Raw genomic sequence first — 57291 nt, 5'->3', positions numbered from 1 at the left:
AGACCGAGGACCAGGTCGCGGGCGTTGCCGTAGGCGAGGACCGCGATGCCGCCGGCATTGGTGCTGACGCCGCCGCCGATCCGGGCGGAGCCGCGCGACGCGTAGGAGAGCGGGAACAGCATGCCGGCGGCCTCGGCCGCCTCCTGCACGTCCTGCAGGATCATCCCGGCCTCCACCGTGATGGTGGCGTCCACCGGATCGACCGCGCGCAGGCGGTTCATGCGCTCCAGGGACAGGACGACGCCGCCTTGCGGCACGCCGGCGCCGGTGAGTCCGGTATTGCCGCCGAGCGGCACGACGGCGATCCCGGCCTGCGTGCAGGCGCGGACCGCGAAGGCGACCTCGTCGGTGCTGGCGGGCCGGAGCACGGCCAGGGCCGACCCGGTGAACAGGCGTCGGCTCTCCGTCAGGTAGGGCGCCAGGGCGTCCGGGTCCGTCAGCACGTGCCGCGCGCCGAGCCCGTCCCGAAGGGCGGTCAGCAGGGTGTCGAGGGCGGCTGTCGGCGTCATCGCGCGGATTCTGTAGGCCAGAGGAGGCCGGACGCAAGCGCCGGTATGGCGCGCGCCGATGCGGACCTTACAACGATGATGTAGGGCCCGGGCGTCGTCGCGCCGGGCCACCCGGACGATCCACCGCAGAGGCAGAGATGCTCTCCGTCATCCAGAACCCGCCCCGCATCGCGCTCCCCATCGTCGGCAGCAGCGACTTCTATCCCGTCCGCCGCGTCTACTGCGTCGGCCGCAACTACGCCGCCCACGCCCGCGAGATGGGTGCGGACCCGGACCGCGAGCCGCCGTTCTTCTTCATGAAACCGGCCGACGCCCTGCAGATCGTCGGCCAGGAACCCACGGCCCACGCCTACCCGCCGAAGACCGCCAACTACCATTTCGAGGTGGAGATGGTGGCGGCCCTCGCCAGCGGCGGCAGCGACATCCCGGCCAATAGCGCCCTGGAGCACGTCTACGGCTACGCCATCGGCCTCGACATGACCCGGCGCGACGTCCAGGACGAGGCCAAGAAGATGTCACGGCCCTGGGACACCGCCAAGGCTGCCGACGGTTCGGGGCCGATCGGCGCGCTCCATCCGGCCTCCGTGATCGGCCACCCGGCGAAGGGCGCGATCACCCTTTCGGTCGACGGCGAGACCCGCCAGAAGGGCGACCTCGCCGACATGATCTGGTCCGTCGCCGAGCAGATCGCCTACCTGTCGGGCTACTTCGCCCTCCAGCCGGGCGACCTGATCTTCACCGGCACGCCCTCCGGCGTCGGTCCGGTCCAGCGCGGCCAGCGCATGGTCGCGGCGATCGACGGCCTCGGCGCCATCACCCTCGACGTCGTCTGAGCCGCGCAGCCGCATGCTCCTCGATCGGCCGCTCCTGCGGCGCCTGTTCCACCTCGGGGCGCTCGCGTCCCGGGGCATGACCCTCGGCGTGCGCGGCGTCGCCCTCGACGGGTCCGGGCACGTCGCCCTGGTGCGCCACACCTACGTGAGTGGCTGGCACCTCCCCGGCGGCGGCGTCGAGCGCGGCGAGACCGCGCGCGACGCCATCGTGCGGGAGTTTCGCGAGGAGGCGGAGATCGTCGTCGAGGGAGAGCCACGCCTGCACGGCCTCTATCGGAACGTGGTCGCCGCGCCCCGCGACCACGTCGCCCTGTTCGTCCTGCCGGCCTTCACGGTCCTGCGCCCCAAGGCGCCGGATCGGGAGGTCGCCGAGTGCGCCTTCTTCCCGTTGGACGCGCTCCCCGAGGGGACCACACGGGGGACCCGCGCCCGGCTCCGGGAGATCCGCGAGGGCCTGCCGCCGGAGCCGCATTGGTAAATCGTCACGGTTCGCGAAAAGGGCGCTTGCGTCGCCCGGCGGAATGGTGTTTAGAGAGCCGCGCCGGGGGCCGCCGGCACGGAAGTCCAGGCGGCGCGGCACAGTGAGCGGGTGTAGCTCAGGGGTAGAGCACAACCTTGCCAAGGTTGGGGTCGAGGGTTCGAATCCCTTCGCCCGCTCCAGTTTTCCCAACCATACGATCGACTTACAAGGCCGCAGCTCTGCGGCCTTTGTCGTTTCTGGTGGATCGCGGAACCACTGCGGAACCAAATGGCCGACTTGGCCGCATCTCTGATGCGTGGCTGTCTGCCGCATGTCTTTCTCGCCCCACGGCCTGCGCCCGCGCTGTTCGCTCGGGCGCACCAGCCCCTTGTCGATCTAGGTTTTCCACCAATGGCACCGCCGCTAGTGGCGCGAACCTGGACCGCTCAGTGAACCCGGCCTTGCAATCGTTCTCCGGCGTCACTACAAATGAACCGATAGGTTCACGAGGGAGGCGTCAGGGAGACCTGAACGGAGCATCGAGATGATCACGCCACTGGGTAAAGCGCTGCGGGTCCTGCGCATGGACCGTGGCTGGCTGCTGAAGGATATGGCCGACGGGCTCAACCTGTCGTCGTCTTTCCTCAGCGCTGTCGAGACCGGCCGCAAGCCGGTGCCGGATGACATTGTCGATCGTGTGAGCGCTTGGGCCGATCTGAACGAAGAGGAAGAGGGGGCCCTGCTGAAGGCCTTTGCGCAGACGGTCCGCGAATTCCGGATCCGAATGCCTAACGAGATGAGCAGCACGGATCGGGAGGCAGCGGCTCTGCTGGCGCGAAGCTTTGGCTCTCTTCCCAGCGAAGATATCGCAAAAATCCGAGACCTCATTCAGAGGAGGAAGGGGTGACTGACAGCTTCTACCGTGCGGCGCCCATGAGCCGAGCTCAAATCGAGAAAGGCACGTGGGCGATCCGGTCGCTGCTGGGAATGGTCGATCCCTTCCTGCCGGTGTCGGATCTGATCGAGTACAACTCGGGCAAATCGCGCCCGGCTACGACTACGACGTCCTCGACGAGGACGAGATGGGTGACCGTCACGGGCAGGTCGAGCCTCATCGGCGCATGTTGACGCTGCGTACCGACGTCTACGAGCGCATCCTCGACCACAAGGGTCGCGACCGCTTCACCGGCTGCCACGAGGTAGGACACGCGGTCCTGCACGGCAGAACCCTGAATCGGCTCGCGCCGGGCATCAGGCCGGCCAGGTATTGCGACCCAGAATGGCAGGCGAACACGTTCGCCGGAGCGATCCTGATGCCAGAGCACATGGTTCGTGCCATGCGATCGGTGGGAGAAATTGCCGATGAGTTTGGAGTGACACGTGATGCCGCAGAGGTCCGGTGTCGGATCCTCGGCGTCACCGTTCACCCCTAAACAGAAACAGCGAAGTCGTTGGCCCGACCTCGCTGTCTGTCCTGAACGGCTCGCAGCGCAGCCCGAAAGGACGCCTTGAACCGGAGGTGTCTGTGCTCTCGCAGGCAACAGATAGCGCTTCCGATTCATCGGGGCAAGAAGTCCGCGCTGAGAGATGGAGGTGCTTGTGTTTGACTCTTGCTAAGTCGGCCCCCTCTGGGTTCCGCTGGGTCTGCGTGCGTTACCGGAAGGTGCGCAACTCGGACAAGGTGCTGGACGCCCACGACTACGGATACGAAGCCTGGTGCTTCTTGGTTCCGACCTCGAAGAAGTGATGCCTGACTAAGGCAAGCTTCGGTACGCCGCGGAAATGCCTGCGCCGCGGCGGCCACCCTTATGCTTGTGCGAGCTGCAGGGATGTTCCTGAGGCCTTGGCTCGAGCTATCCTCCCTACATGCGCACAACGCTCGCCGCCCTCCTGCTGCTCACCGGCCCTGTCCTGGCCGCCGAGCCGATCGTAGGCCGAGCCTCCGTCACCGACGGCGACACGGTGGTGATCCGCGGGACCCGCATCCGTCTGCACGGCATCGACGCGCCCGAGAGCGGGCAGCTCTGCAACGACGCTGCCGGCAAGTCCTACCGCTGCGGGCAGGTGGCGGCGCTCGCCCTGGCATAATGTCCAGGTATTCAGTTAGGAGGGTGCCTTAAATGCAACTCCGAAGACGCCAGCGGCTAGTATCTTCTTGGACCACCCTCGCATCCACCATCTCAGCGAGCTCAATTTCGTGGTAATAGCATTGTAACGAAGCAAATCTAACACTCCGATGGTCCAGGAATCTATCTTTGTGCGCTCTTTTCGTTTATAGACATACATCGGACCAATGCGAGATAAGCGTTCGAATCCTTTAGAGCGGATTTGTTGTATCACCTGATAATGATACTGATACAAAAACCATTCATCGCCAGGGGCCGGTCTACGAGCATCGATGTCAAATATCAGCAAGCCGTCTGGCTTCAATGCTTTACGCAGCTGCGAAATTGATGAGACCGCATTTGGGACATGGGCCATTGTATTGAAGGCAGTAATTAGATCAAAATGATTCGCAGGTAGATCTTCAGTATTGAGGTCGACGAATTCGGCGCGCGCTTTTGCTTGCTGTGTTCGCCATTTTGCGAAGTCTAGAAGTGGGGTAGATACATCAGCAAGGGTTAGTAACCAGCCATATCGGCCAAACAATAGGCTTGCCGTCCCGACGCCGCAGCCGAAGTCAAGGTGTCGTCCTGGTGGCAGATCTTTCAAAGCCTCAGCCACTTGGACCGGCAGGGGCGGGGTGGGCCCAATGAGGCCTTCTGCCTGTCTGGCGTGGTATGACAGCGTCCCGAAAACCCAATTGTGGTTTCTAAGATAAAAAGATCGAAGCCCTTCTGGTGTTGAACGATCCGCCTCATCCCATTTCTGCTTTGAGATACTATTAGAATTCGTAGCGATCTCCTTGACCTCCCCAACAGGTTTGCCGGAGTACTCGGAAAGCTGTAGGAGGACTGCTTGCGTTGGCGGCAGGTCACTACCGTTAACAAGTATGTCTTTCCACGTCGCTTCAGCCGATGAAGGTTTCATGATAGGAAATCCATCATATCCTGATCCAATACAGACAAATTATCTTTTGTAACTGAGATATGTAGTAATAGTATCATTAGTATTATATCATAGAAACATATTTGGTAATTGACTAATGGATATAAATACAATATTTGACATATTATAAGGGGAAAAGTTGTTTCCTAAGTATCTTACAGAGTAATTCTCTGAGAATTGCTAGAAAACATCGCAATTGCCCGCCTTTAATATAGATTATCCGTAGTTAGGACGGCGGACCGGAAAGCGGAAAGGCACGAAAAAACCGCCGCGGCCGGGGCCGGGCGGTTCAGGGTGATTGCTCAGGGATGCTGGGTAGACCCGCGGACGGTGCGAGGGTCCCGCACTTCTCCCGCGCGGGCCAACTCACTCTGCTGCGACAGCAGCCTTCTTCGGCTTGCGAGCGCGGACAGGCTTCTCGGCCGGCGCGGCCGCAGGCTGGGCCACTTTCTTCCGACCGCGGGCCTTGGGCGCCTCCGCAACCTTCTCGTCAGCGACGGCAGCCTTTGCGGCCGCGTTCCGGCGCAGGTTGCCGAGACCGAGGCTCTTTGCGAGCGCGGAGCGCTGGGCCGAGTAGTTGGCCGCCGTGGTCGGATAATCCCGCGGCAAGCCGAAACGCTCGCGGTACTCCTCAATTGTCATCCCGTTGCCGGTGAGGTGCCGCTTGAGCGTCTTGTATGGCTTGCCGTCGATGAAGCTGATCAGCGCGTCTGGCGTGATCGACTTCCGGACCTGAGCGGGCGACAGCTTCTCCGCCTTCGGCCCAGTGGAAGCAGAGGTGCCATTAAGCCCGGATAGTGACGCATGAATTTCGGCCAGAAGAACGGGAAGGTCGGCCGGCCGAACCGAGTTCTTCGACACGTAAGCCGCCACGATGTCGGCGGTGAGCTCGATGAAGTTGGTCTGTTCCACCGCGGGAATTGTTGTGCTCTCGTCCATCTGCATCTCCTCGATCTGCTGTCGGCACGAACGAGGACAAAACGCGCGTTAGTCAAGTGATGTTTGATATATTTCGGCAAAATTTGCCAGGTATCTACGCATTTCGCGGTAGATTGCTGATTTGTATCGCCAGCCGCGCTTGCTCAGCTCCAGTCGCTCATGTCTTCCTTGGCGCCCGGCTCCGAGATGTCGGGGTCCGCCGTCATGCCGCCGCGGCCGCGCACCTTGAGTGCGGTGCTCGCACTTGCTGGCGGCCGCTGCCGGCCACCGCGAGGCTGATCTGACCGTCGAAGCTGGCGGTTTCGAACCGCTCTGCCGCCGCGTGCCGTCGAATGCGCTCACAGCTGTCCGATGATGCGGTCCCACCGATCACGATGCGGCGCCATCCGCTCCAGCACCGCAGCGCCCGGACTCGTGACCGCATAGACTCTGTTCTCGGCCCAGGACATGGACGCGCTGAATGTGGCACCGAGCGCCTCCTCAATCCGCGCCAGCGAGTCGAAGATGTAGAACTCGGGCGTGGTCTCCAGCCGCCACACCAGCACGAGGGTGGTCGACTTCCTGAGCCAGTTCTTGTGGAAGTTGGAGGCGACGTTTGAGGCGAATTTGACCTGCACCGGCACGATGCGGCTCGGCACGGTCGAGCCCGGCTCGAGTCGGTATGCCAGCAGGTCGACGCCAACGTCGGAATGAGGCTGCGCGACCTCGACGCCGCGGCGCATCAGCTCAGCCGCGACCATCATCTCGCCGGCCTTGCCGATCAGCGCCGAGTGGACTGCCATCGCCGATCGCCCCATTGACGCCCCGAACACGCGGGACAGGGCTGGCGGACGCTACGTCGGGTCCGAAAGGACGTTAAGGCGTCTGGGGCGGGCGGACGTGGTCGCGCTCTTCCCGCCCTCGATCAAGCGCAACCCCGGCTGCGGCGGTCCGAACGGTGCCTGCCCTTCGCCCTGGCCGAATAGGTCCCGGACTGCCTGCTCGGTCTCGGGATCCTCCGGGAGCGCCAAGCGCAACCCTGCGAGCGTCCGCTTGGCCAGCGCTGCACGGTCGAGCCCACCACGCTCCTCCAACTCGCCCATCAGGAACACGAGGCCGAACGTCAGGGCGGTCATGTGGCGGGTGATATGCTGGAGCGCGTCGCTGGTGGCGTCCACGCCGCGCGCCAGGGTTCGAGCCAGCTGCTCCACCTCTGCGGCGTGTTCCGGGCTGCCGGGCAGCATCAACCCATCCCCTGATCGCTGAAGGCCCCCGACATCGCCGACTTCACGGCGCCGGTCCGGGCACCGCCGCCGACGTTGGCCGACCCGACGCTCGCAACTGCCGCGCGGGCCCGGCCGGCGTTGCCCTCCACCTTTACGAGCTCAGCGTTAAGCGAACGAGCCGCGTCCAGAGCGCTCAGGATGCTACCGGCCGGCACGTTCGGGGTGAAGGTCCCGTTCAGCTCGCCCAGCGCCGACTTTGCCTCCTCGGCCTTCGGCTTCACCGCTTCGACCTGAGACGCGTCGACCTTCGGCGCGACGGGCGTCGCATTGATCTTCTCGACCGCGCAGGATCTCTTTCAGGTCATCACCGCCGCTCTGGCTGACCATGCCGGCCGGGCGTTGCGGCGGCAGCGGGGTTCGCGTCGGCAGAGGCTTCCGACCGGAGATGTCGACCGGGTACATGTCTTGGAAAGCCTTGCCCTGGCCGCCGGAACCGACGCCGCCAGCCTCGCCCTGGATCGGCGCGGTGGGATCGGCCAGCATGCTCGGCGGGGTCGAGCGGAACCCGGCCTCTTCCATCCTCAGATCGCCCCGCGCCCGCTTCGCCGCCGCGAGCGCGGCCCGCTTGCTACGGAGCACGCCTTCGATCTGCGCTTGCGACCGGCCCGACCTCCCCATGGTGATCTCGGTTGCCGCGAGATCCTCCTCCATGGCGTTGATCTGGGCGTCCTGCGCCTTCTTCCGGTCGGGCAGAGAAGCCGCCAGCTGCTCGCGCAAAGCCTCGCCCGGCGTGTCCTTCAGGAACTTGCCCAGCCCTGCCAGACCGCCCTTGCTGTAGGCCTCGTTCAGTCGCTCGATCGCCTGGGCCGTCGTCTCCAGCCCCCTCGCGACGGACTGGATCCGGTCACTGGTGCCGAACGCGGAATCCATGAACCGAGCGACCGCCGAGCCCCCGCGCTGCGCCGAGTTGGACAGACGATCGATCGCGGACTGGGCATCCTGCGTCGGACGGACGATGTCCCGGGCGACCGAGCCGCCGGAGGTAGTCCGCAGGGTCTGCGACAGCTTCTGCCACTCGCCACGGTAGCTCATCAGTGCCTGGACACCGCGCTTGAACTCCATGTCGTCGATGATCTAGTTTAGGTACCGCTTCTCAGCGTTGATCCCGGCTTTCAAGAACAAAATTCCGCCAAGATCATGATCTGATTATTCTACTCTATCAAAATGGCTCGGCGTAACAGAGCATGACGACGAGATGGCAGTCCTTGCCAAATTCGGGCAGCTGCAAAGCAATGAACCAATTATCTTGTATCCTGAGCCTGTGACGGAAAATGGGCTCTACGAATTTGAATACTTTGTGCACTCGCTTCGCTACATGCATCCCGACGCACTTGATTGGTGCCGTGCTGCAAAGGCGGGCACCAAGTTAAACCCAATGCTAGACGTCAAGAATGAGGTTGATCCGTTCGCGGTAGCCGTTCGAAGTAGCCCCGGCTGCATTCTTCTGGGGTATGTTCCTACATTTTTTGCACGCGATGCCAGTCTTCTGCTGCGTCGACCAGAAGTGGCCGATAAGGCGGAGATCCACGTGCTAGAAGCAAATCCAGAGGTGCCCGCGCAGATGATGCTTCGCTGCAAATTTTCTTCAATCTGCCCCAATGACTTCGTGCCCATGGACTCAGAAAATTTTCAGCTCATGCGGGCCTAGATGATTTCTGCGTCCTGAAGAGCTGTCATCGGCCGGGGCGTATTAAACGCTCTGCGATCTTCGCGGACACCTTCTCGGCCGCGGCCACAAGCGCCGGGTCTGGCATGTGGGCGTACCGCGCCGTGACGCCCGAAATTCGATGCCCGAGAAGCCCGGCGATCACCAGCTCCGAGTAGCCCATCTCGGCGGCCGTGGCGGCGAAGGTGTGCCGCAGGACGTGCACTGTGACGCCATGGAGGCCAGCGCGGTCGCAGAGCCTGCCCAGGACCTTCGCAAGCCCCACGAAGTGTCCTGGGCCTCGGTCGGCAGGAAATGCCCACGGCGAGCCGTTCTGAACCGGTAGGGCCGCGAAGGCGATGGCTCCGATCGGACGGAGCTGAGCACCGCCCTTTGTGTCGCCGAACCGGATGCAGCTGCACCGCTCGTCGACCCATTGCCAGGGGAGGGCGGCTGCCTCGACCCGCCGCAGGCCGGTGAGCAACAGAAAGCGCAGAGTGGCGATGCCTGTTCGGGTCTCGCCATCGTCCAAGGCATCACGTATCGCGCGGCCGAGCCGACCGATCTCTACCGGCGACAGGAAGCGATCCTGCTTGCCGTCCGGCTGTCGCCACACGCCACGCGCGGGGTTCGTCGCGATCAGCTTCTTCCGGATCGCGAACTCCATGATGGTGCCGATCATGCCGACCGTGCGCGCCGCGACGCCAGCGCCACCAGTCGTGACACCGCCGTTGCCCTGCCGCGGCCTGGCGGTCCGGCCGGCCTCGATGTCCCTACGCAACTTCTCGACGTCGTCCGAGGTGATGGCCGGAACCCGCCGCGAGCCTATGAGCGGCTTCACGTGTCGCTCGATCCGGCTTCGGTCCATGGCGAGCATCGAGGGCTTCACCCGCCCGGCCGCGTCCTCAAGATAGAGGTCGCAAACCTCCGCCACCGTCGGCGCCTGCCGGATGCGATTGCGGTCTGCCGATGGATCCTCCCCTCGGGCAGTCGCCGCCAGCTTCTCTTTGGCCATTCCCCGGGCTTCGTCCGGGGTGACGGTCCCGACCCGAGCGAATGCGAGCTTGCGCTGGCGCCCCTCGATCGTACGGTACTTCACGAGATAGCTGGCCACGCCCGAGCGCATGACGCGGACCCCGAAGCCCTTCAGCTCGCTATCCCAGGCAAACACCTCGCTAGTTGGATCAGGCTTCAGAGCATCGACGACGCGCTTGGTGATCTTCGCACAGGCTGCCTCCAGTGAGCGCCGGAACCACCGCGGAACCAATTGATTGAAAACCGCGGTAAACCTGCGCCAATCTGGAAAAGCTCAGCGCTGGCTAATCCGCAAGCCCGATCAGGATCTTAGTAAGAACGGGAAGGCCCCGGAAAGAACGGGAAAAGGTACAACTTCAATCTTGCCAAGGTTGGGGTCGAGGGTTCGAATCCCTTCGCCCGCTCCACTTTCTCCAACCATACGATCGACTTACAAGGCCGCAGCTCTGCGGCCTTTGTCGTTTCTGGCCTCCTTCGGAACACGGACCGGCCTGCGAACGCTGGCGGGCGGCTGCGACGCCGTCCTGATCGGGCTCGGGATGCAAAGCGAGGCGCCGAGCACGGCCCTCGCGGTCGCGCTGCTCGGCGCGCGCGGCCGCGGAGCTTCTGGGAAGCGTGGCGGTGATGAAGGGAGCGGCCACGTGGATCGTGGAGCCGCAGGGCGGGCGCTTGCTCTACGCCGGCGGCGGTATCGGCCTCGCGACATCGGGGTCGGGCGACGTTGTGGCCAACCTCATCGTCGGGCTCCTCTCCCGCGGCCTGCCGCCGACGTCCGCCGCGCTTCGGGGCGTGTTCCTGCACGGCGAAGCGGGCCGGCGCCTCCCCGGCTCGGTCGGCCAGGTCGGCTTTCTGGCCCGCAATTGCCGGGCGTCGCGCCAAGCCTGATGCGGGAGACAATGGGCCAGGGCGCCGGCGACGGAGGGATGATCCGGACGCGGCGCGCAGGCTCAGAAGCGGTCCGGACCGCCACACCCTCGGAACGGCGGGTCCCGCCGCCGTCTTGCCCTTGAAGGTTGGACGCGCGGACGGGCGACATGCAGGGCTATGCGACCTCTTTCGGCATCGGGTTCGTCGCGGGAATGCGGAGCCTGTCGGCCTGCGCCGCCCTGACCTGGGCCGCGTCACGGGGGCGGACGCGCCGCGCGCCCATCCCGGCAGGCGTCGTCGCGCGCGGGGCGACGACGGCGGCCGCCCTGGCGGAGATGGCCGGCGACAAGATGCCGTTCGCGCCCGACCGACGCATCCCGCCCTCCTTCGCGTTCCGACTGGTCATCGGTGCGGTCGGCGGATGGGCCCTCGCCGGGCGGCGCGCCGCACCGGAATATGGGGCTCTGGCCGGGGCCGCCGGCGCGCTCGCGGGCACGCTGATCGGCCGGTCGGCACGGGGTGGCGATTCCCGTACCGCCTCCGGCCGGAGCCGGGGCTTGGCCGAGGACGCGGCCGCCGTCGCGCTCGCCGCGCTGGTGATCGCGTCGGCGGAGCGCCCACCGCACGCGCCGCCGGAGGCGCGGGCCCGCGGCGCCCGGACCTGACCCGCCCGGACGAGGGCCCCGAGCGCGCGTCAGGCCGCGGCGCTCGGCGCTTCCTGCATCGCGGCGAGGGGGGCTTCGAGCCGGCAGATCAGGCCGGTCGGCGCGAACGTGAGCCTGACCTCGCCGCCGACCTCGGCGGAGAAGCTGCGCTCGATCAGCCGCGAGCCGAAGCCCCGCCGCGCGGGGGGCGCGAGGATCGGCGGCCCGCCCATCTCCGACCATGTCAGGCAGAAGCGCGGCTCGGCGGCCTCGTGCACCACGTGCCAGCGCAGGTCGACGCCGCCCTCCGCGGTCGAGAGCGCCCCGTACTTGGCGGCGTTGGTGGCGAGTTCGTGCAGCGCCAGCGCGAGAGCGAGCGCCGGCTTGGCGGCGAGGAGCACGCCGGGCCCGCTCACGCGGATGCGCGTCCCGGCGCCGCCCTGATGCACGGCGAGGGCGCCGTCCACCACGTCGGCAATGGGTGCCTCCGTCCAGCTCGCCCGGGTCAGGATGTCGTGCGCCCGGCCCAGCAGGATCAGGCGCGCCGAGAACGCGTCCCGGGCCGCGTCCAGGTCGGCGGCGTTGCGGAACGTCTGGTTGGCGACGGCCTGGACCATCGCCAGCGTGTTCTTGACCCGGTGCTGCAACTCACCGGTGAGCAAGCGCTGGTGCTCCTCGGCGCGCTTGCGCTCGGTGATGTCGAGCATGGCGCCGATCATCCGCACGGCCTGCCCGGCCGCGTCGCGGAGCACGTAGCCGCGGTCGAGGACGTAGGCGTAGCCGCCATCCGCTTTCCGGAAGCGGTACTCCTCGGTCCAGTGCTCGATGCTGTCGTCGATCACGGCGTAGATGCCGGCGGTCACACGCGCCCGGTCCTCGGGATGGATCTGCGCCTTCCACCACGCTCCGCTCGCGCCGACCCCGTCGGCCGTGTAGCCGAACAGGGTCTGCACGGCCTCGTTCCAGAGGATGTGGTCGCTCGCCAGATCCCAATCCCAGATCGCGTCGTTGGTCGCCCGGGCCGCCAGACGATAGCGCTCCTCCGCCTCGCGCAGGGCGTTCTCGGCGCGCCGGCTCTCGGTGACGTCGCGCGTGGTGCCGATGAAGCGCACCGTCCGGCCCTCCGCCACGAAGGCCTGCCCCTTCGCGGCGACCCAGCGCTCGACCCCGTCCAGCAATCCGACGACGCGGAAGGCGATGTCGTAGGTGCCGGGACCGGCCGGGTCGATCGCGCGCCGGACCGCCGCGTCGACCCAGGCCCGGTCATCCGGGTGGAGCCCGGCCAGGAAGACGTCGTAGCTCACGGGCGCGTCGGGCGGCAGGCCGAACAGGGCGCGGGTGCGCGCGTCCCAGGTCAGGACGTCGGCGACGAGATCGTAGTCGAAGATCCCGGTTCCGGTCGCCTCGACGGCCAAGGCGAGCTGCTCCCTGGCCTCGCGCAGCTCCAGTTCGGCGCGGCGCCGGTCATGGATATCGCTGTTGCTGCCGAGCCAACCCACGACCGCGCCGCTCGCGTCCTTCAGGGGCTCGGCCCGGATGAGGAACCAGCGGTAGACGCCGTCGTGGCGGCGCAGCCGGGCCTCGGTGTCGTACACCACCTCCCGGCTCCGCGCCGTCTCCCAGGCCTGGAGCAGGCTCGGGAGGTCGTCCGGATGGACCGGCCGGTCCCAGCCCATCGGCAGTGCCTGCTCTGGGGTCTGCCCAGTGTAGGCGTACCACCGGTCGTTGAAGTAGCTGAGGCTGCCGTCCGGGTTGCCGAACCAGATCATCGCCGGGGCCAGCTCGGTCAGGACCTGGAAGCGCTCCTCCGCCAGCTTGCGCTCGTGGATATCGATGGTCGTGCCGATCCAGCTCCGGCGCTCGCCGTCTCCGTCGCGGACGGGGTGCGCGCGGGACAGGAACCAGCGGTACTGCCCGTCCGCGCCCCGCAGGGGAAACTCAACCTCGTAGAGGCGCCCCGCGCCGGCCGCAGCGAGCCACGCCGCCCGCGTCTCTTCCCGGTAATCGGGATGGATGACGCTCATCCAGCTCCGCTCGCCGGTCTCGCCGGCGGGTAGGCCGGTGTAATCGTACCAGTAGGCGTTGCAGTAGGTGACGCTGCCCTCCGCGTCGGCGAACCAGACGATCTGCGGGCTGACCTCGACGAGGGAGCGGTAGCGCAGCTCACTGGCTTCCAGGGCGGCGTCGGCCGCGCGCTGCTCGGTGCGGTCGCGCAGGATCTTGACGAATCCCACGAGGGCGCCGTCCTCGGACTTCAGCGGCATCATCTCGCCGCTGGCCCAGAAGCGGCTGCCGTCCTTGCGCAGCTGCCAGCGCTCGTCCGGCGCGCTGCCCGACTCGAGCGACCGCTCCATCTCGAGCGTCGGACGATCGGCCGCGCGATCCTCGGGCGTGAAGATCACCCCGATCGTGCCACCCAGCATCTCGGCTTCCGACCAGCCCAGGATGCGCTCGGCACCCGCGTTCCAGCGGGTGACGCGGCCTCCGGGGTCCATCGCCACGATGGCGTAGTCCGTGGCGCTGTCGAGGATGCGCGCGTGCAGCAGGCGCTGCTCGGCCTGCTCGCGCAGGGAGCGGCGCAGCTCCATCTGCGCCATCGTCTGGCGGGCGAGGCGGAGCAGGCCCGCGCGCTGCCGGTCGGTGAGCTGATGCGGCTTGGTGTCGAGGACGCAGACGGTGCCGATCGGATGACCCTCGGCGGTCTTCAGCAGGGCTCCGGCGTAGAAGCGCAGCCCCGGCTCCCCCGTGACGAGCGGGTTGCCCTGGAAGCGCGGGTCCCGCGCCGCGTCGGGCACGTAGAGGAAATCCTCCTGCAGGATAGCCTGCCGACAGAACGACGTGTCGAGGGGCGTCTCCCGGACACCCAGGCCGACCTCGGCCTTGAAGAACTGCCGCCCGTCCCCGACCAGGTTGACCACCGCGATGGGGGTCTCGCACAGCTCGGCGGCCGCCTCGGCAATCTCGTCGAAATCCTGCTCACGCGGCGTGTCGAGCAGGCGGTAATTGTCGAGGGCGCGCAGGCGTGCCGCTTCGTCCTCGCGTGTGCGGGAGAGGTCCATCGGGATGGTAGGTTTGCGCGGTCCGGGTGGTTCCGTGAGAGGGGGTCTCGGGCGGCGAAAGTATGGCCGCTCGCGATAAACATCGGGCCGGCGGCATTTCCCCGCGGGATCCCGCGCCGACCGAACGGGTTCGGATCGCCATATACGGCGCGCCGGCGATCGCCCGCGCGGAATCGGATCGTGGAACATCGCGCGTCGCCGACGATCATCGTCGGCGGCGTCGGGACGACAGGTGATACGGAAGGCATGGCCGGCAAAACCTCATCTCGGGACGAGCGGTGGGCGAAGCGGACGCGGCTGATCGCGGCGGGCGCCCGTCCGACCGGGCAGAGCGCGCGCAGTCACCGAGGTGTCCCGCCGGCGGCCCGCTCCCGTCGTGGCTGATCCGTTCAGGTTCCTGCCGCCCGGCGGTCTGACCGGGGCGGAGATCCGCGCGAGCGACTGGGCGGAAACGCCGCTCGGGCCGCCCGACGCGTGGCCGCCGGCCCTGCGCAGTGCGCTCGGCCTGATGCTGTCCTGCCCCACCGCGATGTTCCTGGCCTGGGGACCGGACCTGCTCTGCTTCTACAACGACGCCTACCGGCCGATCCTCGGCTACCGCCTCGCCACCGCCCTCGGCCGCCCGTTCCGCGAGGTCTGGGCCAGCATCTGGGACGAGATCGCGCCCCTGGTGGAGGCGACCCTGGCCGGCGAGAGCCAGACCCTGACCGACGTCATGCTCGACCTGTCGCGGGACGGCCGGTCCGAGCAGGGCTGGTGGTCCTTCACCTACTCGCCGGTGCTGGACGATGCCGGCGCGATCAGCGGCCTGTTCTGCGTCACCGCCGAGACCACGGGCCGCGTCCTCGGCGAGGCGCGGCTGCGGGAGAGCGAGGATCACTTCCGCCACACGGTTGAGCTCAACCCGCAGGTGCCCTGGACCTGCGACCCGCAGGGCAACATCACCTCCTACTCCAAGCGCTGGCTCGACCTGACGGGACAGGCGCCCGGCGAGCCGGACGGGTCGGGCTGGACCAGGGCGCTGCACCCGGACGACCTGCCCTGGACCATCACGGTGTTCACGCAGTGCCTCGCCTCGGGCGCGCCGGTGGACGTCGATTACCGCATCCGCGTCGCGCGGACCGGGACGTACCGGTGGATGCGCGCCCGCGCGCAGCCGCGCCGGGCCGAGGACGGCGCCATCGTCCGCTGGTACGGCGTGGTCGAGGACATCCACGACCGCAAGCTCGCCGAGGACCGGCTGCGCGAGATGAACGCCACCCTGGAGCGGCGCGTGGCGGAGGCGCTCGCCCAGCGCAAGCTCTGGGCGGACGTGTTCGAGACCACCGACGCGCTCGTGGGCGCGCTGGATGCAGAGTACCGCTTCCTCGCCGTGAACGCGGCCTACGCGGACGAGTTCGAGGCGATCTACGGCCTGCGCCCCGCCGTGGGGGCCAGTCTGCTCGATCTGCTGTCCGGCCATCCCGAGCAGAGAGCCGCCGCGCAGGCGGTCTGGTCGCGCGCCCTCGCGGGCGAGGAGTTCACCGTCGCCGAGGCGTTCGGCGATCCCGGCCGCAGGCGGCCCTCCTACGAGTTGAAGTTCACGGCGCTGCGGGACGCGCGCGGGCGCCGGATCGGCGCCTTCCAGTACGCGCAGGACATCAGCGAGCGCCTGCGTCACCAGGAACAGCTCGCGCGCGCCGAGGAATCGCTGCGCCATGCCCAGCGCATGGAGGCGGTGGGCCAGCTCACCGGCGGCGTCGCGCACGACTTCAACAACCTGCTGACGATCATCCGCTCGTCGGTCGAGTTCCTGCGCCGGCCCAACCTCGCCGAGGAGCGCCGCGCCCGCTACCTGGAGGCGGTCTCCGACACGGTCGACCGCGCCGCCCGGCTGACGAGCCAGCTCCTGGCCTTCGCCCGTCGCCAGCCGCTCGCCCCCGAGGTGTTCGACGTCGGCGCGCGGCTGAGCGGCGTGGCCGACATGCTGAACGCCGTGACGGGCGCGCGCGTCCGGATCGTGACGGAGATCTCCGACACGCGCTGCCACGTGCGGGCCGACCCGAGCCAGTTCGAGACGGCGTTGGTCAACCTCGCGGTGAACGCCCGGGACGCCATGGACGGCGCGGGCACGCTGACGCTCCGGCTGACCTGCGGCAGTGCCTTGCCGCCGATCCGCGGCCATGCCGGCGCACCCGGGCCCTTCGCCGCCGTCGCGGTGACGGACGAGGGGCCGGGCGTCGCGCCGGACCTGCTCGGACGGATCTTCGAGCCCTTCTTCACCACCAAGGCCGTCGGCAAGGGTACGGGGCTCGGCCTCTCCCAGGTCATCGGCTTCACCAAGCAGTCGGGCGGCGACGTCGAGGTCGTGAGCCATGTCGGTCGCGGGGCGACCTTCACGCTCTACCTGCCGGAGGTCGACCCGCCGCCGCCCGCGACCGACGACGAGGCCGTCAGGGACGCGCCGACGAGCGAGGAGCGCGCGCTCTGCGTGCTGGTCGTGGAGGACAATCTCGAGGTCGGGCGCTTCTGCACGCAGCTCCTGGAAGATCTCGGCCACGCGACCGTCTGGGCCCACAACGCCGAGGCGGCGCTCGCCGAGATGGAGAAGGTGCCGTTCCGGTTCGACGCCGTCTTCTCGGACGTGGTGATGCCCGGGATGGGCGGCGTCGAGCTCGCGCGCCGGCTGCGCGCCGACCATCCCGAGCTGCCAGTCATTCTGACCACCGGCTACAGCGACGCGCTCGCCCGGGACGACGCGCACGGATTCGAACTCGTGCGCAAACCTTACTCGGCCGAGCAGGTCGCGCGGGCCCTGCGCGAGGTCCTGGCCCGGCGCCGTTCAGGGTCGATCAACCGGTCCGGGGTCCGGGAGCGCGCCCGGTAGGCCCGTCTCAGGCGTCCTGTCCCCTCGCGAAGGCCCGAAGTGAGACGCGCGCGACCTCCCGCAGCGCCTCGCGGTCGGCGCCCGATGAGGCCAGCACGCCCATGCCGGACGCGACGGTCGACAGGAATCGCGCCAGGGCGACCGGATCGGCGTCCGCCGGGAGGTCACCGTCCTGCCGGGCCCGGACGAAGCGCTCGCGGAGTTCCATCTCGCTCAGGGCCCGCCGGGATGCGAGCTCGAACGGGATGTTCTCCGAACCCGCGCCGCAGGCCAGCCCGCCCTGGACCAGGAGACAGCCGGGCGGGTTCGCCGGATCGGTGTGGCTCTCGGCGATGCTGCTCAGGAAGCGCTCGGCCACGTCCCGCGCGGTCTCGCCCGCCAGGACGAAGCGCATGTGCTCGGAGCGCCGCTGCGCGTAGCGGTCGAGGGCCGCCTTGAGCAGCCCCTCCTTGCTGCCGAAGGCCGCGTAGAGGCTCGGCGGCTTGATGCCCATCGCCTTCGTCAGCATGGCGAGGCTCGCGCCGTCGTAGCCGTGGCGCCAGAACACCTCCATCGCCTCGTCGAGGGCCTTGTCCGTGTCGAAGGACCGGGGGCGCCCCATCACCATTGCCTGCGGACTCCAACTTTTATATCGAGTGGTAGATAAGTCACTTGACGCCCCGCGTCCATGCCGACATGTGTAGCGACCTATACAGATGTTGGAGTCGTTCGTGGAACCTCAGCGTCATCCTTCTCCAGGTCGCTCTCGTGTCCGGCGCGTCGCCGCCGGTGGCCTCGCCATCGCACTTCTGGCCGGCGCCGCCTACGCCCTCATACCCGGCACCCTGATCCAGGGAACCGTGGCCGTCGCCGCGACGCCCCCCGCCGAGGCGGCGATGCCGGCTTCGGTCGCGACCGTCGAGCCGCGCGACGTCATCCTCTGGGACGAGTTCTCGGGGCGTCTCGAGGCCGTCGACCGCATCGACGTCCGTGCCCGGGTCGGCGGGGCGATCCTGGCCACGCATTTCGCCGAGGGCGAGCTGGTCAAGGCCGGGGACCTGCTGGTGACCATCGATCCCGCGCCCTACGCGGCCGAGGTCCAGAGGCTCGAGGCCCAGCTCGCGGGCGCCGAGGCGCGGGTCGGCATGACAACGAGCGATCTCGAGCGCGGGCAGAAGCTGTCGGACCAGCACATCGTCACGGCGCGCGACCTCGACGTCCGGGCCAACGCGTTCAAGGAGGCCAAAGCGAGCCTCGACGCGGCGAAGGCGGCGCTTGCGGCGGCGCGCCTGAACCTCGGCTACACGCAGGTCCGGGCCGCCGTCGGCGGCCGCGTCGGCCGTCGCGAGATCACCCCGGGCAACCTCGTGGCGACGGGCGCGGGGGCCGCCGTGCTCACCACGCTGGTCTCGGTCGATCCCGTCTACGCCAGCTTCGACGCCGACGAGGGCGTGGTCCTGAAGGCGCTGGCCTCGGTCGCCGAGCCGGGCGGCCGGCGCGGCAAGCTCGACCGCATCCCCGTAGAGATGGCGACCGCCGACGGCGCGCGCGCGGCCGGGCATCTCCAGTTCATCGACAACAAGGTCGACGCGCGCAGCGGCACGGTCCGGGTGCGCGCGACCTTCTCCAACGGCGACGGCCGCCTGATCCCGGGCCAGTTCGCCCGGATGCGCCTCGGCCAGGCCGCGCCGGAACGCCTCGTCCTCGTCGACGAGCGGGCCGTCGGCACCGATCAGGACAAGAAGTTCGTGCTCGCGGTGGGGCCGGACAACCGGGCCGAATTCCGAGCCGTCACCCTCGGCCGGGCCGTCGACGGGCTGCGCGTCGTGACCTCCGGCCTGTCGGGCGGCGAGCGCATCGTGGTCAACGGCCTGCAGCGCGTCCGTCCCGGCACGCTCCTGCACCCCGAACCCGTGGCGATGGGAGCGCGGCCGCAGGACACGGCGTCCGGGACGCGCAAGCTCGCCCAGCGCTGACGGCCGGCGCTCGAGCCCGGCTCCCTATCCCCGTCTCAGATCCCCGACGCGATGATGACGGCGGCCGCGTGCGGCCGTCGGTCATCCCCTGCCTCACGCCCCCGGAGGGCGGCATGAATCTCTCCAAGTTCTTCATCGACCGCCCGATCTTCGCGGGCGTGCTCTCGATGCTCATCTTCATCGGCGGCCTGCTCTCGCTCTTCGCGATGCCGATCTCCGAGTACCCCGACGTGGTGCCGCCCTCCGTCGTCGTCCGCGCGACCTTCCCGGGCGCCAACCCCAAGGTCATCGTCGAGACCGTGGCGACACCGATCGAGGAGCAGATCAACGGCGTCGAGGGCATGCTCTACATGTCGAGCCAGGCCACGACCGACGGCATCATGACGCTGACCGTCACGTTCCGGCTGGGCACCGACCCCGACAAGGCGCAGCAGCTCGTCCAGAACCGGGTCTCGCAGGCCGAGCCGCGGCTACCGGCGGTGGTGCGCCAGCTCGGCATCGTCACGGTCAAGAGCTCCCCCGACCTGACCATGGTCGTGCATCTCGTCTCGCCCAACGGGCGCTACGACATGACCTACCTGCGCAACTACGCGGTGCTGAACATCAAGGACCGCCTGGCCCGCCTCGACGGCGTCGGCCAGGTCCAGCTCTTCGGCTCCGGCGACTACGCGATGCGGATCTGGCTCGACCCGCAGAAGGTGGCCGAGCACGGCCTGTCCGCGGGCGACGTGGTGCGCGAGATCCAGGCCCAGAACGTCGAGGCCGCGGCCGGCGTCATCGGCGCGTCGCCGGCCGTCCCGGGCCTCGACCTGCAGCTCTCGCTCAACGCCGAGGGGCGCCTGAACAGCGAGGAGCAGTTCGGCGACATCGTGGTCAAGACCGGCGCCGACGGCGCGATCACGCGCCTGCGCGACGTGGCGCGCATCGAGCTCGGCGCCTCCGACTACGCCCTGCGCTCGCTCCTCGACAACAAGTCGGCGGTGGCGATCCCGATCTCCCAGTCGCCGGGCTCGAACGCGATCCAGATCTCGGACGAGGTCCGCCGCACCATGGCGGAGATCAAGCGCAGCATGCCGGAGGGTGTCGACTACCAGATCGTCTACGACCCGACGCAGTTCGTCCGCGCCTCCATCGAGGCGGTGATCCACACCCTGCTGGAGGCCATCGCCCTCGTCGTGCTGGTGGTGATCCTGTTCCTGCAGACGTGGCGGGCCTCGATCATCCCGCTCCTCGCCGTGCCGGTCTCGATCGTCGGCACCTTCGCGGTGATGCACGTCTTCGGATTCTCGATCAACGCGCTGAGCCTGTTCGGCCTCGTGCTGGCCATCGGCATCGTCGTCGACGACGCGATCGTCGTGGTCGAGAACGTCGAGCGCAACATCGAGAGCGGCCTGTCCCCGCGGGACGCCAGCTACCAGGCCATGCGGGAGGTCTCGGGCCCGATCATCGCCATCGCCCTCGTGCTGGTGGCGGTCTTCGTTCCCCTGGCCTTCATCAGCGGCCTGACGGGCCAGTTCTACAAGCAGTTCGCCCTGACCATCGCGATCTCGACGGTGATCTCGGCGATCAACTCGCTCACCCTCTCGCCGGCGCTGTCGGCGCTGCTGCTGAAGGATCACCACGCGCCGAAGGACCGCCTCACCCGCGTCCTGGACCGGCTCCTCGGCTGGTTCTTTCGCCGGTTCAACCGAGCCTTCGGGCAGGCCTCGGACGGCTACGGCCGCGGCGTCGGCTTCGCGGTGTCGCGCAAGGCCGTGATGATGGTCCTCTACGTCCTGCTCGTCGGACTGACCGTCGGCCTGTTCCGCCAGATCCCGGGCGGCTTCGTGCCCGGTCAGGACAAGCAGTACCTCGTGGGTTTCGCGCAGCTGCCCGACGGCGCGACCCTCGACCGGACGGAGGATGTCATCCGCCGCATGAGCGAGATCGCCCTCAAGGAGCCCGGCGTCGAGAGCGCCGTCGCCTTCCCGGGCCTGTCGATCAACGGCTTCACCAACAGCTCCAACTCGGGAATCGTGTTCTCGACGCTGAAGCCGTTCGACGAGCGCAAGGACCCGTCGCTCAACGGGGCGGCGATCGCGCAATCGCTGAACAAGAAGTACGCCGCGATTCCCGAGGCCTTCATCGCGATGTTCCCGCCGCCGCCGGTCAACGGCCTCGGGACGATCGGCGGCTTCAAGCTGCAGATCGAGGACCGCGCCGGCCTCGGCTACGAGGCGCTGAACGACGCCACCAAGGCGTTCATGGCCAAGGCCGCGCAGGCGCCGGAGCTCGTCGGGCTGTTCTCGAGCTTCCAGATGAACGTGCCGCAGCTCTTCGCCGACATCGACCGGACGAAGGCCCGCCAGCTCAACATCCCGGTGACGGACGTCTTCGACACGCTGCAGATCTATCTCGGCTCGCTCTACGTCAACGACTTCAACAAGTTCGGCCGCACCTACTCGGTGCGCGTCCAGGCCGACGCTCCTTTCCGGGCCCGGTCGGACGATGTCGGCCTGCTGAAGGTCCGGGCCGGTTCCGGCGAGATGGTGCCGCTCTCCGCCCTGCTGCGTGTCCGCCAGAGCGCCGGACCTGAGCGCGCGATGCGCTACAACGGCTTCCTGTCCGCCGACATCAACGCGGGCGCGGCGCCCGGCTACTCGTCGGGGCAGGCCCAGGCGGCGGCGACGCGGATCGCGGCCGAGACGCTGCCGCGGGGCTTCGCGTTCGAGTGGACGGATCTCACCTACCAGGAGTTCATCGCGGGCAATTCCGGGATCTGGGTCTTCCCCCTGGCGCTGCTCCTGGTCTTCCTCGTGCTCGCCGCGCAGTACGAGAGCCTCGCCCTGCCGCTCGCGATCCTGCTGATCGTGCCGATGGGCCTGCTCGCCGCCATGTTCGGCGTCTGGCTGTCCGCCGGCGACAACAACGTCTTCACGCAGATCGGCCTGATCGTGCTCGTCGGCCTCTCGGCCAAGAACGCCATCCTGATCGTGGAATTCGCGCGCGAGCTCGAATTCGCGGGTCGGACCCCGCTCCAGGCGGCGATCGAGGCGAGCCGCCTCCGGCTGCGGCCGATCCTGATGACGTCGATGGCGTTCATCATGGGCGTGTTGCCGCTGGTGACAGCGACCGGCGCCGGATCGGAGATGCGCCGCGCGATGGGCGTCGCGGTGTTCTCCGGGATGATCGGCGTGACCGCCTTCGGCCTGTTCCTGACTCCGGTCTTCTACGTGCTGCTGCGTCGCCTGAGCGGCAACAGGCCCCTGAAGCATCACGGCGCCGCCGCGCCGGTCCCGACGCCGGTGTCGGTGTCGGGCTCCGCGCCGGCCGATCGAGGGATCCCGTCAGCCGCGCCGCTGCCACAGGCCTGACAGGGCGCGCCACGCCGGCGCAAGCACGACGTTCGTCAGCGGGATCAGCGCCCCGCCGACGACCAGCCCGATGAGGCCCGACACCGTCGCGGTGACGAGCCACTCGACGAGGCCCGCGGCAAACGGCACGCGCGCCGCCGCGGCCTCCGCCACCGCGTGGGCGGCGTGGGCCGGCGCTGACAGGCCGTAGGTCTCGAGCCCGTGCATCAGGATGCCGCCGCCGACCCAGATCATCGCCGCCGTCCCGATGACGGCCAGGATCTTCAGCAGGATCGGCATGCCCTTGACGACGCCGCGGCCGAGCCCGCGGATCAGGGTTCCGAGCGGCGGGCCCGCGGTGCTGCGGGCGAGGGCCAGACCGGCGTCGTCGGCCTTCACGATCAGCGCGACCACGCCGTAGACGCCCGCGGTGATGCCGACCGCGACGATGGCCAGCACCGCCGCCCGCATCCAGAAGCTGCCCTCCGGCAGCGCCGCCAGCGTGATGGCCATGATCTCGGCCGAGAGGATGAAGTCCGTCTTGATGGCGCTCGCCACGCGGCGGTCTTCCCGGGCCTGATCGCCGCCGGCACCACCCTCCTGGTCCGCCTCGTCGCCGTGGCCGTGATGGGCGAACACGGCCTCGAAGACCTTCTCGGCGCCCTCGAAGCACAGGTACGCACCGCCCAGCATCAGGAGCGGCGTGATCGCCCAAGGGGCGAACGCGCTGAGCGCCAGGGCGCCCGGCAGCAGGAACAGAAGCTTGTTGCGCAGCGACCCGAGGGCGATCCGGCCGACGATCGGCAGTTCGCGCTCCGCGGCGAAGCCGACGACGTAGCGCGGCGTGACGGCCGCGTCGTCGATGACGACGCCGGCGGCCTTGGTGCCGGCCCGCGCCGCCTGGCCGGCGACGTCGTCGAGCGAGGCCGCGGCAGCCCTGACCATGAAGGCGACATCGTCCAGCAGGGCGATCAATCCGACGCTCACCCGTCCCCCCTCAACCGTGATCGGTCCGCCAGACAGACGATCCGCGGCAGGATTTGATCCCTGACCGGTGAAATTCGGCGCGCCCGGCCGTCGCCCGGGCGATCTTGCCGACGCTCGCCCGGGGTCAGCGCAGCGCGAGGGCGTCGAGCCATCCGTGCGCGGCGGCGTAGCGGATGATCTCCGCGCGCGTGCGCAGGCCCAGCTTCTCGGCGGCCCGCGCCTTGTAGGTCTCGATGGACTTCACGCTGAGATCGAAGCGCCGCGCGATCTCCTTGTTGCTGAAGCCCTGCGCGATCAGCCGGAGCACGTCGGTCTCGCGCGGGCTCAGGGCCTCGGCCGACGGCTCGGCGTCGGCGCCCTGCGTCTGGGCCGCGGGATGCGCCATGGCGTGGCTCGCCACCGAGGGATCGAGGTAGATCCCGCCCGCCGCGACGGCGCGGACCGCGCGGAGAAGGTCCTCCGCGGCCGAGCGCTTGAGGAGGTAGCCCCGGGCCCCCGCCTTGAGCAGCGGCTGGACGTAGGCCGCGTCCTCGTGAACCGTCAGCACCAGCACGCGCGTCCGCGGGCACGACCCGGCGACGCGCTCGGTGAGCTCGAGGCCGTTGAGACCCGGCATCGAGACGTCGACGACGGCGACGTCCGGGTCTGCGGCGTGGATCATCGGCAGCGCCTCGCTGCCGCTGGTGGCCTCGCCGACCAGCTCGATCTCCGGGTCGGCGTTCAGGAGCGTCCGGATTCCCGCGAGGACGATGGGATGGTCGTCGGCCAGGGCGACGCGGATGCGGTCCGTCATGCGCTTCTCCTCAGGTCTCGGGATGATGCGGGATCGGGATTGTGACGAACAGCGTCGTGCCGATGCCCGGGGACGATTCCAGCGTGAGGGTCCCGCTCAGGAGCGACAGCCGCTCGCGTATGCCCGACAGGCCGAGCCGCAGGTTGGCCGGCGTCTCGCCGCTGGCGCGCTCGCGCAGCTCCTCGGCAACGAAGCCGATGCCGTCGTCCTCGATGACGACCCGCATCTCGCCCGGGCGCTTCTCCAGCGAGACGCTGACGCTCGCGGCCCGGGCGTGCTTGAGGACGTTGGTCAGGGCCTCCTGCACGATCCGGTAGACGGCCGTCTCGATCGCGGCCGGCAGCCGGGTCGCCTCGCTCAGGAATTCCAGGTCGGCGCGGATCCCGTGCCGCTGGCTCCAGTCGCGCAGCAGGGTCGCGAGGGCCTCGCGCAGGCCGAGATCGTCGAGGGCGGTCGGCCGCAGGTCGACGGCGGCCCGGTGGATGTCGCGACCGATCTCGCCGGCCAACGCTTGCAGCCACTCCACCTGCCGGCCGGCCTCGGCCGTGGCCCCGCGTGCCAGGAGCCGCTCCATGCTCTTGAGGCCCAGCGAAAGGCCGGTCACCGTCTGGCCGACCTGATCGTGCAGTTCGCGGGCGATCCGGCGCTGCTCGTTCTCCTGGGCCTCGCCGAGGCGGCGCAGAAGTGCGAAGCGCTCGGCCTCCGCGCGCTTGCGCGGCTCGATGTCCGACACCACGCCGTAGATCAGTCCGGCCGGGGTATGCTCGTGGAGCTGCGGCACGCGGCCGGCGACCCGAACCCAGCGCGGCTCCCGATCACCCTGGGTCACGCGGAACTCGACGTCGAGCGGTGTGCCCTCCGCGAGGCTCCGGTGCAGGGCCTCGCTCAGGCGCCCGCGATCCTCCGGGTCGACTGCCTGCAGGACGGTGTCGGCGTCCACGGCGCTGTCGCGACCCTCCGCGGACGCCGTCCACCCGAGGAGGTCGGCCGCGCGGGGCGAGCCGGTGACCCGGTGGGCGACCGTGTCCCAGCGCAGCGTGCCGAGTTCCGCCGCCTCCGCGGCGACGGCGCCCTGCTCCTCGCTGGAGCGGAGCGCGAGGGAGAACCGGGCCTGCTCGCCCGCCCTTCGCTGCGCCATGTCGCGGCCGACCAGTCCGACCAGAGCCAGGGCGAGGCCGATGCTGACGAAGCTGCCGCCGCCCAGGACGACGTAGGACCGCGACACAGGCGCGTTGAGCGCCGCCACCGGCATGCCGAAATGCACTGACCAGCCACCGGTATGCGTCAGCGTCCGGTAGACCACCTCGACATTCGCGCCCTCCAGCGTCGGACCGGTGTAGAAGCCGTTCGGGGCGTGCCGGATCGCCGCCTGCAGGGCCGGGTTCGCCGGGTGGCCGAGCTCCTCCACCTCGGCCCGGGTTCGGGCGATCGTGTTGCCCTCCGCGTCCACGATGGTGCCGACCCAGCCCTCGGGCGCGCCGGCGTCGCGCAGGATCGAGCTCACCGCGTTGGTGGCGAGCCGGATCGACAGGACGTAGCGCAGCGCCCCGTCCCGGATGACGGGCACGCGCAGGGCGACGAGGCGCTTGCCCGAGATCGAGCCGGCCGGGCCGATACCGCCGATCACCGGCTGCCGCGTGCGCACCACCGCGTCGAAGCTCGTCCGGTCCGAGGTCGGCCCGAGTTCCTCCTCGAGTGAGCGGAGCAGGTTGACGATCTGGGCCCCGTCCGGTCGGGCGAGTTCCACCGTCTCCCAGAGCGGGTGCGCCTGCCTGAGGCGCTCGGCCTCGGCGTAGAAGGCCGCGAGGTCCGGCCGGTCGAGGGTCGCGGAGGCGGCCTCCGCCTCAAGGACCGCGATCTGGCCGGCGATGTCCGAGGCGACGCGCTCGGCCACACGGGTCGCGCTGGCGACGGCGCCGTTCCGCGCGAGGTCGCGCTGCTGCTGCGCCATCAGCGTCGCGACCCAGCCGCTGAGCAGTAGGACGGGAATCGCGGCCGCGAGGGCGAGGGCGACGAAGGTGCGGCGGCTGCCGCGGCTCAGCTGGGGCTCGGGCCCCCGGATGGCGGCGTCGCGGGCGCGGTCGGTCATGCGCCCGTGCGCGGACACGCTGCGCGTCGGTCCGGACCCGCGGCCCGTCGCTGAGACGGCCTGGCCCAGCTGTGTCGCCGTCCCGAGCGCATCGTCGCCCGCCTCCCGGATCCCCGCATCGCCCCGTAAGCTCACCGCTCTCCTACGGGAAAGTTGCCCCGCCGTCAGGCCGGGGAGACGGGGTCGGACGCGGCATTGGCGTCGCTGAGGGGCGATCCGGGCAGCATCCGGGCCGGGTGCGGCATCCGCGTCGCGACCGCCCACGAGGAGCCGTCGTAGCCCTCGAACCAGGCCCGGCGCTCGCGCGACTCGCCGGGATACGGACAGGCATCGCGGGGCCGACCGACGGAGCGCGCGCGGGCGCCCTGTTTGACGATGTCCATGAGCATGGGCGCTGATCTCTCCGGCTGCTCGGGAGCATGTCCCGCCCGGTCAGAAGCGCCGAGTACGAACGGCCAAGCAAGCTGTTTCGATCTACGATACCGCTTACACCGACGCGTGTCGGGCTTATCCCGACACGGCGTCGGCACGATGAGCCGTTGACCATTGCAAGAAAGCGGCACTGGACCTTGCGGGACTTGCGTCGATCGATCCGAATGCCTTACCGATCGACGTGAGATTCTCGCGTCATCTGGCGCGAGGACGACCGGGCGCAGGTCGGCCGCGCGCCGTCGCGCCGCCGACCCTGGGTCACCGTAGAACGCCGCCCGGGAAGCCGTGGTGGCCGGGCCTCCCCGTCAGGACGGCCGGCCTAGCAGGCGCAGCCGTAGCCGACCGGCGCGTGGCCGTACCCGTAGGGCCGCCCGTGGCCCGCGCCGTAGGGCCGCCCGTGGCCCGCGCCGTAGGGACCGGGGCGGGCGGCGCCCGCCGCGAGGCCCAGGCCGGCGCCGGTGGCGAAACCGACCCCGCGATAGCCGCCCCAGCCACCGTCGCGATACGCGTGGGTCCGGTAGCCGTAGGCGACAGGGCGGAACTGGACGCCGCGGTACCCGCGATAGCCGCGGTGACGCCGGTAATGCCGGTGGAGACGGTGATGCCGATGGCGGTGCAGGCCGTGGCGCGGCCCCCTCCAGACGCCGTGGCCCAGATGGTGGGGCCCGTGATGGAAGCCGCGGCCGTGGGGCCGTGCCTCGCTCGACGGCGCGAACAGGACGAGGCTCGACAGCGCCGAGAGGGCGATCGCGAGACGTTTCATGGGCTGAGCTCCGGAGACGGTGAAGGACGTCCGCGCGGACGGACCCGATGCCGGATCCGGCCGCGCGGCGCGGTCTGTCGGGGTGGCGATGCCGGCCGCCGTCGCGGGTCACCGCTTATCCCCGCGGGGAGCGCCGGCGGCGGAAGACCGTCTGTCGCCGCCCCGCACGCTCATCTGTGCCGCCGCGGGCCGATCAGCAGTCGGAGAGATCGGCAGTCGTGTCAGGGTCGGCCCGACATGCCCGGGCGCCCAGACTGCATTAGCTTGGCCGTGGACATTCGCGCTCGCGCCAGGGGGGGACGGCATGCGGAAGGCGTTGGGAGGGCCGGTGCAGCGGGCGCGATCCTGGTACCGGCGCTACGGGCGCCTGGGCGCGCCGCAGGCGCCGCGGCCGGTCAAGCCGGGCCCGCACGTCGCCCGCGGACGCACGCTCGAGGACTGGGCGCGGTTCGGGGGCGGTCTGCTCGCACCCGAGCCCACCGAAGACCCGCATCCGGAGAGCCGCGCACCGACCGCGTGGCGGTCCTCCGCCGCCCCGATCAGTCCGCCGGGCTGAAGACGTCGTCGCCCACGAAGATCATCTCGCGGTCGATCTCGGGGGGATCCTTCTGCGAGCCGTAGGCGAAGAACAGGCGCCGGGTGCGGCCGTCCGCCGTGGTCAGCGTGAGCGTGTGGCGATCGAGGGCGTAGCGCCCGCCCTCCGGCGCGCGCCGGCGGCCGATCGCCGTGCCGACGCCGGTGCTCGCCCCCGAATTCGTCGCGCCGACCGAGCCGCCGCGTCCGTAGCTCCCGTCCGCGTGGAAGTCGTAGCGGCTCTCCACGGCGATCGCCACGTCGCCCCCCAGGGCGGTGTTGCCGCCGCCCGACAGCCGCCGGTAGGCCCGCGTCACCCGCTCGCCGGACGCGGCCGGGAAAGCCCGGAAGAAGCTGCCGTCGCCGAGGGCGTAGTCGTTCGCTCGACCGCGCGCGTCCGTCAGCACGTAGCCGGCGCCCTTGGCGGTCCACCGCCCGAACCGCTTGGGCCGTGCGGCCCGCTCGGCGGCGAGGTCCACGTCTTCCAGCGCGGTGTCGGCGATCTCGTAGTAGGTGCCATCGCGCAGGAAGATCAGCGGCTCGAAGTCGATCGTCATGAGACCGCCGACTCCGAATCCCGTAGTCGAACGGAAGTACACGCCCTCGACCGAGTCCCAGTTGGCGGCGTGGCGCGGGGGACCGGCCGCGTCCGGCGCTGGGGCGGAGGGTGCCGGCCGCGCGTCCGGCACGGGCGGGCTCTCCGCGATCGACGGCGGCTTCGGGGCGGCGCGTCCGGCCCGGCCCTTCGGCACCAGCCCGTCCTCGGTCAGCGCGAGGGTCCGGAGCGTGGCGACCGGGATGAACTCCCGGGACAGGCCTGCCACGAAGCGCGGCAGCACGCCGAGCCGCTTGGCCGCCTGCCATCCGGCGTGGTGGAGCACGGCGCGCAGTTTGACCTGCTCGGCGAAGGCGGCCCGCGCGGCCGGCTGTGACAGCGGTGGCCGTTCCGCCATGGGCGCCACGAACCGGTTCCGGATCGCCCGCAGGGCCGCCGGACTCGGCTCGACCGTCGCGTCGTTGGCCACCATCCATTGCAGGGCGATGAAGGCGGTGAGCACGTCGCCCGCATCGTCCGGCCGCAGGGGCGTCCCGTCGAGGAAGCCGCGGAAGACGGTGTCGTAATCGTGCCGGGCCAGTTCCCGCGCCGTCTCGTCCGCGGCGACCGGGTTCGTGGCGCGCTGCTCGCGCACCGCCCGCGCCACCGTGGCGGCCCGCAGGTCGGGCGTCGAGGCGTAGGGGAGGGCCGGTCCGTCCACCTCGGTCGCCTGCGCCCGCGCCGGGGTCGCCGTCACCGGGATCGCCAGGCTCGACAGCGGGACGGCTGCCACGCCGAGGCCGAGCAGTGCGGCCGCGCGCCGGAAGGTGAACCGCATCATCGCCGCAACCACGCTCGAAGGATCATCAGCAGGCCCTGCAGGACGGTGAGCAGCAGTGTCAGGGCCATGAAGGGCAGGAACGGGATCAGCAGCCAGCCCGTCATCGTCAGCGTGTAGAGCAGGCCGCCGATATCGTGTCCGGCCACCGGGCAGGGGTGCGTCCCCGCCTCGTTGACGGTGCAGCCGGTCAGGCTCGTCAGCGCGAGGCCGAGCGCGAAGGGTACGACCGGCAGCCACGTGATGAGCAGCAGGATGAGGATCACGCGCAGGCGTCGCCGGGACGGGCTCGGCCGCGGCATCGTGCGGATGGTCATCGGTCAGAAGCCCTGCGCGGGGCCGACGCGGCCGCGTGTCGCCGCGCCGCTCATGGCTGGCGGCGGTAGAGGCCGCGGAAGGAGACGTTGACGCCCCCGCAGGCGAGGTTGTCGTCGACGACCAGCCAGGGGCCGACCCGCCGCAGCCAGACCTTGCAGTCGGACGCGTCACCGGTCTCGACGGGCAGCGCCCCGTTCTCCCCGACCGCGAAGCTCGCCGCGGCGCCCTGCGGGGCGACCGTGCCGGCGAATTCGCCGATATGGACGCCGCCGCGGCGCGCCCGCTCCGGATCGCCGGCGCCCCAGGTCGCGTCGCCCCCGAAGGTGAGCATCCCCGGCTTGTCGGCCTGGGTGATGCGGATGCGCGCCTCCGCACGGGTCCAGGTGCCGAGCCAGTCCGCAGGCGCGGCGGTACCGGGCGGCTCGACGGCGACGGCCTCGCCCGGGAGCCAGCCGGTCCGGCCGATATCGTCGCCCGCGCCCCGATAGTGGGCGCAGACATAGGCGCCGCGACGCTCGCCGAGGATGACGGGATCGGCGGTCACCAGGTAGGCGCGCTCGCGGCAGGCGGCGCTCGGGTCCGGGCAGCCGGCGCGGGCGAGCCCGTCCTTGACGAAGGCCGTGCGCCCCGGCGCGGTGATGCGCCCGAAGGCTGGGGGCGCGCCGGACGCGAGCGAGGGCGACCGCCGGCACTCGTTCTCCTCCGCGCGCGCCGGGCCAGCGAGCGGGGCGAGGGTGGAGAGCAGGAGCAGCGGGGCGAGAAGCGGCGGTCGCATCGGGAAGGCTCTCGTTGTGGGTGCGGAGGTCGGTCAGCGCATCGCGACCGAGGCGGCGACACGGTCGGCCCTGTCCAGGGCGTCGGGGCGACCGGCATCGGCGAAGCCCAGGACCCGCAGGTAGCGCTCGCCGTCGAACACCATCGTCTGCGTCACGCCGAGGGCACGGCCGCTCTTGGTGTCGGTCCCGGTGCCGCGCAGCCGCACGACGACCGCCTCGCCGCGACTGGACCGCGCCTCGTCCGTGACGTTCACGTCGGCGAAGTCCTTCTGCGCCGCGAACAGCCGGCGGGCGACCGCGACCTCCGCGCCCGCCGGGACCGGCGCCTGACCGAGCGAGGGCGCGACGACGACCACCGGCTGCGCGCGCTCAGGGTCGACGTCCTTGGGTCCCTCGGTGAGGAGGAGGCTGTTGCCTGCGAAGACCGCGGCCGGCCGGTAGCCCGCCATGTCGCCGACGGTGTAGGGCAGCGCCGCGACCTGATCGGTCAGGCTCGCCTTCGCCCGGAACGCGATGGTGCGGAGGGCCGCCTCGACGGAAGCGGCGGGCACCTGCCGGGCCGCCTTCTCGGGGACCTGCACGGTGACGAGCCCGGTCCCGGGGGCGCCGCGCACGACGGCGACCCATTTCGCGTAGGTGAGGCCGTTGGCCGGCTGGGTGCCGCGCAGGACGAAGCCCTCGCCGCCCGCGACTGGCAGCGTCTCGGCCCCGCCCTTCACCCGGAAGCCCGTGGCAGCGAGCGCCTCGGGGGTGAACCGGCCGTTGATCTGGTCCCAGGCCTCCGGCGGCATCTCCACCAGGATAATCGACGCGCCGGCCGGATGCTCGAAGCCGGCGAAGCGCCGGCTCACGCTCATCCCGGCCGGTGGCGTCAGGCCGAGGGCGCCGGCGCCCGGAAAGACCGGGTCGGCCCGGGCCTCGCGGGGCGGGCCCGCGATCGCCAGAGGCGCGAAGATTAGTCCGGCCAGGATGACGCGCCGCGCCGGGCGTGTCGGGGCAAGATGGGAGAGGGCGCCGCGCAGGCGCTCGCGAACCGACATGGTCAACCTTCAGGGAACGGTGGGACGACGAGGCGGGGAAGGCGAGGTCCGGCTACCGCGTCGCTACGCGGTTGATGACGAAGGTGTTGCCCGAGAACTGGACCTGACCCGGCGCGCTCATGTGCTCCAGCATCAGGCGCAGGTTCCGGCCGAGCCGGGCGGAATCCGAGCGGGTCTCGTACCAGTACTCGGTGCTGGCCCCGCTCGCGCGCACCGGACGATGGTGCTCGTAGCAGCGGAAAGCCGCCATGTACTCCTCGGCCGCCTGGACCTCCTGGGCCGAGAAGCCGCTCAGACGGACGACGTAGGCGCTGGGCAAACCCCCGCAGCCCTCGCCGCCGGGCGCCGCCGCCACGGCGCCGCCGACCGGCGCGGCGTCAGGGGGCGCGGCGCCGGCATCGGCACCGCGGCGGGGCGCGATCACGCCGTCGAGCTTCGCGGTGAGCGCGGCCGCGAGGTCGGCGGCCACCGTCTTCGCCTCGGCGCCGACCCGCTCGAGCAGGCACTCGCGGTCGCAGCCCTGCGGCAGGGGCGGCAGCTGGAGACCGGCCACCTCGAACGACCCGAGCGACTGCCCGGTGCGGACGTTGAGGAGGCGGCCGGGGATACGGATCTCCGGCCGGACGATGTCCGAGTAGGCGGATTTCGACGCCGACGCGTAGATCTGGAACACCGCCACGACGTCGAGGGGCGGATTCTGGACCGCGCGGGCGACCTCGATCAGCTCGGCGTCCCGCCGGCGCACCCGGTTGGCCTGGGTGAAGCCCATGGCGACGGCGGTCTCGTCGTAGACGTTGTAGCCGCGCAGGTTCATCGTCTCGGACAGTTCGTGGATCACCCGCTGGAAGATGCGGTTGCCGCGGGGCACCGCGTCCTCGTCGGCGTCCTCGCCCATGACGACGACGTTGGGCTTGGTCTGCGCCCGGGCCGGCGCCGCGTAGGCGGACCCGAGGGCCAGGACGGCGAGGCAGGCGGCGCGGAACGCCGTGGTGCGGACGAGGGGCATCGGGATCCTCCAGGACATCGCGGGTCTCTTCGTCTTCGGAGCGTCGGTGAGGGGAGCGGGCTTTATTCGGTACAGGGACGCCGGGTCGGCGCCGCGCCGAAATCGTCGAGGTCGAGATCCGTCCGCAGGCGCGGATCGGCCAAGTCGGTGCAGGTGCGATCCGCGACCGGCAGGACGAAGCGCAGGGCACCGCTGCGGGCCGGCGCGATCAGGCTGACCTCCACCCTGCGGTTCACCCGTGACAGGGGTGCGTCGGGATCCTTCGGCCGCGTGGGTCCCCATCCGTGGACGCGCAGGCGCTCCGGCGCGATCCCGTAGGTCTCGACGAGGTGCGCCTTCACGGCGCGGGCACGGGCCAGGGAGAGGCGGCGGTTGTAGGCGCGGCCGCCGGCGGCGTCGGTGTGACCGGCGATCAGGAAGCCGTGGCCCGCGAGAGGCTCGGCGCGCAGGGCCTCGCCGAGCGGCTCGAGCTGGATGCGCGCTTCGGGGGTCAGGCGGGCGCTGTCGTAGGCGAAGAACACGGTGAGATCGACCGACCGGGCGGGAACGACCCGCACCGCCGGGCCGCCGTCGTCGGGGCTGACCGCCAGCGGCCGCGCGGGCGCTCCCGGATTGCCGTCGGCGAACGGCGCGAGCGACCGGATGATCGCGGTGGCGCTCGGATTCGCGGCCCGCGCCTCCTCCGCCTCCGCCCGCTCGGCGGCCGGGTCCCGCGGCGGGGCCGCTTCGTCCGGCCGCGCTGCCCGGGCCCCCGGCACCTCGGTGAGCGGGTTCGCCCCGGCGGGCGCGATCAGCGCCAGGGCGTGGCCGACGGCGAGCAGCAGGCCTGAGCGGCCGAGGCGCGCCCGCGCGGCGCGCGGTAGATCGTGGGTCCGCATCGCTTCCCCTCTTCGTGTCCCGGGCCTTGCTGCGGCCCCTCTCTCCCCGTTCCTGGTCGACCCAGAGCGATTTTCGTCGCCCGCCGTCGCGATTCTCGCGACGGCGCTCAGCGTCCCCGCAGGATGGCGTTCATCCCGGCCGGATCGAGCGGTCCGTCGGTCGCCGGCTTGGGCTGCGGTGCCGGCACGGATGCGGGCGCGACCGGTCTGGCCCCCGGATCCGCGGCGGCGACCGGGCGCCCCTGGGCCGCCGCGATCCGCGCCAGGGTCGGGCTCCGGCCCAGGATCGCCGAGAGCCGGGTCGCGCTGTTGAAGCTCGTCGGATCCTTCGGGTCGAGGCCACCCTCCTTGTGGAGCGCGATGCCGGCCACGGAGGCGTCGAACATCAGCGACCCGGACGAGCCGCCGAGCGTGTCGCAGCGGTGGCGCAGGTCCGGGCCCTCCGCCTGGTCCTTCATGGCGAAGCAGCGGAAGCGGCTCATCACCTTCGGACGTCCGAGGGGATGGTGGATGACCAGCATCGAGCGGTTGGCCGTCACCGGCTCGCCCGAGAGCCGCGCAGCGCCGTAAGTCGCCGTCGGATTGCCCGCGACGCGGGCGAGGGCGAAGTCGAGGCGGGCGTCGAACTCGACGGGTTTCGGGTCGATCTCGAAGCGGCGGGAGCCTTTCCCGTCGAGGGTCAGGTAATCCATCAGGATCGACGCCTTGACCGGGCGCAGGTCGCCCGACTGCGGCAGGCAATGATGGTTGGTCAGCACGTAGTCGCCCGGCAGGAGCGTCCCCGTGCAGGAGGCCCCGACCTGCTGGCCGGTGCGGCCGTTCTGGAGCACGATGTCGACGCGGCCGATCGGCCGGGCGAGGGCTGCGAGGCCGTCCTTCGGGTCGAGCTCGCTGACCGGCTCGAAGGCGCCCTTGTTCTGGTCGACGTAGGCCGCCGCGTCGCCGGTCGTCTGGCGCAGGGGCAGCTGCGCCCGGCCGTAATCGGCGGGATCGAAGCCGACGCTCTGCGCCCGCACGGCGTCGCCGCGGCCGAGCACGATCAGCGCGCAGGCCGTTCCCAGCAGGAGAGGGCCTCTCCGGCGCATCGCGATCATCCTCTCCCTCCTCTCGGTGCGGGATCCGGGCCCGCGCTCGCGGGGCCGGTCGACAGCATTCGGGACACGCCGGACTCCCATCAGCGCGTCAGGGCGTGGACCAGGCGGCCGGCCGCCGCGCCGGTCCCGGCCTCCGGAACGGCCTGGACCGTGTAGACGAGGTTCTGCCGCGCGCCCTCGCGCAGGAAATAGCCGAGCGCGCCGTCCGCCAGCCGGACGGCGGGGAGGGCGGCATCGCGCAGTTCCGGTCCGACCTGCGCGCGCAGGCCCGGCTCCACACCGATGGCGAGCCCGCACAGGTCCGGCGTGAGCCGGCTCGCGGCCAGGTGGTCGCCCGATTCCGCCGGCACTGGGCGCCGCTCGGGCGGGTCGGCCCCGAAGGCCACGCGGCGGCAGGAGGATCCCGCCGGCGCGCGCAACTCGGAGACGTGGATCGGCGATGCGATCCGGACTTCGATCCTTGGGGGAGGGGTGGCAGGACCGGCCGGCGCGTCGGCGCGCGGGTCGCTGACGGGATCGGGCCGCGTGGCCCCGAGCGCGAGCACACCGGCGAGTCCGGCCGCCGCGACGGCGCCGGCCGGCAGCGCCAGACGGCGCCACCGCCGCGCCGGCGGCGTCTCGGCCCTCTCCGGATCCCGCAGCGCGGTCAATGCGGCCAAGGCTTCGGGCACGTTGTGCGACGGCAGGATCCGCACGGTTCGGCCCATGCCGCGGAAGACGGCCTCGGCCTGCGCGCGCTCCGGCCCGTCCGGCAGGAGGACGGCTAACGCGACGTCCGGAGCCTCGGCCATCATCGCGGCGGAGCGCTCGACCTTGTCGAGCAGCGCGTAGTCGCCGGGCAGCACCGTGAGGTCGAGATCGACCGCGCCGGTCGCCCAGAGGATGAGGTCGGCCTCCGCCGGTGCCGCGGCGAGCGGGTGACCGCCCTCGGCGAGGCCGTGCGCTAAACACACCGGAACCTCCCAGGAGCGTCCGGCGTCGAAGGAGCCCGATAGCCGCAGCTCGTGGGGCTCGGGCGTCCGACCCGCCCACCGGGCGAGCGGGCCGGCGGCCCCGCAGAGCCGGGCGTAATCGGCCGACCAGGGCAGCGGGCGATAATCGCCGTCCGCGAACGCGGCCGGGGCCGGAAGGCCCGGGCGCGGTCTGAGCCCGCGCAGCACCAGCGGTCCGCGGGTCGTGGGCACGACGACGAGGATGGCCGGACGCGTCATACGCGGGCCGGTCCCCCGGACCCGGATGGGCCGAGACTGGCCTGCCGGCTGCTCCGACGGCTCGTCAAAGCAGGAACACCGCGCAGGCCGGGTCGCGGAGCATGCGGCCCATGAGGGCCGCTTCCGGCACGGCCGGGTCGAGGGCGAGCACCGCCGCGCCCTCGATCGCCGGACCGAGGTCGAGCCGGACCGTCTCGTCGCCGAGCCACGCCTCGATCACACGCGGCATCTGCCCGGACTCGCCGCGCAGGACGAGGAGCGGCGGCGCGCCGTCCGCGGCCTCGAGGATCTCCAGCGCGAAGGCGCCAACCCGGCGCCGGAGGATCGCGCCGTCCGAGGCGGCCGCGGCGAGCGGCGCGTGGGCGAGCGCCAGGGCGCCGAGCATCGTCCGGTAGCGCCGGGCCGTCGCCGGGTCGCCGCGGATCGCCCGCACCGTCGCGAGGTCGACCGGTCCATCGGGCGCCCGCGTCGCGTGGGCCCAGAGGCCCGCGTGGTCCGGCCGGGCGGTCGCCGCCGCATCGCGCACGAGGGCGCGGGCCGCGTGGATCTCGGCGAGAAGCCGTGCCGCGTCGCTCACGCCGCGGCCTCCCCGGCATAGGCCGCCGCGAACGCGACCGCGAAGATGTCCCGATCCGCCGGGAACAGCGCGTCCAGCGGCCGGTGCCGGGCGAGGCCGTCGAGCGACCGTTCCAGGTTGGCCGTCGCCTCGGCGAGGCGCAGCAGCGCCGGTTCGGCGGCCGCGAATCCTGCCGTGAGGCCCTCATGGTCGTCGAATCCGGCGCGGCGCACCCGGCGCAGGTCCGCCTCGGCGGCCTCCAGCGCGGCCCGTACCGCCGCGGGCAGCGCGTCGCGATCGGCGATCCGGAGGGTCGCCGCGATGCGCAGCATCCGGCCGAGATGGGCCGCGAGCAGTCCCGCGCGCGTCCGGAGTTCGGCGTAGCTCTCGGCCTCCAGGCAGGTCGCCCGCTCGGCGATGGCGGCGCCGCCGCCGCCGCGGCGCAGGCGGTTGGCGATGCCCGATTGGACCCGGCCGAAGCTCACGGCCCGGAGCGTCGTCAGCGGGCGGGTGCGGTGGTAGGGCTCGAGGCGCAGGAAGTCGGCCAGATCCTCGCGCTCGGCGCCTGTGAGGATCTTCGGGCCCTCCGGCCAGTCCGCCAGGAGGGTTGCCAGCGCCGCGGCGGGTTCGGCGGTCTCGAGATCGCCCAGGGCCGCGTCCAGCCGCTCCTCCCAGCCCGCGTGGGCGTCGAGGGCGGCGGGCGCCGAGAGGGCGTCGAGGCCTTCGAGGAGGTGGCCGGCCGCCTCGAAGGTCACGAAGTGCTCCGCGACGGTGCGGAAGCCCGGCCGTTCGCCTGTCGCCATCTCGGCGCGCCAGAAATCGAGGATGTCGTCGTCCGCGACGGACCGGCGGCCGCCCAGGAAGGCCAGGAGTGCCCGGAAGCGCCGCTCCAGCGGCGCCAGCGGCAGGTGGGCGTTCCGGTAGGCGGCGAGATGCCGGGCCAAGCGTTTGGCCAGGATCGCGGCGCCCTCCGGATCAGGCGCGGAAGCGAGCTCGTCGAGCCAGCCCGCGACGGTCGCGAACTGTGCCAGGTCCTCGGCGGTGAGCACGAACTCGGCCAGCGCGAGGAGCCGCGCGAGCCCGGCCCAGCCGGTGGACCAGGCGGTGCCGAGCACGGGGCCGCGGTCGTCGACGGCCGGTCCGCCGCCGAAGCGCGCCGAGAGGGCGGCCGGTCGCGCGAGTCCCGGATCCAGGGCGAGGGTGATGAGATCGCGCCCGTCGCGGGTCCCCGCCGCCTCGGCCAGCGCCGCGAGGGCGTGGGCGAGGTCCCACAGGGGCTTGTCGCGGTTCGGGCGCACGGCCCCCGTGACCACGCGGGCGAGCCAGGCACGGTCGGCGCGGGAGAGATCGCGGCCGTCGCCGACATTGGCCAGGTCGGCCGCGCAGCGCTCGTCGTATCCGCCCGTCATGCGCCTCCCGGTCGCGGGCTGCCACGCAACCCATTGTGATCGTTCGATTCGCCTTATGGTTACCTCGCGACCGGCCATCCGTCGACCTCCGGCGGCCATCCGGGCGCCACCCGTCTGATCTGGGTGGCCCAGACGCGGTTCCGATCCCGTCGCGCTCCGCCTCAGCGCACCACGACGCGCGCGGTGGCCTCGGTGACCCCGGGCGTGGCCCGGATCCGGTCGAGGAGGTCCAGCACGTCCGGGGGCTGCAGGAGACGCGCCTCGCCGTCGGCGCCCGGCGCCGCCGCCAGCCACCGCGCGGCGAGCTCCGGCGGCAGGCCGCCGGGCACGCCGAAGCAGGCGAACAGATTCTCGAAGGGCTCCCCCGCCACGATCTCGTCGAGGCCGTAGCCCCGCGGATAGCGCCGCGAGTCTCCCGGCTTCAGGGCCAGCTGCGAGGCCGCGTTGTCGCGCACCGGCAGGGCGACGAAGGCGGTCTCGTCGGCCGCGACCACCCAGCAGTACAGGTTCTGCGCGACGCGGGACTCGATGCGCATCTCCAGGCGCTGACCGGCCGCGAACGGCGTGGCGGCCGCCGCCACCGAGAGGCGGCCGGCATCCGTGCGCGCCGTGGCGGCGAGGTGATCCAGGAACGGCCGCGGGACGGGATCGCAGCCGAGACCCTCCGTCGCGATGCGGCGTCGTCCCGTGGGAGCCAGGACGGCGCCGTCGCGCTGGAACTCGACCTCCATCCAGGATTGCCGGTCGTGGTCGGTGCGGAAGCGGCCGCGGGCGGTGACGGTGCCGGCGCAGGCGGTGCCGGGCGGCCGGCGGCGCACGTCGAGGCGCGCGCCGCGGATCACCCGGTTGGCCGAGCGGGCCTCCGCGTCGAGGGCGATGACGAGGCGGTCCGTGAGGGCGCCGGCGCAGGTGGAATGGCCGCCCTCCGCCACGAACGGGCAGACCTCGACGGCGCCGGCATTCGGTGCGGCCTGCGCGAAAGCCTTCACCGCACCGTCCATGACCGCGTCGACGTCGGCGACGCCGGCGCCGACATGGATCGGCACGACCAGAGGGTCGCTCGTCGCCTTGCAGGCGGCGCTCTGCGTCACGGCCTGGAGCCGGACGGAGGCGGTCTCGCCGGCCCGACGGGGCTCGACCAGGAACACGGCGGCGTCCCCCGCGAAGGCGGACCGGATCTGCGCCTCGGCCTCCGCGCCCGAGAGGCCCGTTGTGCCCTCGCGCAGAGCCTTGATCCGCACGACGTCGGCCGCCGCCGCCAGCCTGACCCGGCCGGTCGCCTGGAGCCGCGTCTCGACGGCGAGGCGCACCTCCTCGGACTGCTCGCGCGACAGGGCCGTCTGGCCGGGCTCGACGCCGACGACCGCGAGCGTCACGTCCGGCCGGCCGGTACAGGCCGCCACCGCGTCGAGGAACGGTGTCAGCGCCTGCGTCGCGGGGTCGGCGCGCGCCGCCGCCGGGGCGAGCAGCAGCGCGGCGAGGAGGAGGCGCCTCATTCGGTCTCGTTCGCCCGGGCGTACTGATCGAGGGCGCGGACGAAGACCGGATTGAACCGCCCGTCCAGGGCGCCGGTGTAGTAATCCGCGTCCTTGATCGCGCGCTGCACCGAGCGGATCGTCTCGGGCTTGAGCTTCTGGGCGGCGGTGTCGGTCGCCGAGACGGAGGCGGCGCCGAGTTCCCCGTGCTTCAGCGCGCGCAGGACCATGTCGGCCGAGCGCACGCCGGGGAAATACCGCCCGAAGCCGTTGTCGATCAGCGTCGCCATCGTGGCCATGGCCACCGGGTCGCCCCGGTCCGCCGCCTGCCGGAAGAGGTCGAAGCCCTGGCGCAGGTCCTTCGGGAAGCCGAAGGCGCCCGTGGCGTAGTGCGGCACGAGCTTGCTGATCGACGCGACGTCGCCCCCGGCCACGGCGCGGCGATACAGGGCGACCGCCTGCGCCTCGTCCTTCGGGATGCCGTTGCCGTACTCCAGCATCCGGGCGGCGTTGGCCAGCGCCACCACGTTCCCGCCTTCGCCCGCCTGCTGGTAGAGGCGGAACGCCTCGGCCTGCTGGCGCTTCACGCCCTGGCCGTTCTCGTAGAGGGCGGCGAGGTTGTTCAGCGCCGAGATGCTCCCGGCCTTGGCGGCGCGGTCGTAGGCGGCGAAGGCCTCCTTGTAGCGGTCGGCCCGGTCGTAGGCGCGGCCGAGCTGGTAGGAGAGCCGGCGCAGGTCCGGATAGGCGGCCGCGGCCCCGCGGCAGGCGTCGATGGCGGCCGCGGGCTCGATCCGGCCGAGCTTCACGCCCGCGACCCCGCTCGGACGGTCGGGATCGTCCGTGCCGGCGGCGAGCTCGTCGCAGCGCTTGACGCGCGGATCGGCGCTCGGATTCTTGCCGCCGAGATAGCCCTCGGCGAGGCTGCGATAGGCGCAGACCTCGCCGCAGGAATCGAGGTAGGCCTGATACTGCCGCTGGGTCCCGAACTTGGCCCAGTTCTCCTGGTCGATCACCGCCGCGTCCCGGCGCCGCCCGGCCAGGAGCCTGTCCATGGCCTGAGGCCGGTACAGGCAGGTCTCGCCGCAGGCGCCGATATAGGCCTCGAAGCCTTCCCGGGTCCCGAGCGCTTCGGCCCGCCGCCAGGCCGCCTCGTCCCGGATGGCCTCGACCCCCTTCGCGACGGCCGCCACCGGCAGCGAGGCCTTGAGGACGATCGGGGCCTCGTCGATCTCGGGTACCTGCTCCCGGCCCGACGCGCGGCGGGCGGCGTCCTCCACCTCGCGGCGGAGGTAGCGCTTCAGCTCCGTCCACTGGACGAGCCCGTCGCCGTCGCCCTGCTGGTCCCGGGCGTCGGCGAGGCCCGACACGCCCATCAGGAACCGGCTGGTCAGCAGGCCGAGCTTGTTCGCCTCGTCCCAGTTGGCCGGCGTCGCGCCCGATGTCGCCACCAGCCGGACGATGCCGCCCTCCGTCTTCGGCCGGGCGGGCGCGAAGCCGGGCGCGGACACCGCCAGCAGGCTCTCGCCCCTGCGCCCGGTCTCGCCGGTGAAGCAGGCATCGACCATCACGACGAGCTGGTGGTCGGCGCCGATCTTGCGCTTCACGAGCTCCAGGTTGCGGTACAGGGTCTCCAGCGCGTACCCGCTCTCGCCCTGGTTCGGGTTGCCGTCTTCCGGCAGCAGGAACGGCTGCTTGGTGGCGAGATCCGGTACCCCGTGGCCGGAATAGTAGACGAAGACGTTCGAGCGGCCCTCGCGCACGCTGCGCCAGAGGCGGCCGGATTGCGGATTCCGCTCGGTGCCGAAGACTTGGTTGAACTCGTTGAGCGTCGCATCCTTCAGCAGGAAGACGTTGCCGTCGCGGTAGCCGAGGCGCTCGATCAGGTAGGCGCGGATCGCCTCGGCATCGTTGTGGGCGTAGTCGACCGGAACGGTCTGCTTGTAGCTGCGGTTGCCGATCACCACCGCCACGGCGTCGCCATTGTCGGCGAAGGCTGCCGGATCGGGGGCGGCCGTGGCCGGCGCGACCGGGGCGAGGCAGGTCATCCCGAGCAGGATGAGCGCGGTGCGGGCGGCCCGCATCAGCGCGGAGACCGTGTTGGCTCTCGGCAAGCGCATCCTCCAGTCCGGGTCGCGGCCCGGATTCATCGTCCTCGGAGCGGGGCGCGCCCGGTCGGCACGCGCGACAGGGTTATCCGCTGGGGGATCGGGAAACAATCTCACGTGTCGGACGCAGCCGGCCAAGGCAGACTCCCCGACGGCGCGCGGATGACACCCGAGGTGGGAATGCTGGTGCGGGAAGCGGGCATCTCAGCCCCAGCCGAGATAGGCGACGATCAGGCTGAGGGCTGCGAGGTGCAGCGGCGAGAGAGCGGTCAGCATGGTCCGGCTCCTCACGGCAGATAGAGGCCGCGGCCGCAGCGGCGCGCGCGCCGCGCCTCGAAGTAGCCGGTGTAGCGGTTGTAGACCTCGACCGTGCGGTAGACGCAGTAGCGGCCGGAGTTGCGGCCGTTGTAGTAGACGCCGCCGTTGTCGAGATCGACGCCGAGGAATTCCTGGTTCCCGCGCTGCGGCGCCGCCTCCTGGGCGAGGGCGGGACCCGCGGCGCAGACAAGGCTGGCGGCGAGCACGAGGATCTTGGTCTTGGTCACGTCAGTTCTCCCTGATCGGGCGGCGGGTCGGCCGCCTCGAAAGGAGCATGGGCCGGCCAGACGCGGTTTCGCGCGGCCGGCTCAGTCACCTGCGAGGATTTTCTCGCGACGGGCGCGCCGAGACCGGCATCGGTCGTCCGGCGATCGCCGGAGCCGGCGGCAATTGCCCGTGCCGAACGGGCAGCGGGGAGGGCGACGAACGGCCATCATTCGCCGCAATTCGAGCCGGCTTACTGAACCGGTAACAATATTTCTGACGTTTCGTTGACCTGGGATCCGATCGGGATCAATCCAATATGGATCGTCCCGCAAAATACTGCTGGGCGGACGGCGGTTCTTGTTAACAGCTTCTCACCGACCGGGACTCATGATCGTGAACGTCATCATCATGACGGCGCTGCCGGGCGCGAATGCGGCCGTGGCGCGAGCTGCGGTCCGGGATCATGGACCGGGGCGTCTGACGATCTGACGGGCTTTCGCCGGCAACTTCCCGGCCTCGCCCCACCGCGCCGGCGCGATCGCGCGCGGGCTGCAGAGCTCTTCTCGGCACCGACGCGGTTCCCGCGCGGTGTCGACGCGGCAACGAGATCTCCCCCCCGGGCCGACATGCGTCAGGCGTTTCAGTATCCTCCTCGGGCAGCCCGCCCATCCGTCCGCCGGCGGGGGCGTCACACCCGAGTGGCTTCCGCTCTCGTCCGCGTCGGGGTCGCGGGCGCTTGGTCGCTCGGCTTGGCCCTGTCGGCCCGAGCGGACGATGGGCCGAGCTACGCGGAGGACCGACGCGGCATCTTCCTGCCCTTCCTCAACGCCCCGCAACCCGGTGACGCCATCACCGGATCGCCGCGTCTCGGACTCGCGTTCGGTGGCGCGGCTCGTCCGGTGCTCGTGGATACGGGCTCGACCGGCATCGTGGTTTCGGCCAGCCGCATTCCGGGCAACGAGGCGCTGCCGAGCGAGCCAGGGCGCCTGACCTACTCGAGTTCCGGCCGGATCATGGTCGGACGCTGGGTGCGCGTGCCGGTGACCGTCGTCGGCCGCGACGGTCAGAGCGTGGTGACGCAACCCATCCGGGTTCTCGCCGTCGACCGGATCGACTGCACCGCGCGCGCCCGGAGCTGCACGCCCCAGGAGGCGCCGGCCCACGTGGCGATGATGGGGATCGGGTTCGGCCGCGAGGACGACAGCCAGACCCAGAGCACGCCGGACACCAACCCGCTGCTCAACGCGGACCCGCCCGGACCCGGCGGGGTGCACCGCGGCTACGTGCTGACCCGGCGGGGCGTGCATGTCGGCCTGACGCGCGCCAACACGCGCGGCCGCTACCGCTTCGTGAAGCTCGATCCGCACCCGCACGTGCCGGGAGACTGGCTCGGCGTTCCCGCCTGCATCACCGTCGACGGCCGTGAACCCGCCGCCTGCGGCCGGGCGCTGCTCGACACCGGCGTCACCGGCATGTTCCTGACGCTGCCGCCCGCGCAGGTCGCCGACAGCCTCCGGACCAATGCGGTCGATCACGCCGCCCTCCGACCCGGCACACGCCTGAGCTTCCGGTTCGGCGACGCGGCCGGCTACGCGATCACGGTCGGCGACCGCGCCGCGCCGCTCGCGCCCGAGCGCATCATCCTCAACACGGCGTGCCCGCAGCCCTTCGTCAATACGGGACTGCACGTCCTGAACGGCTTCGACGTCCTCTACGACGCTGACCGGGGCTATTACGGCTTCCGGGCTCGCGACACGCACGCGGCGTCGGACGATCCATGATCGGCGGCTCGGTCGCCGTGTCGTCCGCTCTTTCCAGCCTCGAGTTCGCCATGCTGCGCAGCGCTCTCCTCGCCGCCCTGCTCCTCGGCCCGACCGCGGGTCTCGCCGCGGAGGTCGATTGCAGCACGTCCGCGAACCAGATGGACGCCAACATCTGCGCGGGACAGGAATTCGATCGGGTCGATGCCGAGCTGAACCGACGCTACGCGACCCTGCGCGGCAAGCTCGACGAGAACGGCCGACGCAATCTGGTCGCCGCCGAGCGCGCCTGGATCGCCTTCCGCGACCTCGAGTGCAACCTGCGGACCGGGTTCAACACGCTGACGCCCGACGAGAACGGCACCATCGCGCCCATGCTCATGGGCCAGTGCAAGACCGCGTTGACGCGGCGGCGGATCCAGGACCTCGCGGCCCAGATCAAGTGCCCGGGCGGCGACCTGTCCTGTCCGCCGTGACCGTCCCTCATCGCCTCCCTCCGCCACCTCCCTGAGCGAGATCCCATGATCATCGTCACGACCGAGAACATTCCGAACTATCGCGTGCGCGAGGTGCGGGGCCCGTGCTTCGGCGCCGTGGTCCACAGCCGCGGTGCCGTGGGCAATTTCACCGCGGGGCTGCGCAGCCTCATGGGCGGCGAGATCAACGAGTACAGTCAGTTGATCGAGCAGGCCCGGTCTCAGGCGATCGACCGCATGGCGCAGAACGCGGCGCAACTCGGCGCCAACGCCATCGTCATGATGCGCTTCGATACGGCGGACACCGATCAGTCGATGATGGGCGTCGTCGCCTACGGCACCGCCGTGATCGTCGAGGCAGGCTGAGGCCGCAGCCCCGGGGCCGCCCCGGGCAGTATTCCGCTCCGACCTGTCGTCACCAACCGCGCGCAGGATCGCCCTCTGCCGGGTCGATGCGAAGCGCGCGAACCGGATCCGATCGCCATGAACCGCATATGTCTACGCCTGCCGCGGGCCTCGGCTCCCGTCCTCGCTGCGCTGCTCGCCTGCTTCGCGGCGTCGACGAGTGCCAGAGCCGAGCAGCCCTCGGCCAAACTGTGCCTGACCGAGACCTCGACGCCGAGCACCACGGATTGCATGAACCGCGCGTTTCAGGAAGCGGATGCGAAGCTCAACGCGGCCTACAAGAAGGCGCTGTCGGTGATCGATCACGATGACCGCACGCAGGATCCCGGCGCCAAGGCGCTGTGGAAGACGCAACTGGAGAAGGCGCAGCGTGCCTGGATCGCCTTCCGGGACGCGGATTGCGGCGACCTGACGTACAGCGAGTGGGCCAACGGGAGCGGCGCGAACCCGGCGGTTCCCGCATGCCTCTACGACAAGACCGTCCAGAGAACCGCCGACCTTCTCAGCCGCTACCCCCTTCATTGAGGTGCGGTGTGGGATCCGCAGGGGCTCATCATGCCCCTGTACCCGCGATCTCTCGCCGCGGGCGTCCCCGAGGCGCGAGAGTTCGGCGATCACCTGCCGATGCGCCACCCTGGCTTCGCTGATCGGCCGCGGTCTGCGCACCGCGGTCGTCGGAACACGGACCGATCCGGCCTGCTGCGTCGGGCGCCGGAACTCAGTCCGCTTCGATCGGACCGGGCGGTCGCGGCGCCGGCGGCTCGGCCGGGGGATCTCCGTCGGGCGGCGCGGGCTAAGGCAGCGGATCGTCGATGGGGGGCAGCGGGTCGTCCCCGGGACGCGGCGTATCCGATGGCATGGCGTGCTGTCCTGTCCGATGCTTCCGGTCGTCGCGGACGTAACGCGCGTCGGTCCGGTCGGATGCAGCCTCGTCAGCCGAAGGTCAGCGCCGACCGTTCCCGCAGCGCCTTGCGCAGGGCCCGGCTGAGGTCGGCGACCGAGTAGGGCTTGTGCAGCAGCTCGAAGCCGTGCGTGCCTTCCGAGGCCAGCACGTGGCTGTAGCCGGAGGTCAGCACGACGGGCAGGTAGGGACGGCGGCGCCTGATCTCCCGCGCCAGATCGACGCCGTTCATGCCCGGCATCACCACGTCTGAGAAGACCACCTCGATCTCGTGACTGTTCACCTCGAGCGTGGCGAGGGCCGCCTGCGCGTCTTTCACCCAGACGGCTCGGTAGCCGAGTTCCATCAGAGCCTGCCTCGCGAAGGCGCCGACCTCCGCGTTGTCCTCCACCACGAGGACGGGCGTGCCGTGGCCCTCGGCCAGCGGCTCCGGTTCGTCAGGCGCGCTATCCTGGACCTCCGCCTGATGGGACCGCGGCAGGAACAGCGTGAAGGTGGTCCCGACGTCCACGACGCTGTCGACCGCGACGTCGCCGCCCGACTGCTTGGCGAAGCCGAACACTTGGCTGAGACCGAGCCCGGTGCCGTGTCCGACGCCCTTCGTCGTGAAGAAGGGCTCGAAGATGCGCTCGAGCAGGTCCGCCTCGATGCCCGAGCCGGTGTCCGAGACCGACACGGCCACGAAGTCTCCCGGCACGGCCGGATGCGCCCGCAGCGCCGGGATGCGGTCCGCGCGCCGCACCTTGATCAGCAGGCGGCCCTCGCCCTGCATGGCGTCGCGGGCGTTCACCACGAGGTTGACGAGGGCCGTGTCGAACTGGCTCGGGTCGGCATCGACGTGGCAGCGCAGCCTGCGGCCGCCCGCGTCCGTGCCGGCATCCGTGTCGGTCGCGACCTCGATGCGCGCCCCGGTCAGCGTGCCGACCATGTCGGCGATGGCGGCCACCGACTGGACGACGTCGAACACCGCCGGCCGAAGCGCCTGCCGGCGGGCGAAGGCCAGCAACTGGCTGGTCAGCTTGGCGGCGCGGTCGACCGTGTCGGAGATGGCGTCGACGTAGCGCCCCCGGCGGTCCTCGCTCAGGCCCGGCCGCTTCAGCAGGTCGGTCGACGACTTGATGACGGTCAGCAGGTTGTTGAAGTCGTGCGCCACGCCGCCGGTCAATTGCCCGACCGCCTCCATCTTCTGCGACTGGCGCAGCTGCTCCTCGAGGGTCCGGCGCTCCGTCACGTCGCGCCCGGTCGCGTGGAACCGGTCCCCCCGCGCGATGGCGTTCCAGGAGATCCAGCGGTACGTGCCGTCGGCGGTCCTGAAACGGACGTCCAGGTCGGACAGCGTGTGGCCGGTCCGCAGCGTCTCGAACGCGCGGTCCGCGGTCTCGCCGTCGTCCGGATGGATCAGGGTGTCGATGCGGATGCCGACCAGGCTGCCGGCGGGCCAGCCGAGAAGCTCCGTCCAGGCTGGGTTAACAGCCTGGCAGGTTCCGTCGAGGGCGCAGACGACGAGGAGGTCGCGGCTCGTCCTCCACACCAGATCGTGCTCGATCCGCCGGTCCGGGTTCCGGGCCTCCCGCCGCTCCTCGTCCACCTGCCTGAGCGCCGGATCCTCGAGGAGGATCGCGACGCGGCTCTGCGTCCCGGCGCCGATCCGCATCGCGCGCACCTCGAGGACGGGCCCGGTCCGCGACATGGCGCCCGTGAATCGGGCGCTGCGCCCGGATCGCGCCACCTCGCCGAGGGTGTCGAGCCAGCGGCGCGCCCGGTCCGGCCCGATCTCGCTCAACCAGCGACCCTCCGCGGCGGCGAGGCCCGACCGGCGCTCGAAGGCGGCGTTGGTCTCGACGAGGCGGCAATCTCCGGTCCTGCCATCCGCTTCGAAGCGCGGCTCGACGAGGCAGATGCCGACCTCGTCGTCCGCCAGCGGCCCCGCCAGCGAGGAAGCCCCGGCGGCGGCCTGCGCCTCACGCTGCCGGAAGCGCGTGAGGTCGAGCTGGCTGCCGAAGAAGAACAGCAATTCGCCGTGCGGACCGAAGACGGGGCTGATGTAGAGCTCGTTGACGAAGGTGCTGCCGTCGCGCCAGTAGTTCAGCAGCTCCACCACCACGTCGCGCCGCGCGGCGACGGCGGCGCGGATGCGGGCGATATCGGACGGGTCGGTCTCCGGCCCCTGGAGGAAGCGGCAATTGCGCCCGATCAGCTCCTCCGCCGTGTAGCCGGAGAGTTCCAGGAAGGCGCGGTTGGCGAAGACGATGGGGTTGTCCGGCAGGTTCGGGTCGGTGACGATCATCGCCATCCGGGTCTTGTCGGCGGCGGTGAACAGGAGGTCGGACCGGGCGGTGCCGACACCGGCCAGGCTGGTGATCGGGGCGGTCGGGAACTCTGCCGCGCGCAGGCGCGCGTTCTCCTCCACCAGCGCGCGCTCGCGCCGACGCAGCCGCTCGACCTCCCCCCGAAGATCTTCGATGCTCATGGCCCGGTCTTATCCGGAGCCGCTGCCGGGTCCAACGTCTACCGGCACACGGATGCGAGACGGGGGTGTGACCTCTGATCCCGACAGGAGCGTCCGTCGTCGCGAGGCGTCCGGACTTCGCGACCTAAGGAGCGGCGGGACCGCCGGCTCCTGCCCTCCTCGATGACGGGCCGTGCCGCCACCGCAATCCCGGCGCGGGGATAGGAACGCCGCTTGGCCGCAGAGGCCTGTCTCATGAAACCGGCCGAATTCGGATCTGGCGCCCCGCGAACGCGAGCGGCCGGGGCGCTGCCCCGGCCGCTGCGTCGCGGACCGGACCGCTCTTACCGCAGGAGCTGGAGGACGCCCTGCTGGGCTGAGTTGGCCAGCGACAGGGCCGAGATGCCCATCGACTGGCGGGTCGACAGCGCCTGCGAGTTCGCCGCTTCCTGGTTCAGGTCGGCGTTGGTCAGGTTGGCCGAGCCCGTCTGCAGCACGTTGATCAGCTGCTTGGAGAAGTCCTGGCGGTTCTGGACCACCGACAGGTTCGAGCCCAGCGTGCTCGCCGCGGAGTTCAGGTTCGCGCCCGCGGTGGTCAGGGTGGCGAGCGTCTTGTTGACGTCCGCATTCAAGAGGAAGTTGCCGAGGCCGTTCTGGCTGGACGAGCTGTTCGAGTTGGTGATCGAGGTCAGCCCGAGGCCGTTCGACGTGGCGTCGACCGAGGCGACGTTGAGGTTGGAGCTGCCGGTGTCGTTGAACTTGATGTTCATGTCATTGCCCTTGCCGGCAATGAGGTTGACGCCGTTGTAGCTGGCGTCGCTGGCGAGCTGCGTGATCTGGTTGAGCAGGTTGTTGTACTGGTTCGCCAGCGAGGCGCGCTGCGTCACGCCCGAGATCGACAGGTCGCTGGAGACGACGGTGCTGGCGGCGGTGCCGTAGGTGGAGGCGGTGGTGCCCGACGCGGTGAAGCCGAGCGCCGTCTGGCTGCCGGAGTTCTGGAATTCGACGTCGGCCTGGGCGTTCAGGACGATCTTGGTACCGGTGCTGTCGGCCGAGAAGATCGCGCCGGCACCGAAGGCGCCGCTCGACGAGGTCGAGGCCGAGCTGACCGCCGCGTTGAGGGCGGCCACCGTCGCGCTGATGCTCGAGGAGGCGGCGACCGTGGCGGAGACCGAGCTGCCGTTGATGGTCAGCAGGACCGTCTGGGAGGCGGTGCTGGCGCTGTAGGCGTTGGCGGCGGTGCCGGTGGTGGAGAGCTGGGTCGAGAGCGCCTGGTTGGCGATCGACTTGGCCTGATCCACGAGCTTCTGGATCGAGGTGATGCCCTGGTTGGCGGCCTGGATCGACTGGATGCCGTTGGAGATGCCGTCGAGGAGCGTGTTCAGGCTCGAGGAGCGACCGTCGAGGGCCTGGGAGGTGAAGAAGTTGGTCGGGTTGTCGAGGGCGGAGTTGACCGTCTTGCCGGTGGCGAGGCGGTTCTGCGTGGTCGCCATCAGCTGGGCGGTGTCCTGCAGCGAGAGCAGGTTCTGGCGCGTCGCGGCCGACAGGGTGATGGAGGACATGGATCGCTATCTTTCCAACCGGAGCAACCCGATTCTCGGGGATGCCTAAGAATACCGGTTAGGGTTAAGTCTGAATTAACTGCGCGAGTATTCTCGCCGAATCGGTAGCGTTACCGCGAAATGTACGGCCGTCGCGCGCGAGCTTGTCCCGCGCGGCATCGGTCACGCACGCGCGGGCCGGGATGCCAACGGAGACTTGCGTAGGCGCGATCCGCCCGCCGCCGCACGGGACACATGGTCGATCCAGTCGCTGCGTCGCGCCGTGCGGCGCGAGCTCAGTCGAGGGCGTAGCCGAGCAAACCTTCGGACGTGTGTCCCTCACAGTCCGGTGCGGTCGACACGAAATGATCGCGGCCGCCGGCGATGCAGCGGTAGATCGGGTGGCTGCCCGGCCTGCGCGCCTCGTAGACGTAGCCGGTCTGCCCGAGGGGTGTCTGTCCCTCGCATCTCGGGTCCCGGCTGAGGAAGTGGTCCTGCCCCGCCGCGCAGCTCATCAGCATCGCGGTCCCGGGCGCCGGGATCGTCAACGCGGTGCCGACGCTGCGCTCGATCGTGTAGCCCGGACCGATATAGCCGGTCGTCACCCAGTGCCCGCCGGGCCCGAAGGCGCGCTGCAGCGGGAGGCGGTCGGCGCCGCTCGGCCGCCGCGCCTCGGCGATCCGCCACGTGCCGGGGTAGGGGTCGCCGCCCGAGAAGAACACCGTGACGTCCGGCAGGAACGGCGTGAGGTATCCGGTTCCGTCGCGCTGGAAGCCGGGGCTGTGGTTCAGGTAGAAGCCGGTGACGTCGGAATTCAGGTATCCCAGGGGCCTCCAAGCCGCCGGTGCCCCGCTCAGCACGGCCTTCAGGGGCATCTTGAAAAGCCCCATCTGGTAGGTTTCCCGGTCGGGATTGCGCCCCGGATCCTTGCAGGCCACCTGCTGGCACACGCGACCCGGCAGCCCGGTGATGACGTAGACCTCGCCGGCCCTGGGATCGTAGGCGAAATCCGAGTTCGGGTTGATGGTCGCGCCGTCGGCCGTGACGTTGGGAACGCGCGCCGGTGCCCCGAAATGCACGCCGTCGGCCGTGTGCCGCACGTAGAGGTCCCCGAAGCCGCGCACGCCCTGCGGCCCTGTGAGATCCGTCGTGAAGACGAACAGCCCCGACCGCCCGTCCGAGAAGGTCGCCGGCTGGCCGGTGCCGTAATTGCCCTGCGCGACCACGGGATTGATCGGCTTGATGACCGGCTCCGGATAGTCGACCCACGTCACCTTGTCGTTCGAGAAGGCGAGGCCCGTCTGGTTGTTGTTTCCGGGCAGATTGTCGGCCCCTGAGTAGTACATTGCGTAGGTGTAGGTCTGTCCGTTCGCCGGGTTGATGAAGCGCCCTCGGATCACGCTGGGATCACAGACGTACTGCCGGTTCCAGGAGCCGGGAGTCGGCTGGAACACGATCCGCGCCGGCGAGAAGCCGGTCTGCGGCGTGTAGGAGCGGTGGAAGATGACGTCGGTCTTGCCCTGGCCGCACCACCAGATGTCGGTCGTCCCGTTCTCGGTGATGACGCTCGGCGCGTAGTTGTAGCCGGCCGGATTGGCCTCGTTGACGAACAGCGGTTGCGCCTCCGGCCCCTTCCAGCCGGCCTCGCCCGTGACCGGCGCGGCGAGCGCCGCCACCAGCATCCCGACGAGAGCGCCCTTCGGCGCAACGAAGCCCGGCACTACGCTCACACCCATTCCTCGCTCCGCCCCCGCCACCGAGACACCGCGGCACCCCGGCGGAGGCTGACGACGCGAATGTGGCCGTCTGATATCCGGCGCCCCGGTCCGCCGGATGGTGTCCGGACCCTTCACGAGCGCTGGCGCGAGCGCGGCCCGTCGATTGCGGACCGGGTCACGCGCCCTGCGCGGGCGGGGCGGCGCGGCGGCAGATCGGCCTCAGGGCGCGGTCGAGCAGCGATTGCCGGCCGAGAATCATCTCGAAGAAATCGTACTCGCCCGGCCTGAAATTGGCTTTCAGGAACTGGAAGTGCATGTGGAAGGGCTTGAGGCGCAGGCGCTTGTAGTCGTCCTCCGGGATCCTGTCCTTGACCCCGGCGGAGCGAATGAGCGGGTTGCAGGCGAGGAACGCCGGTCTCCCGAATCCGAGATCGAAGATCGGGTTAAAACCGTAGCAGTTGAGCCAGTCCTGGGGCGCCTGGTAGTCGCACCAGACGATGCGGTCGCTGAAGACGAGCGACGCGATGTCCCGGCGCAACGCGCGGGCCTCGTGCTGGAGCGCGACGAAGGGCAGGCCCGAGCCCAGCGTGACCAGGGACAGTCGCGGATGCGCTCGCTCGTCGGTCCCGAGGCGCGCGAGGACCTGCGCGGCCACCTCGACCGCCATGGCGGCGCCCAGGGAATGCCCGACGATCATGACCTCGTCGGGCGCGTCCGCGGGGTTCGCGCGCCAGTGCGCCAGTTCGGCCAGGACACGGTCCCGGAAGACCGCGATCCGGTCCACGTAATCCGGTCGCCGGCCGGTCGCATGCTGCCAGAAGAAGATGCGAATGCTCAGGATGTGCCAGAAGAACAGGCGCCCCAGCACCTTCTTGGCGCCGTACAGGAGCGCGATCGCGGCGGCGGCGAGAAGCAGCACCACGCAGACCGTTTCCGTCACCCCCGACGGGCCGACGGCGGCGAAGATCGCGGTGCCGAGCGCGAGCAGCAGCGCCGGGGCCACGAAGGCGACGAAGAACGGGAAGGCGCTCAGCAGGGTGTAGGGCCATCCGAACCGGGACGTCTTGAAGAACAATCCCTGCGCGAGCCCCGACACGACGCTCCGGGCCAGCAGCGCCAACTTGCGCGACGCGGGACGGGCGAGATCCGAATGGACGATGTCGCTCCAGATCAGGGTCTCGCAGCGGACGGCCGCGCCATCCCCGTCGGCCGGCGCGTCGACCGTCCAGCTCCGGCTCAGACCGTCGGGATCGGTCCGGATCTCCGAGACCGCGCGCGGCATCGCCCCGAACCGCGCCGTGTGACGGTGGAGTTCCCGCTTGAAGAAAGCGGGGAAGCGGATGCCGCTGCGCGCGTCGAATCCGTGGATGAAAAAGACGTGTCGCCGCGCCACCGGCGCCGGATGAAGGTCTCTCAGCTTGAAAGGCGTGAACGATAAGTAGCCGCGGACCATGTGATTGAACAAGGACGAGAGCACGAGGCGGATTCGTGGCGGTCGACGGCGCCGGCAGGGGCGGCTCAATTGCACGATCGCCGAGGGGTCGACAACAGCGCACCGGCGAAATCGGTTCCGCCGCCGGCCAGCATTCACGATCCGTCGGGCGTGACGGCCTCTGTCACCCGGCAACACCGCCGGCGTCAAAAAGCGGCGCCGCGCTCGGGAAGGACTGGACTTGGGAAAACTGAGCCTCCTACGGTGCGGGACGCGGGGGCGGTGTTCAAGATTCGTATGGGTTTTTCCGAGGCCGTGAGGGCGCTTCGCAGCGGCGCCCTCCGACGTCACAAGATCGGCCACGTCCAGGCCGTCCTCGACGCTGCGCCGAGCGGCTGCATCGTTCTCGCCGGTGATTCGCACGCGTTTCACATGCCGCGACCGGTCGTTTCGCGTCCCGTCCTGAATGTCGGTCTCGCGGATGCCACGGTAGGCTCCTGTCGCCGCGCCCTCGACCTGCTGAGCGCGCCCTTGCCGGCCTTCCTCGCGATCCTGATCATCGGGACCAACGACATCCGCTCGCCGTCGGCGCTCACGAAGTCGGCGACCGACGACTTCGTCAGCCAGGCGAGCCGCATCGTCGATCGCTTCCAGACCTGGACCCTCGACACGCTGGTCTCGGCTCTGCCGCCCACGCCGGTGTCGAAGGCTTCCGAGCGCGACCCCGCGGCGGTCGAGGTGTATTCGGATCTCCTCCGCGACGTGTGCGTGAGCCGGGGCGTCTCGTTCTTCGACCCGTTCGTGCCGCTGCGCGGGACCCGGTTCGGGCTGGCCGAGGATCAGGCCTTCATCGACGGGATGCATCTGCGCGATTACGGGGCTGTCGCCGCGCGCATCACCGGCCACATCCGCGATCGATATGGGCTCGAGCGCTACCTGCAGAGTCCACTCCCGGGTTTCGATGAAGAGTACTACAGGAGCTGGTACGCCGACACGTGCCGGTACCCCGAAGGACTGGCGCGACACTACCTCGATGTCGGCTGGCGCGAGGGCCGTGATCCGAGCGGGCATTTCAGCACCGACGGGTATCTCGACGCGAACCCGGATGTCCGCGTGGCGGGCGTCAACCCGCTGGTCCACTTCCTGGAGGTCGGCTTCGCCCAGGGGCGGACCGGCTGGCAGAAGTCGCACGCGCATCCGACGCGCTATCGCGGCAGCGACCCGGACACCTGACGGCGCCCCTCCGGCCGCGCGCACGCCATCGTGACCTGCGCCGTCGCAAAGCTGACGCAGGTCGGTGTACGCATGCGATCATGCGCTTCCTCCTCGCGGTCCCTCTCCTCGTCCTCGTCAGCACCGGAGCTTCGGCCGGAGAGCCGCTCCTCGACGGACCCGTCGTCGCCGGCGGATTCGGGATGGGCGGGTCCGACTATTACGGTGATGTCCGCAGCCGGATGCCGTTCACCGGCGAGGCTCCGCCGCGGCCGGTCGGGATGGCCGACATCGTGCGCGTCCGGGCAGCCCGCGGGCGCGCCGCTACCGCCTCCCGCCGGCAGGCGCCCCATCGACCGGCGCATCGCGGCTGAGTTCCTCCGGGCTCCGCCGATCCGGAGCGGCCCGACGGTGGGGACACGGTCCCGACGACGGGGCCGTCGCCGGAGCGGCTCGGTCCGGGCGGGACCTCAGTGCCGGTATCGCTCGGCCAGGGCCATGAGGGCCTGGGCGAGCTCGGTGAGGTTGGCGGAGGCCGCCTCGACCTGCCGCGTGCCGGCCGCCGTCTGCTGGCTGGCCTGGCGGATGTTCTGCAGCGCCCCCATCACCTGCTCGATGCCCAGCTGCTGCTGGTTGGTCGAGGCCACGATCTGCTGGAACGTCTGCACGTTCTCCTCCACCCGCGCGGTGATCTCCTCGATCGTGCGCTGCGTCGTGTCCGAGCGCGTCTTGCCGGCCGCCGCGCGCTTGACCGCCTCCTCGGTCAGCATCACCGACGTGTTGATGCCCCGCTGGATCTCGCCCAGGATCCCCCGCACCTGACCGGTCGCCGCCTTCGCCTGGTCGGCCAGGAGCTTCATCTCCGAGGCCACCACCGCGAAGCTGCGCCCGCTCTCCCCGGCCGCGGCCGCCTCGATGGCGGCGTTGAGCGCCAGCAGGTGCGTGCGCTCCGAGATGTCGTTGACCGTCTCGATGATGTCGCCGATCGTCTGGGTCTTCTCCGACAGGCTGACGATGTTGCCGGCCACCGCCTCCGCCTGCTCGCGGATCGCGTCCATGGCCTTGGCGGTGTCGGAGACCGCGCGCAGGCCCTGGCGCGAGGTCTGGGCGGTCGCCTGCGCGGTGGCGATCACCTCGGTGGCGCGCTTGGAGATCTGCGCGCCCGAGTGGGTGATCTCGTCCACCGTGGCGGCGGTCTCCTGCACGGCCGCGAACTGCTGCTCGACCGAGGCCGCCTGCTCCTGCGCCGAGGCGCGGATCTCGGCCGCGGCCGCGTTCAGGTCCGCCGTCGCCGCCCGGTTCGTCCGCGCCAGGTCCGACAGACCCGCGACCATCGTGTTCAGCGTCGTACTCAGACGGCCGACTTCGCCCCCGGCGCGGACATCGAGCTTGCTCGACAGGTCACCCTCGCCGACCCGTCCCACGAAGCCCATCACCCCCACCAGCGGCCGGACGACGAGGCGGTTGATGGCGACTCCGATGCCCAGGCAGATCAGCAGCGTGATCAGCGTTCCGCCCCAGAGGGCGAGGCCCTCGTTGCGCTCGCCCCGGGCGACGCGCTCGGCCAGCCCGGCCCGCACCGCCCCTTCGAGGCCCTCGATGGCCGCGAGCTTCTCGCGGAAGGTATCGAACAGCCGCTTGCCTTGACCGTCCGCCTCGATGTGGACAGCCTCGTCCCGCGTCGCCGGATCGGCCGCGATCCGGACGGCGACTTCGCCGACCTCGGTCTGCCAGCTGCGGGCCGCCGCCACGGCGTCGGCCAGGAGGCGCGTCCGCTCGGGATCCTGGCCGATCAGGCTCCTGAGCCGGTCGATCGCCTCGTCGAGCGTCTGACGGCCCGTGCGGTAAGGCTCCAGGCTGCCGTCGCGGCCCGTGATCAGGTAGCCGCGCAGTCCGGTCTCCTGATTGAGCATGGCCGCGCGGAAGCCGTCGAGGGCGCGGATCAGCTGGTTGGACCGGCTCCGGGCATCGGTCGCGTCGCGCAGCTGATCGGCCGTGATCAGGACCGCGCCGCTTGTCAGGACCGACACCACGGCGATGACACCGATCGCACCGCCCAAGATGCGGTTGAGTCCGAGCGTTTGCGGCATGGTCTGCTTCATCCTGCTCGGCCCTGCGGACGCCTCTGTCCGGGCCGCGACCGGTACACGCTCGCCTCTTAGCGCCGCCGACCGGCCGACGCGAGCCGCTTCCTCGCGCCTCGCCCCGATATTTACGAGTTGTAAACCTACAAGCGACTTGTACTTGTGCAAGCGAGCGATCGTGTATGCATCTAAACAGCCATAGCCCCAGTTTTCGATCGTAAAGCTTTTTCGGAAGGCGTTTGCGTCCCGCGAGATGTTGATTTCTTTCCTGATCGATACCGATCGCAAGGCGGATCCACTCGACGCGAACCTTCGCGCGCGCGCCCGCGTCGAGCAGCTCGACGTCGCGCTGCGCCTGGTTCCCTTCACGATTCTTGTGAGTCTCAGCGTCGTACAGGTCATCGTCTACCTGTTCTGGAACCCGGCCAATCGCGCCTACCTCGCCGGTCTCGAGGCGCTCGTCCTGCCGCTGGCGGTGGTCTCGCTCCAGCAGTGCTGGCGCTGGCGCTCCCGCCCCAAGCCCCTCCAGGTGCCGTCCTCGTTCGTCCAGGGGGTCGTGCTGGCCGCGCAGGCCTACGGGCTTCTCCTGGCCTCCATCCCGGTCATGCTCTTCGCCGGCGCCGACGCGCACGGGCGGCTCCTGATCGCCTCCAGCATCGCGGGCCTGATCGCGACCGGCATGAGCGCGGCGGTGCTGCCCCGGGTCGCCATCGGCTATTCCGGCCTGATCATCCTCGGCTCGTTCATCGCCCTCGCGACGACCGGGGAGCCCTTCTACATCTACGTCGCGGTGCTGCTGTTCTTCTACGCGATCTTCATCTGCTTCACGATCCTGCATCTCAGCCGGCTCCTGACGATGCGGGTCATCGCGCAGATCGAGCTGGAACGGCAGCAGGAGTTCACCCACCTCCTGCTCAACGAGTTCGAGGAAAGCGCCAGCGACTGGCTGTGGGAGACGGATGCCGACCTGCGCCTCCAGCACGTCTCCCCGCGCCTGATCGAGGTCGCGGGCTCGTCCGAGCGCCAGCTGATGGGCCTGCCGCTGGAGCGGCTGCTGCTGCCGCCCGTCGCGCCGCCCAGGAGCCACTCGAGCACCACGCTCTGGGGCTGCATCGCCGAGCGGCGCGCCTTCCGGAACCTGCACCTGCAGCTCGATATCGCCGGCGAGCGGCGGACGTGGTGCCTCAGCGGCAAGCCGACCTTCAACCGGGCCGGCGCCTTCTCGGGCTACCGCGGCGTCGGCTCGGACGTGACCGAGAAGCGGCGCTCGGAGGAGCGCCTGTCGTATCTCGCCCTGCACGATTCCCTCACCGATCTGCCCAACCGGGTCCTGTTCCATCAGCTCCAGGAATCGGCGCGGGAACGGCTCGCGCAGGGCGACCGGTTCGCCGTGCTGGCCCTCGACCTCGACGAGTTCAAGAGCGTCAACGACACGTTCGGCCACGCGGCCGGC

At 70.5% G+C, this 57291-nt stretch carries 49 protein-coding genes, 1 tRNA gene and 1 pseudogene (2 of these 51 cut by a window edge); 19 read left to right on the top strand and 32 right to left on the bottom strand.

Annotation, left to right across the window (positions count from 1 at the left end; genetic code table 11):
* On the bottom strand, positions 1 to 509 hold the start of the coding sequence (locus tag LOK46_RS16505; RefSeq protein WP_273558862.1) for an FAD-binding oxidoreductase. It extends 937 nt beyond the left edge of the window; the window shows 509 of its 1446 coding nt (coding positions 1–509); it begins with the start codon at positions 507 to 509; its stop codon lies off the left edge, out of view.
* Between the two features lie 137 nt (positions 510 to 646).
* Between LOK46_RS16505 and LOK46_RS16500 the strand changes: the two genes are divergently transcribed.
* From LOK46_RS16500 to LOK46_RS16475, 6 genes and pseudogenes are all read left to right on the top strand, one after another.
* A complete protein-coding gene (locus LOK46_RS16500) occupies positions 647 to 1342 on the top strand; it encodes a fumarylacetoacetate hydrolase family protein (RefSeq protein ID WP_273558861.1) in 696 nt (231 codons plus the stop codon).
* Between the two features lie 13 nt (positions 1343 to 1355).
* Complete coding sequence (locus tag LOK46_RS16495) at positions 1356 to 1820, top strand: NUDIX domain-containing protein (RefSeq protein WP_273558859.1); 465 nt, start codon at positions 1356 to 1358, stop codon at positions 1818 to 1820.
* A gap of 107 nt (positions 1821 to 1927) precedes the next feature.
* Positions 1928 to 2002 (top strand) — tRNA-Gly (locus LOK46_RS16490).
* 344 nt (positions 2003 to 2346) lie between these two features.
* Positions 2347 to 2709 carry a helix-turn-helix domain-containing protein gene (locus LOK46_RS16485; protein WP_273558858.1) on the top strand — a complete coding sequence of 121 codons (363 nt, stop codon included), beginning with the start codon at positions 2347 to 2349 and terminating at the stop codon, positions 2707 to 2709.
* 55 nt (positions 2710 to 2764) lie between these two features.
* The gene (locus tag LOK46_RS16480; RefSeq protein WP_273558857.1) at positions 2765 to 3235 is read left to right on the top strand and encodes an ImmA/IrrE family metallo-endopeptidase; all 471 of its coding nucleotides are present in this window, start codon (positions 2765 to 2767) and stop codon (positions 3233 to 3235) included.
* A 433-nt stretch (positions 3236 to 3668) separates the two neighbouring features.
* Positions 3669 to 3884, top strand: a pseudogene (locus LOK46_RS16475) (thermonuclease family protein); the annotation flags it as partial.
* A 21-nt stretch (positions 3885 to 3905) separates the two neighbouring features.
* Here LOK46_RS16475 and LOK46_RS16470 read toward each other — a convergent pair.
* From LOK46_RS16470 to LOK46_RS16450, 5 genes are all read right to left on the bottom strand, one after another.
* Positions 3906 to 4832: a class I SAM-dependent methyltransferase gene (locus tag LOK46_RS16470; RefSeq protein WP_273558856.1), complete on the bottom strand. Its 927-nt coding sequence runs from the start codon at positions 4830 to 4832 to the stop codon at positions 3906 to 3908.
* Positions 4833 to 5216: 384 nt separating this feature from the next.
* Positions 5217 to 5789 carry a MucR family transcriptional regulator gene (locus tag LOK46_RS16465; RefSeq protein ID WP_273558854.1) on the bottom strand — a complete coding sequence of 191 codons (573 nt, stop codon included), beginning with the start codon at positions 5787 to 5789 and terminating at the stop codon, positions 5217 to 5219.
* Between the two features lie 338 nt (positions 5790 to 6127).
* On the bottom strand, positions 6128 to 6571 hold the full coding sequence (locus LOK46_RS16460) for a hypothetical protein (protein WP_273558853.1): 444 nt from the start codon (positions 6569 to 6571) through the stop codon (positions 6128 to 6130).
* A gap of 51 nt (positions 6572 to 6622) precedes the next feature.
* The gene (locus LOK46_RS16455; protein ID WP_273558850.1) at positions 6623 to 7012 is read right to left on the bottom strand and encodes a hypothetical protein; all 390 of its coding nucleotides are present in this window, start codon (positions 7010 to 7012) and stop codon (positions 6623 to 6625) included.
* Between the two features lie 183 nt (positions 7013 to 7195).
* Positions 7196 to 8116, bottom strand: a complete 921-nt coding sequence (locus tag LOK46_RS16450; protein ID WP_273558849.1) for a hypothetical protein — start codon at positions 8114 to 8116, stop codon at positions 7196 to 7198.
* Between the two features lie 133 nt (positions 8117 to 8249).
* Here LOK46_RS16450 and LOK46_RS16445 point away from each other — a divergent pair, with 133 nt between their 5' ends.
* Positions 8250 to 8702, top strand: a complete 453-nt coding sequence (locus LOK46_RS16445) for an HIRAN domain-containing protein (RefSeq protein WP_273558847.1) — start codon at positions 8250 to 8252, stop codon at positions 8700 to 8702.
* A 25-nt stretch (positions 8703 to 8727) separates the two neighbouring features.
* Here the strand turns inward: LOK46_RS16445 and LOK46_RS16440 are convergent, their stop codons facing one another.
* Positions 8728 to 9870, bottom strand: a complete 1143-nt coding sequence (locus tag LOK46_RS16440) for a tyrosine-type recombinase/integrase (RefSeq protein WP_273558846.1) — start codon at positions 9868 to 9870, stop codon at positions 8728 to 8730.
* A gap of 488 nt (positions 9871 to 10358) precedes the next feature.
* Between LOK46_RS16440 and LOK46_RS16435 the strand changes: the two genes are divergently transcribed.
* Both LOK46_RS16435 and LOK46_RS16430 read left to right on the top strand, forming a co-directional pair.
* A complete protein-coding gene (locus LOK46_RS16435) occupies positions 10359 to 10619 on the top strand; it encodes an NAD(P)H-hydrate dehydratase (protein WP_273564607.1) in 261 nt (86 codons plus the stop codon).
* 149 nt (positions 10620 to 10768) lie between these two features.
* On the top strand, positions 10769 to 11266 hold the full coding sequence (locus LOK46_RS16430; protein ID WP_273558845.1) for a hypothetical protein: 498 nt from the start codon (positions 10769 to 10771) through the stop codon (positions 11264 to 11266).
* Between the two features lie 29 nt (positions 11267 to 11295).
* Here the strand turns inward: LOK46_RS16430 and LOK46_RS16425 are convergent, their stop codons facing one another.
* Complete coding sequence (locus LOK46_RS16425) at positions 11296 to 14304, bottom strand: PAS domain S-box protein (protein WP_273558843.1); 3009 nt, start codon at positions 14302 to 14304, stop codon at positions 11296 to 11298.
* Positions 14305 to 14680: 376 nt separating this feature from the next.
* Between LOK46_RS16425 and LOK46_RS16420 the strand changes: the two genes are divergently transcribed.
* Positions 14681 to 17170 (top strand): PAS domain-containing protein, encoded by a 2490-nt coding sequence (locus LOK46_RS16420; protein ID WP_273558841.1) that lies wholly within the window; start codon positions 14681 to 14683, stop codon positions 17168 to 17170.
* Between the two features lie 7 nt (positions 17171 to 17177).
* Here the strand turns inward: LOK46_RS16420 and LOK46_RS16415 are convergent, their stop codons facing one another.
* The gene (locus LOK46_RS16415; protein WP_273558839.1) at positions 17178 to 17777 is read right to left on the bottom strand and encodes a TetR/AcrR family transcriptional regulator; all 600 of its coding nucleotides are present in this window, start codon (positions 17775 to 17777) and stop codon (positions 17178 to 17180) included.
* Positions 17778 to 17865: 88 nt separating this feature from the next.
* Here LOK46_RS16415 and LOK46_RS16410 point away from each other — a divergent pair, with 88 nt between their 5' ends.
* Positions 17866 to 19125, top strand: a complete 1260-nt coding sequence (locus LOK46_RS16410; RefSeq protein ID WP_273558837.1) for an efflux RND transporter periplasmic adaptor subunit — start codon at positions 17866 to 17868, stop codon at positions 19123 to 19125.
* A gap of 113 nt (positions 19126 to 19238) precedes the next feature.
* Positions 19239 to 22478 (top strand): efflux RND transporter permease subunit, encoded by a 3240-nt coding sequence (locus tag LOK46_RS16405; RefSeq protein ID WP_273558835.1) that lies wholly within the window; start codon positions 19239 to 19241, stop codon positions 22476 to 22478.
* Here LOK46_RS16405 and LOK46_RS16400 read toward each other — a convergent pair.
* From LOK46_RS16400 to LOK46_RS16315, 18 genes are all read right to left on the bottom strand, one after another.
* The gene (locus tag LOK46_RS16400; RefSeq protein ID WP_273558833.1) at positions 22452 to 23444 is read right to left on the bottom strand and encodes a DUF808 domain-containing protein; all 993 of its coding nucleotides are present in this window, start codon (positions 23442 to 23444) and stop codon (positions 22452 to 22454) included. The two genes, LOK46_RS16405 and LOK46_RS16400, sit on opposite strands and share 27 nt — an antisense overlap.
* 124 nt (positions 23445 to 23568) lie before the next feature.
* Positions 23569 to 24237 carry a response regulator transcription factor gene (locus tag LOK46_RS16395; protein WP_273558831.1) on the bottom strand — a complete coding sequence of 223 codons (669 nt, stop codon included), beginning with the start codon at positions 24235 to 24237 and terminating at the stop codon, positions 23569 to 23571.
* Between the two features lie 10 nt (positions 24238 to 24247).
* Entirely contained in the window at positions 24248 to 26326 is a 2079-nt protein-coding gene (locus LOK46_RS16390; protein ID WP_273558830.1) for a sensor histidine kinase, read from the bottom strand.
* A gap of 164 nt (positions 26327 to 26490) precedes the next feature.
* Positions 26491 to 26715, bottom strand: coding sequence for a ribosome modulation factor (locus LOK46_RS16385; RefSeq protein WP_273558828.1), 225 nt, complete (start codon positions 26713 to 26715; stop codon positions 26491 to 26493).
* Positions 26716 to 27077: 362 nt separating this feature from the next.
* Positions 27078 to 27521, bottom strand: coding sequence for a hypothetical protein (locus LOK46_RS16380; RefSeq protein ID WP_273558826.1), 444 nt, complete (start codon positions 27519 to 27521; stop codon positions 27078 to 27080).
* Between the two features lie 539 nt (positions 27522 to 28060).
* Entirely contained in the window at positions 28061 to 29470 is a 1410-nt protein-coding gene (locus LOK46_RS16375; RefSeq protein ID WP_273558824.1) for a hypothetical protein, read from the bottom strand.
* The gene (locus tag LOK46_RS16370; RefSeq protein ID WP_273558822.1) at positions 29467 to 29784 is read right to left on the bottom strand and encodes a hypothetical protein; all 318 of its coding nucleotides are present in this window, start codon (positions 29782 to 29784) and stop codon (positions 29467 to 29469) included. Before LOK46_RS16370 ends, LOK46_RS16375 begins: the two co-directional genes overlap by 4 nt.
* A 50-nt stretch (positions 29785 to 29834) precedes the next feature.
* Positions 29835 to 30560 carry a hypothetical protein gene (locus LOK46_RS16365; protein ID WP_273558820.1) on the bottom strand — a complete coding sequence of 242 codons (726 nt, stop codon included), beginning with the start codon at positions 30558 to 30560 and terminating at the stop codon, positions 29835 to 29837.
* Positions 30561 to 30593: 33 nt separating this feature from the next.
* Entirely contained in the window at positions 30594 to 31601 is a 1008-nt protein-coding gene (locus LOK46_RS16360) for a hypothetical protein (RefSeq protein WP_273558818.1), read from the bottom strand.
* A gap of 52 nt (positions 31602 to 31653) precedes the next feature.
* On the bottom strand, positions 31654 to 32625 hold the full coding sequence (locus LOK46_RS16355; RefSeq protein WP_273558816.1) for a hypothetical protein: 972 nt from the start codon (positions 32623 to 32625) through the stop codon (positions 31654 to 31656).
* A gap of 44 nt (positions 32626 to 32669) precedes the next feature.
* Positions 32670 to 33485 carry an OmpA family protein gene (locus tag LOK46_RS16350; RefSeq protein ID WP_273558814.1) on the bottom strand — a complete coding sequence of 272 codons (816 nt, stop codon included), beginning with the start codon at positions 33483 to 33485 and terminating at the stop codon, positions 32670 to 32672.
* A 107-nt stretch (positions 33486 to 33592) separates the two neighbouring features.
* Positions 33593 to 34579: a trypsin-like serine peptidase gene (locus tag LOK46_RS16345; RefSeq protein WP_273558813.1), complete on the bottom strand. Its 987-nt coding sequence runs from the start codon at positions 34577 to 34579 to the stop codon at positions 33593 to 33595.
* 80 nt (positions 34580 to 34659) lie between these two features.
* Positions 34660 to 35790 (bottom strand): hypothetical protein, encoded by a 1131-nt coding sequence (locus LOK46_RS16340; RefSeq protein ID WP_273558811.1) that lies wholly within the window; start codon positions 35788 to 35790, stop codon positions 34660 to 34662.
* 64 nt (positions 35791 to 35854) lie between these two features.
* Positions 35855 to 36367: a hypothetical protein gene (locus LOK46_RS16335; protein WP_273558809.1), complete on the bottom strand. Its 513-nt coding sequence runs from the start codon at positions 36365 to 36367 to the stop codon at positions 35855 to 35857.
* Positions 36364 to 37755, bottom strand: a complete 1392-nt coding sequence (locus LOK46_RS16330; protein ID WP_273558807.1) for a hypothetical protein — start codon at positions 37753 to 37755, stop codon at positions 36364 to 36366. Before LOK46_RS16330 ends, LOK46_RS16335 begins: the two co-directional genes overlap by 4 nt.
* 161 nt (positions 37756 to 37916) lie before the next feature.
* Complete coding sequence (locus LOK46_RS16325) at positions 37917 to 39251, bottom strand: hypothetical protein (RefSeq protein ID WP_273558805.1); 1335 nt, start codon at positions 39249 to 39251, stop codon at positions 37917 to 37919.
* Complete coding sequence (locus tag LOK46_RS16320; RefSeq protein ID WP_273558803.1) at positions 39248 to 41347, bottom strand: caspase family protein; 2100 nt, start codon at positions 41345 to 41347, stop codon at positions 39248 to 39250. Before LOK46_RS16320 ends, LOK46_RS16325 begins: the two co-directional genes overlap by 4 nt.
* Before the next feature lie 275 nt (positions 41348 to 41622).
* The gene (locus LOK46_RS16315) at positions 41623 to 41880 is read right to left on the bottom strand and encodes a hypothetical protein (protein WP_273558801.1); all 258 of its coding nucleotides are present in this window, start codon (positions 41878 to 41880) and stop codon (positions 41623 to 41625) included.
* A gap of 678 nt (positions 41881 to 42558) precedes the next feature.
* Between LOK46_RS16315 and LOK46_RS16310 the strand changes: the two genes are divergently transcribed.
* The 4 genes from LOK46_RS16310 to LOK46_RS16295 all read left to right on the top strand — a co-directional run bounded on the left by LOK46_RS16310 (position 42559) and on the right by LOK46_RS16295 (position 45026).
* A complete protein-coding gene (locus LOK46_RS16310; protein WP_273558799.1) occupies positions 42559 to 43641 on the top strand; it encodes a hypothetical protein in 1083 nt (360 codons plus the stop codon).
* A 50-nt stretch (positions 43642 to 43691) separates the two neighbouring features.
* Positions 43692 to 44096 (top strand): lysozyme inhibitor LprI family protein, encoded by a 405-nt coding sequence (locus LOK46_RS16305; protein WP_273558797.1) that lies wholly within the window; start codon positions 43692 to 43694, stop codon positions 44094 to 44096.
* Positions 44097 to 44141: 45 nt separating this feature from the next.
* A complete protein-coding gene (locus tag LOK46_RS16300; RefSeq protein ID WP_273558795.1) occupies positions 44142 to 44462 on the top strand; it encodes a YbjQ family protein in 321 nt (106 codons plus the stop codon).
* Positions 44463 to 44579: 117 nt separating this feature from the next.
* A complete protein-coding gene (locus tag LOK46_RS16295; protein WP_273558793.1) occupies positions 44580 to 45026 on the top strand; it encodes a lysozyme inhibitor LprI family protein in 447 nt (148 codons plus the stop codon).
* Positions 45027 to 45433: 407 nt separating this feature from the next.
* Here LOK46_RS16295 and LOK46_RS16290 read toward each other — a convergent pair whose 3' ends face one another.
* The 4 genes from LOK46_RS16290 to LOK46_RS16275 all read right to left on the bottom strand — a co-directional run bounded on the left by LOK46_RS16290 (position 45434) and on the right by LOK46_RS16275 (position 52965).
* Positions 45434 to 47872, bottom strand: coding sequence for a PAS domain S-box protein (locus LOK46_RS16290; RefSeq protein WP_273558791.1), 2439 nt, complete (start codon positions 47870 to 47872; stop codon positions 45434 to 45436).
* Positions 47873 to 48195: 323 nt separating this feature from the next.
* Positions 48196 to 49413 (bottom strand): flagellin N-terminal helical domain-containing protein, encoded by a 1218-nt coding sequence (locus tag LOK46_RS16285; protein ID WP_273558790.1) that lies wholly within the window; start codon positions 49411 to 49413, stop codon positions 48196 to 48198.
* A gap of 275 nt (positions 49414 to 49688) precedes the next feature.
* The gene (locus LOK46_RS16280) at positions 49689 to 51128 is read right to left on the bottom strand and encodes a hypothetical protein (RefSeq protein ID WP_273558788.1); all 1440 of its coding nucleotides are present in this window, start codon (positions 51126 to 51128) and stop codon (positions 49689 to 49691) included.
* 157 nt (positions 51129 to 51285) lie between these two features.
* Positions 51286 to 52965, bottom strand: coding sequence for a lipase family protein (locus tag LOK46_RS16275; RefSeq protein WP_273558786.1), 1680 nt, complete (start codon positions 52963 to 52965; stop codon positions 51286 to 51288).
* Positions 52966 to 52974: 9 nt separating this feature from the next.
* Here LOK46_RS16275 and LOK46_RS16270 point away from each other — a divergent pair, with 9 nt between their 5' ends.
* Positions 52975 to 53775 (top strand): SGNH/GDSL hydrolase family protein, encoded by an 801-nt coding sequence (locus LOK46_RS16270; RefSeq protein WP_273558784.1) that lies wholly within the window; start codon positions 52975 to 52977, stop codon positions 53773 to 53775.
* A gap of 80 nt (positions 53776 to 53855) precedes the next feature.
* Complete coding sequence (locus tag LOK46_RS16265) at positions 53856 to 54128, top strand: hypothetical protein (RefSeq protein ID WP_273558782.1); 273 nt, start codon at positions 53856 to 53858, stop codon at positions 54126 to 54128.
* Between the two features lie 96 nt (positions 54129 to 54224).
* Here LOK46_RS16265 and LOK46_RS16260 read toward each other — a convergent pair whose 3' ends face one another.
* Positions 54225 to 55844, bottom strand: coding sequence for a methyl-accepting chemotaxis protein (locus LOK46_RS16260; protein WP_273558781.1), 1620 nt, complete (start codon positions 55842 to 55844; stop codon positions 54225 to 54227).
* A 247-nt stretch (positions 55845 to 56091) separates the two neighbouring features.
* Between LOK46_RS16260 and LOK46_RS16255 the strand changes: the two genes are divergently transcribed.
* Positions 56092 to 57291, top strand: partial view of a putative bifunctional diguanylate cyclase/phosphodiesterase gene (locus tag LOK46_RS16255; RefSeq protein ID WP_273558779.1) — the 5' portion only. It continues 1134 nt past the right edge of the window; 1200 of the gene's 2334 nt are visible here — the first part of the coding sequence; the start codon lies at positions 56092 to 56094; the stop codon falls past the right edge of the window.

The organism is Methylobacterium sp. NMS14P, assembly GCF_028583545.1.
Taxonomy (GTDB): Bacteria; Pseudomonadota; Alphaproteobacteria; order Rhizobiales; family Beijerinckiaceae; genus Methylobacterium.
This window is presented reverse-complemented; position numbering and strand designations above follow the sequence as displayed.

Coding starts and splice junctions, on each gene's coding strand:
- LOK46_RS16500 (WP_273558861.1), top strand. CDS start 647: ATGCTCTCCGTCATCCAGAACCCGCCCCGCATCGCGCTCCCCATCGTC.
- LOK46_RS16495 (WP_273558859.1), top strand. CDS start 1,356: ATGCTCCTCGATCGGCCGCTCCTGCGGCGCCTGTTCCACCTCGGGGCG.
- LOK46_RS16485 (WP_273558858.1), top strand. CDS start 2,347: ATGATCACGCCACTGGGTAAAGCGCTGCGGGTCCTGCGCATGGACCGT.
- LOK46_RS16470 (WP_273558856.1), bottom strand. CDS start 4,832: ATGAAACCTTCATCGGCTGAAGCGACGTGGAAAGACATACTTGTTAAC.
- LOK46_RS16465 (WP_273558854.1), bottom strand. CDS start 5,789: ATGGACGAGAGCACAACAATTCCCGCGGTGGAACAGACCAACTTCATC.
- LOK46_RS16460 (WP_273558853.1), bottom strand. CDS start 6,571: ATGGCAGTCCACTCGGCGCTGATCGGCAAGGCCGGCGAGATGATGGTC.
- LOK46_RS16455 (WP_273558850.1), bottom strand. CDS start 7,012: ATGCTGCCCGGCAGCCCGGAACACGCCGCAGAGGTGGAGCAGCTGGCT.
- LOK46_RS16450 (WP_273558849.1), bottom strand. CDS start 8,116: ATGGAGTTCAAGCGCGGTGTCCAGGCACTGATGAGCTACCGTGGCGAG.
- LOK46_RS16445 (WP_273558847.1), top strand. CDS start 8,250: ATGGCAGTCCTTGCCAAATTCGGGCAGCTGCAAAGCAATGAACCAATT.
- LOK46_RS16435 (WP_273564607.1), top strand. CDS start 10,359: ATGAAGGGAGCGGCCACGTGGATCGTGGAGCCGCAGGGCGGGCGCTTG.
- LOK46_RS16430 (WP_273558845.1), top strand. CDS start 10,769: ATGCAGGGCTATGCGACCTCTTTCGGCATCGGGTTCGTCGCGGGAATG.
- LOK46_RS16425 (WP_273558843.1), bottom strand. CDS start 14,304: ATGGACCTCTCCCGCACACGCGAGGACGAAGCGGCACGCCTGCGCGCC.
- LOK46_RS16415 (WP_273558839.1), bottom strand. CDS start 17,777: ATGGTGATGGGGCGCCCCCGGTCCTTCGACACGGACAAGGCCCTCGAC.
- LOK46_RS16410 (WP_273558837.1), top strand. CDS start 17,866: ATGTTGGAGTCGTTCGTGGAACCTCAGCGTCATCCTTCTCCAGGTCGC.
- LOK46_RS16405 (WP_273558835.1), top strand. CDS start 19,239: ATGAATCTCTCCAAGTTCTTCATCGACCGCCCGATCTTCGCGGGCGTG.
- LOK46_RS16395 (WP_273558831.1), bottom strand. CDS start 24,237: ATGACGGACCGCATCCGCGTCGCCCTGGCCGACGACCATCCCATCGTC.
- LOK46_RS16390 (WP_273558830.1), bottom strand. CDS start 26,326: ATGACCGACCGCGCCCGCGACGCCGCCATCCGGGGGCCCGAGCCCCAG.
- LOK46_RS16385 (WP_273558828.1), bottom strand. CDS start 26,715: ATGCTCATGGACATCGTCAAACAGGGCGCCCGCGCGCGCTCCGTCGGT.
- LOK46_RS16380 (WP_273558826.1), bottom strand. CDS start 27,521: ATGAAACGTCTCGCGATCGCCCTCTCGGCGCTGTCGAGCCTCGTCCTG.
- LOK46_RS16375 (WP_273558824.1), bottom strand. CDS start 29,470: ATGATGCGGTTCACCTTCCGGCGCGCGGCCGCACTGCTCGGCCTCGGC.
- LOK46_RS16370 (WP_273558822.1), bottom strand. CDS start 29,784: ATGACCATCCGCACGATGCCGCGGCCGAGCCCGTCCCGGCGACGCCTG.
- LOK46_RS16365 (WP_273558820.1), bottom strand. CDS start 30,560: ATGCGACCGCCGCTTCTCGCCCCGCTGCTCCTGCTCTCCACCCTCGCC.
- LOK46_RS16360 (WP_273558818.1), bottom strand. CDS start 31,601: ATGTCGGTTCGCGAGCGCCTGCGCGGCGCCCTCTCCCATCTTGCCCCG.
- LOK46_RS16355 (WP_273558816.1), bottom strand. CDS start 32,625: ATGTCCTGGAGGATCCCGATGCCCCTCGTCCGCACCACGGCGTTCCGC.
- LOK46_RS16350 (WP_273558814.1), bottom strand. CDS start 33,485: ATGCGGACCCACGATCTACCGCGCGCCGCGCGGGCGCGCCTCGGCCGC.
- LOK46_RS16345 (WP_273558813.1), bottom strand. CDS start 34,579: ATGATCGCGATGCGCCGGAGAGGCCCTCTCCTGCTGGGAACGGCCTGC.
- LOK46_RS16340 (WP_273558811.1), bottom strand. CDS start 35,790: ATGACGCGTCCGGCCATCCTCGTCGTCGTGCCCACGACCCGCGGACCG.
- LOK46_RS16330 (WP_273558807.1), bottom strand. CDS start 37,755: ATGACGGGCGGATACGACGAGCGCTGCGCGGCCGACCTGGCCAATGTC.
- LOK46_RS16325 (WP_273558805.1), bottom strand. CDS start 39,251: ATGAGGCGCCTCCTCCTCGCCGCGCTGCTGCTCGCCCCGGCGGCGGCG.
- LOK46_RS16320 (WP_273558803.1), bottom strand. CDS start 41,347: ATGCGCTTGCCGAGAGCCAACACGGTCTCCGCGCTGATGCGGGCCGCC.
- LOK46_RS16305 (WP_273558797.1), top strand. CDS start 43,692: ATGCTGCGCAGCGCTCTCCTCGCCGCCCTGCTCCTCGGCCCGACCGCG.
- LOK46_RS16300 (WP_273558795.1), top strand. CDS start 44,142: ATGATCATCGTCACGACCGAGAACATTCCGAACTATCGCGTGCGCGAG.
- LOK46_RS16295 (WP_273558793.1), top strand. CDS start 44,580: ATGAACCGCATATGTCTACGCCTGCCGCGGGCCTCGGCTCCCGTCCTC.
- LOK46_RS16290 (WP_273558791.1), bottom strand. CDS start 47,872: ATGAGCATCGAAGATCTTCGGGGGGAGGTCGAGCGGCTGCGTCGGCGC.
- LOK46_RS16285 (WP_273558790.1), bottom strand. CDS start 49,413: ATGTCCTCCATCACCCTGTCGGCCGCGACGCGCCAGAACCTGCTCTCG.
- LOK46_RS16280 (WP_273558788.1), bottom strand. CDS start 51,128: ATGGGTGTGAGCGTAGTGCCGGGCTTCGTTGCGCCGAAGGGCGCTCTC.
- LOK46_RS16270 (WP_273558784.1), top strand. CDS start 52,975: ATGCCGCGACCGGTCGTTTCGCGTCCCGTCCTGAATGTCGGTCTCGCG.
- LOK46_RS16265 (WP_273558782.1), top strand. CDS start 53,856: ATGCGCTTCCTCCTCGCGGTCCCTCTCCTCGTCCTCGTCAGCACCGGA.
- LOK46_RS16260 (WP_273558781.1), bottom strand. CDS start 55,844: ATGCCGCAAACGCTCGGACTCAACCGCATCTTGGGCGGTGCGATCGGT.